This window comes from Acidocella sp. C78, assembly GCF_907164655.1.
Genome location: NZ_CAJQZK010000079.1, coordinates 17,501 through 71,608, shown reverse-complemented (window position 1 = coordinate 71,608; position 54,108 = coordinate 17,501). Strand labels below are relative to the sequence as shown.

Below are 54,108 nucleotides of genomic sequence, written 5' to 3'. Positions count from 1 at the left end.
AGCCGCCCACCCGGACGGCCGCCGCCGGGAGTGCCGGAAAGAAGGCCAAGCCGACCGCCGGTGGAATCGATGTCCGGCATTTCGCACCGGGCTCGTTCGCCTTTGCGCCGCTGCACGGCACCGCATCGATCCTGCCGCTGCAGAACCAGCCCGCGGCGCCGGGGCCGCACGTGTCCGTGCCGGGGAGCATTGGCGGCGCAATGGCCGGCCGATCCCTCGCCGCCTACCGGCGGATGCCGATCCCGATCGCCGGCGCGTCTTCCTGATAACGCGCCCTGAGTTTCACCTCGTGTCCTGCTTCTGAAATCCATCGGATTTCAGAAGCAGGACACTCGGGCAGTTCCCGATCCACCCGGGCCGGGAACTGCTTTATCCTGTTGATGACCGGAACGTCATCCCAAGCGGCCGGCAACGGCTCAGGAGAGCAGCGGCCCCAGGACGGGTCCTCGGCATTGGTCGGCGTCGGCGTGATCCGCTCGTTGAACCCGTCGACACCGATCGTCACCAGATGCGAGACATTGCCGATCTTGAGGGGATTCTGGCGATAGAACATGATCACCCGCCCGTTCGGGCAGAAGGTCGCGGCCTCTTCGAGATACCCCTGGGAGAGCAGCCGCTCGCCGGAGCCATCCGGTTTCATCACGCCAATCCCGAAACCGCCGGCATCCAGCCGGGTGAAGGCAATCATGTCGCCCCGCGGCGACCAGACCGGCTCGGCGTAGCGGGCATGACCGTAGGAGATGCGCTGGATGTTCGTGCCATCGGCGTTCATGACAAAAAGCTGCTGGTCGCCCGGACCGTCGCGGTCCGAGTTGAACACGATCTTGGTGCCATCCGGGCTGTAGCACGGGGTGACGTTGATCGAATTCGCGTCGGTCAGCTGGGTCATCCTGCGGCTGCCGAGTTCGTATTTCACGATCATCGCCCCCCCGCCTTTCGAGACCGAGAACAGCAGGGCCGAACCATCGGGGCTGAAGCGGGGGCCGAAGCTCATCTCACCGAACGAGCCGATATTGGTGCGCGCCCCCGTTTGCAGGTCGAACAGATAGACCTGGGGCTGACCGTTCTCGAAGCTGGCGAAGGCGAGCTGCTGGCGCGACGGGTTGAACTGCGGCGACAGCGCCATGTTCCGGCCCGAGGTCAGGAAACGGACATTCGCGCCATCGTAATCCATCACGGCCATGCGACGGATCGGATCGGTCGGCCGGCCGGCGACCGAGATGAAGGCGACGCGGGTGTCGAAATAGCCCTTTTCACCAATCATCTGCTGGTAGATGTCATCGGCGATGATGTGCGCGATTCGGCGCCAGTTGTTGGACGCGGTCGTGTAGGCGGTGCCCTGAAGCTGCTTCTGCTGCGAGATACCCCATAGCCGGTACTCGACACGGATCTGCCCGCCGCCCTGGTTCGTCACCTGCCCGGTGACGAGCGCCTGGGCACCAAGGATGCTCCAGTTGTTCCAGACCGGAATGCTGTTGACCACCGAATTCGGCACGAAGCTCGTCTGGTCGATCGCGCGGAACAGGCCGCAATGGTCGAGATCGGAGGTGACGACCTGGGTGATCTGCGCGCCGAGATCGGAGGTGTTGCCGCTGGCGTCGGTGAACGAGGGCAGCGCGATCGGGATCGGCGCGTTGTGCGCGCCCGAAACGTTGATCGCATCGCCGGGGCCGTTCGAGGCGCTCTGCGCCCGGGCGAAGCGCGGCAGAACGAGACCCGCGGCGCCTGCGCCCATCAGCAAACGGCGAGAGAGCGACGGCAGGCGTTCCATCGTGGTTCCCGCAAGGCGCGGGTGAGCGGTTGGCTGCGGACGGCGGATCGTCATGAAGGACCTCTATCCTGAAACGCTTTGAATGCTACGGCGTGAACCTGAAAATGAAGGTATGGACCGAGCCGAGCATATAGGACGGCAGCGGCAGCTTGGCACATTGATAGTTCTTAACCGCGTCGACGGCCCGGTTGGCGAAGGCGGCGAACAGCGGATCGCCCAGCTTGCCCTGGTCCTGCGGCGCGACCTGCGCTTCGCGGACGATGCCGGCCGCATCGGTCACGACCTGGAGCAGCACGCTGAATTTCCGTACACCCGGCGCCCCGGCGTCGATCCCCCAGCAGGGCCTGACCGTGTTGGCGATGGCGTTGCGCTGCGATGCCGACAGACCTGAATTGGCGGTGCTCATCTTCGAGCCGCCACCATGCGGCGCGCCGCCCTGTTCAGGGTTGTAGCGCGCGGTCGGCGGTTTCTTCTGCTTCTGCAGTGACCGCAATTTCGCCAGCGTATTCAGCACGGACTGGCTCATCGGCACCGGCGTCTTGACCGTGTGCTTCTGGCTGGTCGGGCTCTTTTCCGCCGGGGCGGGCGGCGTCTTTTTCGGCGGCAGCGGCAGTTTTTTGGCCGGCTTCGGCGGCGTGGGCTTCTGCGGCCGCTGTGGCGGCGGCGGCGGCGGCGTGGGAATCGGGGTCGGCGCCGGCGTGGGCGGTGGGGGCGGCGGCGGCGGGGATGGCGGCTGCGGCAGTTTCGGCGTGGCGTGGGGTGCCGGCGGCGGCGGCGGTGGGGGTGGCGGCGGCGCGACCTTTGGCTGCGGCGTCGGCTTCTGCACCGCGAGATGCGCCTTGTGCACGGTTTTGGTTTTTGCCGGCGCTGCGACCTTGCCCTTGTGCAGGGCCTGCTGGGGCGCCGCGTTGCCGACCAGCGTGACGTCGACGGCTTCCGCCGCCGGCGCGTCGAGCTTTTCCCGCGGCAGGACGGCGACGAGCAGCAGCACGATCGCCAGATGGACGATTGCCGAGACGATCGCTCCCCGCCGAAGCTCTGGTTCCATGGGTCAGTCCCGCCTCAATCGATGCACGCGCCGGATGCCGGGTCTTCCGGGATCAGCGTTTTGCCGCGGTCGGCTGCTGGGCAAGCAGGGCGACCTTGTTGAACCCGCCATTGGTGATCGTCGCCATGACCTTCAGCATGGTTCCGTAGGGCACCGCCGTGTCGCCGCGCACGAAGATGCGGCGGTCAGTGTTGTTTTTGGCGATCTGCTGCAGGGTCGCGACCAGGTTGTCGAGCTGGACCGCCGAATTCTGCAGGTAGACGCCGCCATCGGACTTGACGGTGATGGTGATCGGCGTGGCGTCGGAATTGACCGGCTTCGCGTTCGCGTGCGGCAGGTTGACGGTGACGCCCGAGGTGATCAGCGGCGCGGTCACCATGAAAATGATCAGCAGCACCAGCATCACGTCGACCAGCGGAGTCACGTTGATTTCCGACATCGGCCGGTAGCGGCCGCGGCGGCTGCCGGATTTGCGCTCGACCACGCCCCCGGCCATCTCAGCCGCGCTCCTCGGCCTGACGCGACAGGATCGCGCTGAATTCGGCGGCGAAGGCATCGAGCCGGCCGGCGATCCGCGTCAGGTCGGTCGAGAGCTTGTTGTAGGCGAGAACCGCCGGCACCGCGGCCACGAGGCCCATGGCGGTGGCGAACAGCGCCTCGGCAATACCCGGCGCCACCACGGCGAGATTGGTGTTGTGCATCGCGGCGATCGCCGAGAACGAATGCATGATGCCCCAGACCGTGCCGAACAGGCCGACGAACGTGCCGACCGAGCCGATCGAGGCGAGGAAGATCATGTTCCGCTCGAGTCGCTCCATCTCGCGCATGGTGGTGACATCCATCGCCCGGTCGATGCGCGCGGAAACGCTGGAGCGCGCGATGTCCGCGCCGGCGATCCGGCTGGAGCGGCGCCACTCGCCCATCGCGGCGCCGAAGACGGCGGCGATCGGATGGTCCGGCTCGGCCCCTTCCTGGTCGTAGAGTTCATCGAGGCTGCGACCGGACCAGAACTTGTCCTCGAACGCGTCCGCGGCGCGATTGATCTTGCGGATCGTCATCGACTTCTCGATGATGATGGCCCAGACCCAGACGCTGGCGGCCAGCAGCAGGATGATGACCACCTGCACGACGAATCCCGCATGCAGGAACATGCCCAGCAGCGACAGATCTGACCCCGGCGTCGCCAGCCCGGTCGTGTTCACAGCCTGATCCACCTTCAGTCCCCTTCCACGGCCCTCTGGCCGTCACCTGTTTCGCCGCCCGGCACGCCCGCCTCATGCATCCGCACCAGCGCAGCGCGCATGTCCGCCGGCAGGCGAGACGCCCGCCCGCCCGCCCGGTCGACACAGGCCAGCCGCAAGCCGATCCGCACCAGCGTCTCGTCACCACGCCTGATCATCTGGTCGAGAGTGACGGTTGCCGCGGAAACCCGCCGCACCCTCGTCGCCACCGTGATCAGGTCGTCGAGCCGCGCCGGCCGCTCATAGTCGATTTCCGCATGGCGCACCACAAACATACGGTCGTGGACTTCTACCATTTGCGCGTGTGGCACCCCCAGCGAACGCAGGGCTTCGGACCGCGCGCGCTCGGCATAGCGGAGGTAATTGGCGTGATAGACGATTCCCCCGGCGTCGGTATCCTCGAAATAGATGCGGATATCGAGCCGGTGCTCACCGCCATGAAGCGCGTTGTCCATCGTTTTCATCGCGGGGGTCATCACTCCAACGGCAGGTCCGCCTGGCCGGGCACGGCGGCGGTCGGCAGCAGGCCGAGATGCGCCCAGGCCTCGCGTCCCAGCATTCGCCCACGCGGGGTGCGGATCACGAAACCTTCCTGGATCAGATAGGGCTCGATCACGTCCTCGAGCGTGTCGCGCGGCTCGGAAAGCGCCGCCGCCAGGGTCTCGATGCCGACCGGCCCGCCATTGTGGTGCTCGGCGATGCGGCGGAGATAGCGCCGGTCCATCGCATCGAGCCCGCGCTGGTCGACGTCGAGCCGGGTCAGCGCCGCGTCGGCCGCCGCGCGATCGACCGTCGCCGTGCCGGCGACAGCGGCGAAATCGCGCACCCGGCGCGTCAGCCGGCCGGCGATCCGCGGCGTGCCGCGCGAGCGGCGGGCGATTTCCGCGGCGCCATCCGCCGTGATGTCCATCTCCAGCAGTGAAGCGGCGCGGGTGACGATCAGTCGAAGCTCCTCGGGCGTGTAGAAAACCAGCCGCAGCGGAATGCCGAAGCGGTCGCGCAGCGGATTGGCGAGCAGGCCGGACCGCGTGGTCGCGCCGATCAGGGTGAAGCGCGGCAGGTCGATCCGCACCGAACGCGCTCCGGGCCCCTCGCCGATGATCAGGTCGAGCACGAAATCCTCCATCGCGGGATAGAGAACCTCCTCGATCGAGGGCTGCAGGCGGTGAATCTCGTCGATGAACAGAACGTCCCTCGGTTGCAGGTTGGTCAGGATGGCCGCGAGATCGCCCGATTTCTGGATGATCGGCCCCGAGGTTGCCCGGAAACCCACCCCCATCTCGCGGGCGATGATCTGCGCCAGAGTGGTCTTGCCCAGCCCCGGCGGGCCGTGCAGCAGCACATGGTCGAGCGATTCGCCCCGGCCGCGTGCCGCGGCGATGAATATCGCAAGATTTTCTCGGCTCGCTTTCTGCCCGGTGAATTCGGCGAGAGTTTGCGGCCGCAGGGCGGCCTCCGGCCCGTCCTCGGCATCGCGCACGCCGGAAAGCAGGGCCCGATCTTCCGCGCCGCTCATCGGGCCAGCCGCTTCAGCCCGCCGCGGATCAGCTCATCCAGCGGCGCGTCCTCGCCGGCTTCCGCCTGGACCGCGGCGAGGGCGGCCTCCGCCTCGGCGCGGCGGTAACCGAGATTGACCAGGGCCGAAAGCGCGTCGGCCAGCGGTCCCTGCGGCAGGGCGGCGAACGGGGAGGTCGCCGCCGGGGCGAAGACGGAGCCGGTGGGCATCGCGGCGATCCGCTCGCGCAATTCGGAAATCAGTCTGGCGGCGAGCTTCGGGCCCACACCGGGGGCGCGGGTGATGGCGCCCTTGTCGCTCGCGGCGATGGCGCTGGCGAGCTGGTCCGGCGGCAGCGCCGAAAGCAGGTTGAGCGCCACTTTCGCGCCCACGCCCTGAATGGTGGTGAGCAGGCGGAACCAGTCGCGCTCGGCGGCGTCGATGAAGCCGAACAGGGTGATCGCGTCCTCGCGGACCTGGGTTTCGACGAGCAGCGTCGCGCGCGCCGGCGGCGCCGGCAGCGCGGCGAGGCTGCGCGCCGAGCAGAGCACCACGTAGCCGACGCCGTTCACATCGATCAGGCAGCGCCCGTCCTCGATCTGCTCGGCCGTGCCGGACAGCCGCCCGATCATGCCGCCGGCACCCGGCTGGCGGTGGCGAGATGATGCGCATGGCAGATGGCGACGGCCAGAGCATCCGCCGCGTCGGCGCGGGTGATCGCCGCCCCCGGCAGCAGGCGGCGCACCATCAGGGCGACCTGGTCCTTTTCCGCCGCCCCGGTGCCGACCACCGCGCGCTTCACCGTTTTCGCGCCATATTCGGCAACCGCGATGCCCGCCCGCGCCGGCGCGAGCAGGGCGACGCCGCGGGCGTAGCCGAGCTTGAGCGTCGCGGTCGCGTTGCGGTTGACATAGGTTTCCTCGACGGCCGCATGATCCGGCGCATAGGCCGCGAGCAGCCGGGCGAGTTCCGCATCGAGCGTATGCAACCGCTCGGCCACCGCCGCCGCGCCATCGGTCGCGATCACCCCGTCGGCGATATGGCGCAGCCGGTTGCCGTCGGCCTCGATGATGCCGAAGCCGGTGAAGCGAAGGCCGGGATCGATCCCGATGATGCGCGCGCGAATCGGCATGTCTGCGGACTATAGAGGATTCGGCGCCCCCCGTCCGGTCAGGCCGAGAGCGCCTGCATCACCTCATCGGGAATTTCGAAATTGGCGTAAACGCTCTGCACGTCGTCGCTCTCCTCCAGCGCGTCGATCAGCTTCATCACGCTGCGAGCGGCCTCCTCGTCGAGCGGCGTGGTGGTGGTCGGCCGCCAGTCGAGCTTGGCGGTTTCGGGCTCGCCGAATTTCTGCTCCATCGCATCGCGCACGGCGAAGACATTTTCCACCGCGCAGACGATCTCGTGGCCCTCATCGGTGCTCTGCACGTCGTCCGCCCCGGCCTCGATCGCGGCTTCGAGCATGTCGTCCGCGCTCGCCGCGGCGGCGGGATAGCGGATCAGGCCGATCCGGTCGAACATGAAGGCGACAGAATTGGTCTCGCCCAGCGCGCCGCCATGCTTCGAGAACGCGGCCCGCACGTCGGAGGCCGTGCGGTTGCGGTTGTCGGTCAGCGCCTCGACGATGATCGCGATGCCGGACGGGCCGTAGCCCTCGTAGCGCACCTCCACGTAATCGTCGCCACCGGCGCCACCGGCCGCCTTCTTGATCGCCCGCTCGATCGTGTCGCGCGGCATGTTCGCCTGGCGGGCGGCGGCGCAGGCCGCGCGCAGCCGCGGGTTCGCTGCCGGGTCGGGCAGGCCGGTTCTTGCCGAAACGGTGATCTCGCGGATCAGCTTGGCGAACTGCCGGGCGCGCCGCGCATCCTGCGCGCCCTTGCGGTGCATGATGTTCTTGAATTGCGAATGTCCGGCCATCAGAAAATCCATGGTTCTGCATCGGAGCGCGGGGGCGCGCTCCGGGAGTTTCGGTCGCGGGTGGCGATATCATGTCCGGTCCGAATTTGATATGCCCCGTCAGCGGCCGGGTGTTGCGGCCACGATCGGGGGATGGATGGAGAGAGCTTCGCTGGGGCTGGCGCATCGCGCATGGCGCATGCTGCCGGCCGAGACGCGGCGCCGGGCGATGACCCGGGTGGCGGGCCTCGTCGCCGGCCGGCCCGACCGCGCGCCGCCGGCAGCGAGCGAGGGCATCGTGGTGGCGGGCGATATCGACGGAGCGAACGGCCTCGCCGAGACCAGCCGGATCATGGACACGGTGTTCCGCCAGATCGGCGTGGGGCGCGGCACCATCCAGCTCGGCCTGCCCAGCGTCACGCCCGCACCGGCTGGGCTGCCGCCGGCGACTGCCGCGATGCTCGCGGTGGTGAACGCGCCGATCCTGCCGGTCGGCCTCGCCCGCTGGCCGCGCGCGCTGATGCGCGGCCGCCGGGTGATCGGCCTGTTCGTGTGGGAACTGCCGGCGGTGCCGGCCGCCTGGCATGTGGGGGCGAAATTCGTCCACGAGATCTGGGCGCCGTCCGCCTTCTGCGCCGAGGCGTTCGAGCCCCTGGCGCCGGGGCGCGTGCGCGTCGTGCCCTATCCCCTCGCCGCCTTGCCACCGCCGCGCATCGAGGGCGGGCGCGCCGATTTCGGCCTGCCCGAAGGCGCGCTGGTGGTGCTCGTCGTGTTCAATCTCGCGTCCAGCCGCGTGCGCAAGAACCCCGAAGGCGCCATCCGCGCCTTCCGCACCGCCTTCGGCGACCGCGCCGACCGGATGCTGGTGCTCAAACTCTCCGGCACGACGATGTATCCCGAGGATCTGGCGGAGATCCGGGCGCTGGTGGCCGATGCGCCGAACATCCGGGTGATCGACGAGACCATTCCCGAGCCCGCGCTCCGCGGCCTGATCGCGGCGAGCGACATCGTGATGTCGCTGCATCGCGCCGAGGGGTTCGGCCTCATCCCGGCCACCGCGATGCTGCTCGGCCGCCCGGTGGTGACCACCGGCTGGTCCGGCAACATGAGCTTCATGGATGCGGACAGCGCCGCCCTCGTGCGGTACGATCTGGTGCCGGTGAACGATCCGCGCGGCACCTACCGGCTGGCGGGAAGCCGCTGGGCGGAGCCGGATGCCGGGCATGCGGCCGTCCTGCTCCGGCAACTCGCCGACGATCCCGCAGCGCGGGCGGCGCTCGCAGCGCGCGGACGGGAGCACGCGATGCGCGCGCTCGGCGATGCGCCGGTGCGGACCGCGCTCGGCGCGTCCGGCATCCGATGAGGGTCCTGACCTGGCAATGGGGACGGCGCGGCGCCGGGCCGCGCTTCGCCGCCCTGCTCCATGCGGCGTTCGGCCGCCTGCCGGCGACCGAAGCGATGCTGTCGCTCTCGGCGGAGGCGGAAATTCTCGCCGCGGCGGATGCGCCCGACTGCGCCTGGCGATATCCCACCTATGCGAGCGCCGCCGGCGCGCTGGCGCGGCTGCTCACCCTGCCCCTCGCCGGGCGCAGCGTTCGGGCGGACCTCGCGCGCCTCGCCCCGGATGTGGCGCTATGCGCCATGCCGGCGGTGCTCGACCGGCTGATGGTCGCCAATCTGCGCGTGCCCTACGGACTCATCGTGCATGACGCGGTCTCGCATCCGGGGGAAAGCCTGAGTTTCCGGCTGGTGAACCAGGCGCGGCTGCTGCGCGGCGCGGGATTGCTCGTCACGCTCAGCCAGGCGGTGACCGACGAGTTGCACGGTGCTGGCGCGGTCCGCCCCGGCCAGCGGGTTCTCACCCTCACGCATCCGCCGATGCCGGTAGGCGATGGCGCGATGCCAGCCGCGCCCTTCGCCCATGGCGGCCTGCCCCGACTGCTGATGTTCGGCCGGCTGCTGCCCTACAAGGGGCTCGACCTGCTGTGCGAGGCGATGGAACGCCTCGGCCCCGATCCGGGATTCGGGCTGCGCGTGGCGGGCGATGGTCCGGACTCGGCCGAACTCGGCCGGCTCGGCGCGATGCCGCATGTCACGCTCGACCGGCGCTGGATTCCCGAGGCCGAACTGCCACGGCTGATCGGCGAGGCGGACGCGCTGGTCCTGCCCTACCGGCAGGCGAGCCAGTCCGGTGTTGCGGCGGCGGCGCTCGCTTTGGGCCGGCAGGTGATCGCCACCGATGTCGGCGGTCTCGCCGAACAGTTGCGGGACGCGCCGCAGGCGATCCTCTGCCCGCCGGATGCCGGCGCGCTGGCGGATGCGCTGCGGCGCTGGCGGGATCGGCGGGACACGCAGGGAGCCTGGAGGCCCACCGATCCGATGGCGGCGTGGACGGCGATGGCGGCTCAGATTCGCGCTGGGCTGGAGGCGCTTTCGGGTTCGGGCTGAGCCGGCTGCACCGACCAGACGAGCAGTGCTGCGCCGGCCAGCATGGCCGCGACCATCACGAACGGCGCGCCGGGAAAGCGCCACGGCAGGAAGCCGCTGAACGCCTCGAATACGGCAGCACCGGTCAGCGGGGCGACGATGGCGGTCAGCCCCTCGATGGAGGACAGCGCGCCGTTCATCCGCCCCTGCTGGTCCGCCGGCGCGGCGCGCGAAAGCATGCTGCGGATCGCGGGGTTGGCAATCGAGCCCAGCGCCATCAGCCCCACCCCGGCGAACAGCCAGGACGCCGTAGGCGCAAGGCCGAAGATGAGATAGGCGGCGGCGTTGCAGGCGAAGCCGGCGAAAGCGGCGCCGCGCTCGCCGAGCCATGTCACCGCCCGGCGGACGAGGCCGAACTGCACGAGCGTCGAGGCGAGGCCGATGCAGGCGAAATAGACGCCGCTCTCGCGCGGCCCCCAGCCGAAGCGCAGCGCGGCATAGAGAACGAACACCGCCTGGATCGCGCCGAGACCGAACCATCGCACACTCCAGGCCGCGGCCAGCCGCCAGAGACGCGGGGCCGCGGTGAGCAGCCGGATCGCGCCGAGCGGCGTTGCTTCCCGCAGGCGAAACGGCCGCCGCCGCTCCGGCGGCAGCGATTCGGGCAGCACGAAAACGCCATAGATCACGTTCACCCCGACCAGCCCGGCGGCGGCGAGAAAGGGGAGCCGCAGGTCGATCGCGCCGAGAAAGCCGCCAATCATCGGGCCGGTGGTGAAGCCGAGGCCGAAGGCGGCGCCGATCAGGCCGAAACGCTGGGCCCGGCGCTCCGGCGGGGTGATGTCGGCGATATAGGCGCTGGCGGCCGAAACATTGCCGGCCGTCGCACCGGCGATCAGCCGGCCGACGAATAGCCAGAGCAGGTTGGGCGCGAAGGCGAGCAGCAGATAATTCGCGGCACTTCCGGCAAGGGAGACGAGGATGAGGCGGCGGCGGCCGAACCGGTCGCTGAGCTGGCCGAGCACCGGGGCGGCGAAGAACTGCGTCGCCGCGAAGGTCATGCTCAGCACGCCGACCCAGAGCGCCGCCTGCGAGGCCGGCGTGGCCGAGAGATGTTCCACAAGATCGGGCAGGATCGGCGCGACCAGGCCGAAGCCGATGGAATCGATGACGAGAACGGCGAAAATGAAGCCCAAGCTCAACCCGCCTCCGCCCGGCGCACGGCACCGCGCATCATGCGGGGCAGGCCCGCATGGCACGCGGACAATGCCGCATCAGACGTCGAGATTGGCCACCTTCAGCGCATTGCCGACGATGAATTCGCGGCGCGGCTCCACCACATCGCCCATCAGGGTGGAGAAGATCTGGTCGCTGTCCTCGGCATCGCCGATACGCACCTGGAGCAGGCGGCGGGTCGTCGGATCGAGCGTGGTCTGCCAGAGCTGGTCCGGGTTCATCTCGCCCAGCCCCTTGAAGCGCTGGATCGACAGGCCCTTGCGCCCGATCGCGAAAAGCTGCTCGATGAGGCTGGACGGCCCCCGCACCGGCAGCGTCTGCGCGCCATGGACGAGGTGCAGGCCGGCAGCGAAATCGCCGGCAAGCCGACTGACGCGTTCCGCGAGCCATCGCGCGTCGGTCGAACGGAGCATCGCGAGGTCGATCGTGTGCCGCTCGGCAACGCTGCGGACCGTGCGGGCCATGGTGACACCCTGCGCGTCCACCGCGACGACCCAGCCGCGCTCGTTCGGCAGCGAGATGGAATCGAGCCGCGCGGCGAGAACCGGCGCAAGATCGGACACGGTTTCCGGCGCCGCGCTGAGCAGCCCGACAATGGCCGCCTGCTCGACATAGGCGACCGGAATGTCGCGCGCGAGATCGACGATGCGCCGCGCCGCCTCGCGCATGAACGGCAGTTCCCGCGAAAGGTCCATCCCCTCGATGGTCACCTCGGACTGTGCCCGCTCGAAGAGGAAGGCCTCCATCGCGTCGTCGTCTTTCAGATATCGCTCCTCGTTGCCGCGCTTGACGCGGTAGAGCGGCGGCTGCGCGATGTAGAGATGGCCGCGCTCGATCAGCTCGCGCATCTGGCGGAAGAAGAAGGTGAGCAGCAATGTGCGGATATGCGAGCCGTCGACATCCGCGTCCGTCATGATGACGATGCGGTGGTAGCGCAGCTTCGAGATGTCGAACCCGCCCTGCTCCGGCTCGGCCGGGCCGATGCCGGTGCCGAGCGCTGTGATCAGCGTGCCGATTTCCGCCGAGCCCAGCATGCGGTCGAACCGCGCCCGCTCGACATTGAGGATCTTGCCCTTGAGCGGCAGGATCGCCTGGGTCTTGCGATCGCGCCCCTGCTTGGCCGAGCCGCCCGCCGAATCACCCTCGACGATGAAGATTTCCGACTTCGCCGGGTCGCGTTCCTGACAGTCGGCCAGCTTGCCCGGCAGGGTCGAGATGTCGAGCACGCCCTTGCGGCGGGTGAGTTCGCGGGCCTTGCGCGCGGCCTCGCGGGCCGAGGCGGCGTCCATCACCTTCTGGGCGATCAGCCTGCCTTCCTTCGGATGGGTCTCGAACCAGTGTTCGAGCGTGTCCGCCACCGCGGCCTGGACCAGCGGCTGCACCTCGGAGGAGACCAGCTTGTCCTTGGTCTGCGAGGAGAATTTCGGATCGGGCACCTTCACCGAAAGCACCGCCGTCAGCCCCTCACGCATGTCTTCGCCGGAGAGCGAGAGGCTGTCCTTCTTGCCGATGCTCTCGGCGTATTTCGAGACGATCCGGGTCAGCGCCGAGCGGAACCCGGCGAGATGGGTGCCGCCATCGCGCTGGACGATGTTGTTGGTGAAGCAGAGCATCGTCTCGTGGTAGGTGTCGTTCCACGCGAGGGCGAACTCGACCTTCATGCCCGCCGAGCTGTCGTCCCTGAAGGTGGCGATCGGCGGCGAAAAGAGCTGCGTTTTCGAGCGGTCGAGCCAAGAGACGAATTCGACGAGGCCGCCCTCGTAGCGGAAATGGGCGTCCTGCGGGGTGCTGTGCCGCTCGTCGCGCAGGGTGATCGTCAGGCCGGAATTCAGGAAGGCGAGTTCGCGCAGCCGGCGTTCGTAGATCGCGAAATCGAATTCGGTGCGGGTGAAGGTGGCAGCAGAGGGCTTGAAGGTGACGGATGTGCCGGTGGCGTGCCCGGACGGGCCGGTCACCGCGAGGGGGGCGACCGTGTCGCCGTTCTCGAAGCGGATGAAATGCTCCTGGCCCTCGCGCCAGATCCGCACCTCCATCCATTCCGACAGCGCGTTGACCACCGCCGCGCCCACCCCGTGCAGGCCGCCCGAAACCTTGTAGGAATTCTGGTTGAACTTGCCGCCGGCATGCAGCCGCGTGAGCACGACCTCCGCTGCGGAGATACCTTCCTCGGCGTGGATGTCGGTCGGAATGCCGCGGCCATTGTCGGTCACGGTCATCGACCCGTCGCCGTTCAGCACGACATCGACGCGGTCGGCGAAGCCGGCCTGCGCCTCGTCCACCGCGTTGTCGATGATCTCGAAGCCCATATGGTGCAGGCCGGAGCCGTCATCGGTGTCGCCGATATACATGCCGGGTCGCTTGCGCACCGCATCCAGCCCGCGCAGCACGCTGATCGAGCCGGCGTCATAGGCGGTGTCGGGGGCAAGGTCGGAACCCGCCGTTTCATCCGAAGCGGGAACGGCGGTCGAGTCGGCGGTGCTGGTCATGCCGGTCAAGCACTCCATTGGTCAGGAAATCACCCTTTTTCTTAGCAGAAGCGGCGCAGATCGCCTAATCGTGGCGGAGGGGCGGGCGAAAAATGCCAGACGGTCTGTAAGCCGGGTTCTGTCCCCATCCTCGCGGACGCTGGACGGCCATTCATCTGGGACGCGCATTGCTGCGCGCCTCACGCGACCAACCCGGGCGACAAGGCGGAATCCCTTCGCGGCCATGATCGCTCACGCCGCCGGCCGCCCCTATTCGGTCTTGCTCCCGGTGGGGTTTACCCTGCCGCTCCCGTCACCGGGACCGCGGTGCGCTCTTACCGCACCTTTTCACCCTTGCCGGCAGGCCGAAGCGTGCTGGCGGTATGTTTTCTGTGGCACTTTCCCTGGGGTCGCCCCCGCCGGCCGTTAGCCGGCACCGTCATTCCATGGAGCCCGGACTTTCCTCCGCGCCGCTTGCGGCACGGCGGCCGTCCAACCGTCTGGCCCGTGCTTCTTGGGCGATCGTCAGGGTTTGGTCAATGGCGGGGCGGACGCCTCGAACAGGGTGCGGATCGCCGCCGCGCGGCCGCGGGTTTGCGCATCGGCGACACCATCGACGCGCGCGGGCCGGAACCGCCGCTGGAACGCCGCCACCACGATGGCGGCCGGCAACGACGTGTCGTAGCCGATCGCGGCGAGTTCGGCGAGGATATCGGCACCATCGGCCGAGGCGTCGGTCCACAGCCCGACCCCGGCGGCGGCAAGGCATGGCCAGGGAAACAGCTCGCCCGGGTCCTGCTTGCGGTCCGGCGCGATGTCGGAATGCCCGACCACGTTGCGGGGCGGCACCGGGTGCCGCGCCACGATGTCCCGGCAGAGCCCGATCACGGCGTCGACCTGCCGCCGCGGGAACGGGACATAGCCCCATTCATGGCCTGGATTGACGATTTCGATGCCGATCGAGCGGTCGTTGAGCGCGCTGGCGCCCCGCCAGAAGCTGATCCCGGCATGCCAGGCGCGCCGGGGTTCCGGCACGAGGGCGTGGACCGCGCCGTCTTCCTCGACGAGGTAATGGGACGATACTTTCGCCGCCGGATCGCACAGCCGCTCCAGCGCCGCGTGCGCACTCCGCATCCCGGTATAGTGCAGAACCAGATGATCGACCGGTACGCCTTGGGGCCGGTCGTCATGGTTCGGCGAGATCACGCGCCGCGCTCGCGCTTGATCGCGTCCCAGGCAGCGTTGATCCGCGCGACCCGCTCCGTCGCGCGGGCGATGAATTCCGCCGGCACGCCGCGGGCGGCCAGCTGGTCGGGGTGGTTCTCGCGCATCAGCGTCTTCCAGTGCGCGCGGATCGCCGGCGTGGAAGCGCTGCGGGCGATGCCGAGAACCTGGTAGGGGTCTTCCGCGGCATCGCCGCCGGAGGGGTTGGATGCCCGGCCGCGCGCCGTCTCGCCTAGTCCGAACAGGGTGCCGATGCGGGCGAGCATGTCTGCCTCGCGCGGGTTGACCGGCCCATCCGCCCGGGCGATGGCGAACAGGGCGCCGAGAACCTGTTCCAGCGCCAGCCGGTTGTCGGCGAAGCTCTCGCCCAACTGCCGCGCATAGGGCTCAAACCCGGCGGCGTCTTCGCGGGCCTGGTCGAACAGGTGTCCGACGGTCGGGATTGCCGCCTCGTCGATCCGGAACTGCCGCTTGAAGGCGTCGATCTCGGCACGCACCACCGGACCGTCGCATTTGGCCAGCTTCGCCGCGAGAACGGTGACGCCGATCGCGAACACCTGCTCGCGCCGGCCGAGCATGGCGGCAAACCGGGCGGAGTCGAGCGGCAGGGCGCGACCGAGCCGGGCGCCGAACGAGCCGAGATCGCCGGTATCGGCCGCATGGCCGAGTGCCGCTCCGGCAACCGCGCCGAGCGGCCCGCCCACGGCGAAACCGGCCACGCCGCCAATGATCTTGCCCCACACGTTCATGCGCCCAGTATCGGCCCGCGCGGGTAAGGGGTCAAAGGGGGGCTAGATGAAACAAGTCAGTAGCGCCGGAACAGGGCGACGAGCCGGCCCTGCACCTTGACCCGCTCCGCGGGAAAGATGCGGATTTCATAGCGCGGATTGGCAGGCTCCAGCGCCGTCGAATTGCCGCGCCGGCGCAGGCGCTTGAGGGTCACTTCCGTGTCGTCGATCATGGCGACGACGATCTCGCCGGTTTCGGCGGTTTCGCCGCGGCGGATGATGGCGAGATCGCCATCGAGAATACCGGCCTCGATCATCGAATCGCCGGTGACCTCGAGCGCATAGTGTTCACCGGGCCCGACGAGGGAGGCGGGGATCTCGATCTCGCTCTGGGTCTCGCGCAGCGCCTCGATCGGCTGTCCCGCCGCGATCCGCCCGTAGAGCGGCAGGGTGATGGCCGCCGCCGGGTCGGCGGCGCGCGCGCCCTGGAGCCGGGCCGCGAAATTGCCCTGGATCACGTTCGGGGCGAAAATCGTCTCCCGCCGCTCCGCCGCCACGTCGGACGGCAGGCGCAGCACCTCAAGCGCCCGCGCCCGGTGCTTGTGGCGCCGCAGGAAGCCGCGCTCCTCGAGCGCGCCGATCAGCCGGTGGATCCCCGATTTCGACTTGAGATCGAGCGCGTCCTTCATCTCCTCGAAACTCGGGGAGCAACCCGTCCGGCGCAGGTGCTGATCGATGAAGACCAGCAGTTCGTGTTGCTTGCGGGTGAGCATCGACAAACTCCGGCGTGCGCTTCCCGAACGCGCCTGAAGGGCCGGGAAAACGGCAACGCAACGAGGGAACAAAGCGCTAACATCGTTTTACCGGCCGCTTCGGCGCCGCGTCAAGCCCTTCCCGCGGGCAGAGCCTGACGCGGCGTTCCGTCAGACGGTCGCGCGCTGATATTGCGGCACGAGTTCCGGCTGCAAGCCGAAATGCCGGGCCACGTTCAGCGGCCAAGCCGGATCGGCCAGCACCGCGCGGGCGACGAAGACGAGGTCGGCCCGCTCGTTGGCGATGATCTCGGCGGCAAGCTCCGGCGCGCGGATCATGCCGACGGCGCCGGTCGCGATCCCGGCCTCGCGCCGGATCCGTTCGGCGAAGGGCACCTGGTAGCCGGGGTGGATCGAGGGGATCTTCTGCTGCGGCGCGATGCCACCGGTCGAGCTGTCGATCAGGTCGACATCGCCGCGCGCGGCGAGCCAGCGGCAGAGCGTCACCGCCTGCTCGGCGTCGAAGCCGCCCTCGATCCAGTCGGTGCAGGACAGGCGCACGAAAAAGGGCAGGTCGTCCGGCCATTCCGCGCGCATCGCGTCAATCGCCTCCATCACGATCCGCGCGCGGTTGGCAAGGTCACCGCCATAGGCATCGGTGCGATGGTTGCTGACCGGCGAGAGGAACTGATGCAGCAGGTAGCCATGTGCCGCGTGAAGCTCGACGACGCGGAACCCGGCGCGGCGGGCGCGCGCCGTGGTCGCGGCGAAATCGCGCAGGATGGCGGCGATCTCGCCGGTGGTCAGCTCGTGCGGGGCGGGGCGATCGGCCGCGAAGGGCAGCGGGCTCGGCGCCACCGGCAGCCAGCCATCCGGCGCATCGGGTGCCACGAACCCATCCCCTTTCCAGGGCTGGGTCTGGCTCGCCTTGCGGCCGGCATGGGCGATCTGGATGGCCGGGACCGCGCCGCCATACTCGATGAGCGCGACCACCCGCTTCAGGAAGGCCTCCTGCTCGTCATTCCAGAGCCCGAGGCAATGGGCGGTGATCCGCGCCTCCGGCGAGACATGGGTGGCCTCGGTGAAGACGATGCCGGCGCCGCCCATCGCCTTCGAGCCCAGGGTCTGGATGTGCCAGTCCTGTCCCACACCGTCGATCGCGCTGTACTGGCACATCGGCGAGACGACGATGCGGTTGCGCGCCTCGACGCTGCGAAAGCTGACCGGCTGCAGAAGCTTGGGGATACGCGCCATGGAAAACCCTTTCGATCGTGAATCTGACCGGTCAGATGGCCCAGGGAAGGCGGGCATGCAACCGCCGGCCCTTGCCAGCAGCCCCGCGCTGCCGCCAACTCGGCGCATGGCGATTCTCTCGATCCAGTCCCAGGTGCTCAACGGCGCTGTCGGCAATTCAGGTGCGGCGTTCATCCTGGCGCGGCTTGGCCACGAGGTCTGGCCGCTGCCGACGGTCTTGCTGTCGCATCATCCGGGCCATGGCGGCGCCGAGGGCGGGCCGGTGAAGCCGGCGCGGCTCGCCGCACTGGTCGCAGGGCTCGCCGCGCGCGGGGCCTTCGCCCGGTGCGAGGCGGTCGTCTCCGGCTATCTCGGCGTCGATGCCGCCGCGCCCATCGTCGAGGACGCGGTGGCGCGCGCGCGGGCGGCCCATCCGGGCGCGCTCTACGTATGCGATCCGGTGATCGGCGATCATGGCCGGGCCTATGTGCCGTCAGCGCTGATCGCGGCGATCCGCGAGCGGCTGGTGCCGCGTGCCGACATCGTGATGCCCAATGCGTTCGAGCTCGGCGTGCTCGCCGGATCGCCGCCTTCCGACCGGCGTTCCGCCTTCGCGGCGATGGAAGCTCTCGGCCCGAACACCGTCATCCTCACCGGTTTCTGCGGCGCGGACACGCCGCCGGACATGCTCGACATCCTGGCACTCGACGGCGACGGCCCGCGGCAGATCGCGGTGCCGCACCTCGCCGGGCGGTTTTCCGGCGCAGGAGACGCCTTCGCCGCGCTGTTCCTCGCGCATTATCTGCCGGAGCGCCATCTCGACAAGGCGCTGGCGGCGGCCTCGGCATCGATGACCGCGCTGCTGCGCGCCACCCTTCGCCACGGCACCGACGAGCTGGCGATCGTCGCCGGGCAGGACGCATGGATCGCCGCGGCGCAAGACGCCAAACAATGAAAATCGGGCCAGCCCGAGCAATTCAGTTGATCTTGGTTAAAGCGTTGTCATAGTCTTGTCGCTCTATGGTCTGACTGCCGCCTCGTCCTGCGGCGCGGGCTTTCTCGGGAGGATCGCAATGACAACGATGGCCGCCATTCTGAAGCGCAAACCCATGGCGCTGATCTCGGTCCAGCCCGAGACACGTATCCGCGACGTCGTCGCGCTTCTCGCCGAGAAGCGGATCGGCGCGGTTGTGGTGCAGTCGGCGGAGAACGACCTGCTCGGCATTCTCTCCGAACGCGACGTGGTGCGCAGCCTCGCCGCCAACGGCGCGGCGACGCTCGACATGCAGACGAGCCAGCTGATGACCCGCGCGCCGACGACGGCGACGCCGGCGACCACCGTGCTCGAAGCCGAAAACCTGATGACCGATGGCCGGTTCCGCCATCTGCCCATCGTCGATGGCGGGAAGCTGATCGGCGTCGTCAGCATCGGCGACGTCGTCAAGTCGCTGATCGAGGTGCAGACCCACGAGGTCCGCAGCCTGCGTGAATATGTGAACGGCGGCGTCTGACCGCGCCGCCGGGGCGCTCAGCGCGGCGGCGCGAGGGGCTGGGCCTGCACGCTTCCGGCCGCATCCGTCGCGGCGGGTGCATTGGTATAGCCGGAGACCGGCGCCGCCGCCGGTTGCAGCGATTGCGGCCGCCCCCCGGCTGATGCCCCTGCTTGCGCACCGGGCGCGGCCGTGGCGCCGCCAGCCCAGGGCGGATTGCCGAGATTGACCTGCTTCGGCGTCGTGTTGGCGGCGGTCAGCGCGCCAATGCCGCCCCCACCGCACCGCCGACCAGAACCCCGATCGGACCGCCGATCAGCCCGAACGTCGCCCCCGTGGCCGCGCCGCCGGCGGCACCACCGCCGAGGCGGTTGCTCGCCTGCGTGCCGCACCCCGTCAGCGATACGGCCATGGAAATTGCGAGGCCGATTGTGGCTGCCAGTCGCCGATAAGCCGGGCGGTCATTCATGAAGCGTGTTCCTTGCGGTGAACGGTATCGCCTGTCGGCCTCTCACACAGCGTGGAATCATGGCAAAACGGAGTCCGGGCGCGACGGTGCGACGTAAATCTTCCACACGGCGCAGCGTTGGCGGATCAACAGCGTCCGTCAAGCGTTTTCATGCGCGAAGGTTGACATGCCGGCATTTGCGCCGACGAGATTGGCACATTTTCTGCTTGTAACCCCCTGTCACACGGATCAGCCGCACCGGGTAACGGACGGCATAAAAAAGGAGCAGGTCGCCATGAAGCGGCGTTTTTGGACCGCGGGAGCCCTCGTGCTCGCGCTGCAAGCTGTTTGTCTGCCTGCAAAAGCGGCACAAGCCGGGTTGAGCGCGGGCGATACTGCCTGGATGTTGGTCAGTTCGGTCCTCGTGCTGCTGATGACAATTCCGGGCCTCGTGCTGTTCTACGGCGGCATGGTCCGCAAGAAGAACGTGCTGTCGATCATGATGCAGAGCGTGATCATCTGCGCCGCGGTCACGGTTCTCTGGCTCGTCGTCGGCTACAGCCTCGCGTTTTCCAACGGCAACGGCTTCATCGGCGGCATCGGGGATGTCCTGCTCAACAACCTGGCGGGCGACTGGAACCAGCCCTTCACCCTGGGCGCCGGGCTGCCCGGCGCGGTGCATATGCGGGTGCCGGAGAGCGTTTTCGTCATGTTCCAGCTCACCTTCGCCGTGATCACGCCGGCGGTGATCACCGGCAGCTTCGCCGAGCGGATGAAATTCTCGGCGCTGCTGATCGTGATGGCCGCATGGTCGCTGCTCGTCTATGCGCCGATCGCGCATTGGGTCTGGAGCCCGGCCGGCTGGCTCTACCGGCTCGGCATCGCGGATTACGCGGGCGGCACGGTGGTGGAGGTGAATTCCGGCATCGCCGGCCTGATCTGCGCCCTTTATCTCGGCCGCCGCCTCGGATTCGGTCAGGACAACATGATGCCGTGGAACCTGTCCTATGCGGTGATGGGCGCCTCCCTGCTCTGGGTCGGCTGGCTCGGCTTCAACTCGGGCGGGGCTGGCGGCGCCAACCCCAATGCCGGCATGGCGGTGCTGGTCACCCAGATGGCGGCGGCGGGCGCGACCCTGTCATGGACCGCCATCGAATGGGCGCATCTCGGCCGGCCGACCGTGCTGGGCGCGATTTCCGGCGCCGTCGCCGGCCTGGTCGCGATCACCCCGGCGGCCGGCTTTCTGCTGCCGGGGCCGGCGCTGCTGCTCGGCATCGCGGCCGGCGTCGTCTGTTTCTGGGCCGTGACGGTGGTGAAGATCCGCCTGCGATATGACGATTCGCTCGATGCCTTCGGCGTGCACGGCGTCGCCGGCATCGTCGGCACGCTCGCGACCGGGCTGCTCGCCTTCGCCCCGCTCTCGGGCGGCGCGGTGCGGCCGGGCCTTCACCAGCTTGCCATCCAGGCGCTCGGAGTTGCCGCCACCATCATCTATTGCGGCATCGTCACCGCGGGGATTCTCTTCGTGACCCAGCGCCTGGTCGGGCTGCGCGTGAGCCGCGACGAGGAGCGGCAGGGGCTCGACGAAGTGCTGCACGGCGAGTCGATCGCATGATGCCGGGCCGGCCCGTCCGCGGGCCGGCTTGACGCCACGGGTCCGCAGGCGAACGATGGCGCGTCCGGCGCCCGCGATACCCGAAGGAAACCATCATGCTCATCGGCCTCGATCCGCTTCTCACCGCCGACCTGCTGCACGCGCTGCGCGCGATGGGGCATGGCGACAGCATCTCGGTGGTCGACGCCAATTTTCCGGCGGCGACCTGCGCGCGGCGCCTCATCGTCCTGCCGGGAACCAGTTCGGGGCAGATGATGCGGGCGGTCCTCGGCGTGCTGCCGATCGATGATTTCGTGGCCGAACCGTTGCGGACCATGCAGGTGGTGGGCGACCCGGCGGCGGTGCCGCCGGCGGTGGCCGAGTTCCGCCAGATCGCGGCGGCGGCGGGGATCGGCGGCGCGCGCATCGGCGGGCGCGACAGACACGCATTCTATGCCGAGTCACGCGACAGCTTCGCCATCGTGCAGACCGGGGATCGCCGAGCCTATGCCAATATCCTCATCACCAAAGGCGTGATCGCGGCCGGGGCATGAAGATGCGACCTCGCCGCCAGGGTTGGAGCGGACGCGGCCCGGATCAAGGCAGGGACGATGACAGTCTCTGAGCCGTCGCAAGCCGCACCGCCGCCGCGGGATCGTTCCCCCAAACGACGCCGCCCGAGTGCCGCGGATGCCTATGAGAGCCTGCTGAAGGCGATCGAGGAGGGCGCATTGCCGCCGGGCGCGCGGCTGCGCGAGGCCGAGCTGGCCCAACGCTTCGGCATCAGCCGCACCCCGGTGCGCGAGGCCCTGAAACGGCTCGAACATCAGGGGCTTGTCGTCCACACCCCGCATCAGGGGGCCACGGTGGCCACGCTCAGCGATGTGCAGATGAGTGAGCTGTACGAAATGCGTGCGGTGCTGGAGGGGGCGGCGGCGCGGATGGCCGCGCAGCATGCAGCGGAGTCCGACATCGCCCTGCTCGCGGCGCTGATCGAGCGCGACGCCGCCCTCATCGGCAGCCCCGCAGACCTCGCGCTCAACAACCGCCTGTTTCATCGCCAGATCCTGACCGCGTCGCGCAACCGGTATCTGCACGACATGCTCGAAAGCCTGCGGCTGTCGCTCGCATTGCTCGGCGGCACGAGCCTTGCCGTCGCGGGGCGCGCCGCGAAATCCGTCGAGGAACACAGGGCGATCCTCGACCGGATCGCCGCACGCGATCCGGACGGCGCCGAGGCTGCTTCCAGGGACCATATCCGGGCGGCGTTTCAGGCCCGCATCCTGCGGGCGGCGATGCGGGATGCCGGTTGCGAACCGTGAATTGCATCCGATTGTATACAATATTGACCTGACCATCGCGCCGCTCTAGGTGTGTCGTCCATGGCGAACGGAGCGGACCTTCCCGATTCGATCGATACGCTGGTGATCGGCGGCGGCAATGCCGCGCTCTGCGCCGCGATCAGCGCGCGGCGCGGCGGCGCGTCGGTTCTCGTTCTGGAGGCGGCGCCCGAATTCTATCGCGGCGGAAACACGCGGCACACGCGCAACATGCGCTGCGCCCATGACAGCGCGACGGCGTTTCTCACCGGCCCCTATACCGAGGAGGAATTCTGGCAGGACCTGCTGCGCGTGACCGGCGGCGAGACCGACGAGGACCTCGCCCGCCACATGATCGCGGAATCGAAGGACATGCTGGACTGGATCGGCCAGCAGGGCGTGCGGTTCCAGCCCTCGCTCGGCGGCACGCTGAGCCTCGGGCGCACCAACTCCTTCTTCCTCGGCGGCGGCCGCGCCATGCTGAAATCGCTCTATCGCACCGCCGAGGCTCTCGGGGTCCGCGTCGCCTACGAGGCGGAGGTGGTCGGCCTCGATATCGAGGATGGCGTGTTCCGCGCCGCCCGGGTCCGCCGGGGCGAGCGCACCGTGAGCATCGGCGCGCGCACGCTGATCGCCGCCGCCGGCGGGTTCGAGGCGAATACCGAGTGGCTCAGGGACTCCTGGGGGCCGGCCGCCGACAATTTCCTCATCCGCGGCACGCCGTATAATCGCGGCACCGTGCTGCGGTTGCTGCTGGATGCCGGGGCGATGCCGGTTGGCGACCCGACGCAGTGCCACGCCGTCGCCATCGACGCCCGGGCGCCGCGGTTCGATGGCGGCATCATCACCCGGCTGGATTGCGTGGTGTTCGGCGTGGTGGTCAACGCGAATGCCGAACGCTTCTACGACGAGGGCGAGGATGTCTGGCCGAAGCGCTACGCGATCTGGGGCCGCCTGATCGCCGCCCAGCCCGGGCAGATCGCCTATATCGTGTTCGACGCCAAATCCCTCGGCCTGTTCATGCCATCGCTGTTTCCGCCGGTGCAGGCAAATGACCTCGGCTCGCTGGCAGCAAAGCTCGGGCTCGACCCGAGCCGCTTCCAGGCCACGCTCGCCGGTTTCAACGCCGCCATCCGCGACGGGACGTTCGATCATAAGGTGCTCGACGATTGCCGCACCGAAGGTCTCGATCCGCCGAAATCCCACTGGGCGCGGCGGATCGACACTCCGCCCTTCTATGCCTATCCGGTCCGCCCGGCATCACCTTCACCTATCTCGGCGTGCGGGTGGACCGGAACGCCCGGATCAGGATGCAGGACGGGCGGCCTTCGCCCAACATGTTCGCCGCCGGCGAGATCATGGCCGGCAACGTGCTCGGGCGCGGCTATGCCGCGGGTATCGGCATGACGATCGGCAGCGTGTTCGGCAGGATTGCGGGACGGGAGGCCGCGCGCCATGGGCGAAACTGAAATGAAGGCGGGCGCCGCGCTCGAAGAGGCCGGGCGGGTCATGACGATCTGCAATTCCTGCCGCTATTGCGAGGGGCTGTGCGCCGTCTTTCCGGCGATGGAGCGGCACACCACCTTCGATGCCGGCACCCTCGCCCATCTTGCCAGCCTTTGCCATGGCTGCGGCGCCTGCCTCGACGATTGCCAGTTCGCGCCGCCGCACGAATTCGCGGTCAACGTGCCGCGCACCATGGCGGCCGCGCGGCGCGAATCCTACGCGGCACATGCCTGGCCGCGCGGGACCGGCATCGCCTTCCTCCATGGCGGCCGCATCACCGCCGCGGTCATGCTGGCCAGCATTGCGGCGTTCCTGCTGGTTCTCGCCCCCGCAATGTCGGGGACGAGGGGCGTGCTGGCCGCACCGGGCGCGTTCTATCGCCTCATGTCGCACCAGATGATGGTCGCGGTGTTCGGACTGGCGTTCGTCTATGCCGTGTTCGCGATCGCCGCGGGGGTCAGGCGGTTCTGGCGCGCGGGCGGCGCGGCGCGAGCGATCGGCCGCACCACCATCGCCGTGGCGCTGAATGACGCGGCACGGCTGCGCTATCTCGATGGCGGCGGCGCCGGCTGCCCGGACACGCAGGACGCACCGCGGGACCATCGCAAGATATATCACCACCTGGTGTTCTACGGCTTCGGCCTCTGCTTCGCCGCGACAACGGTCGCGACCCTCTTTCACTACGTGCTGGGGCGCGAGGCGCCCTATCCGTTCCTGTCATTGCCGGTGCTGCTGGGCACCGCCGGCGGGGTGGGGCTCGTGATCGGCGCGCCGGGGTTGCTGTTCGAGAAACTCCGCCGCAAGCGCGACTTCGCCGATGCGGCGGGCCGCCCGCTCGACCTCGCCTTCGTCCTGTCGCTGTTCCTGGTCGGGCTGACCGGCCTTGCCTTGCTGGCCCTGCGCGCGACACCCTGGGCGGCGGTTCTGCTCTGCCTGCATCTCGGCGTCGTGCTCGGATTCTTCCTGACCATGCCCTATGGCAAGTTCGTCCACGGCATCTGGCGTTTCGCCGCCCTGCTGCGGCATGCCGCCGAGGGGCAGACCGGCGCCGCCGAGTCCGACGCCGCGACTTGACAAGACCCGGAGAGACGCGAACCTCTGTCACCACCACGGATACCGACGCCAACAACGAATAACAGGGAGGAACACATGACAAACGCGGCCGACGCGCCGAGCGAAAAGCAGATCTACAAAGTCGCACTGGCCCGCATCATCGGGTCGGTGATCGAACAATACGACTTTCTCGTCACCGGCATCATCGCCGCCACGGTGTGGGGCGGGGTGTTCTTCAAGCTGCCCGGGCTTGCCGCGATCGCCGCCGCCATCGGCGTCTATGGCATCGGCATCGTCATCCGCCCTCTGGGAGCCTTCATCTTCGGCAACATCGCCGATCGGCGCGGCCGCAAGGACGCGATGGTCTATGCGCTGGTGCTGATGGGTGTCAGCACCCTGCTGATCGGTCTGACGCCCGGTTATGATTCGATCGGTGCTGCCGCGCCGATGCTGCTGATCGTCTTCCGGCTCGCCCAGGGGATCAGCTTCGGCGCCGAATTCGGCACGGCGTCGACCTGGGTCGTCGAGCAGGCGGCGCGCTCGCGGCACCGCGCCTTCTGGGGCGCCTGGGTCGGCTTCGCGATCCCGATCGGCCTGCTGCTCGGTTTCGGCTCGGTGATCGTGGTGAAGTCGATGATGCCGCATGCCGAGTTCATCGCCTGGGGCTGGCGCATCTTCTTCTTCATCGGCTTCCTCGTCGCCATCGTCGGCATCGTCATCCGCGTCCGCACCGAGGACAGTTTCGTGTTCGAGCGGCATCGCGCGCGGCAAGCGGTGCTCGAACTGCCGGCAAGCCAGGTCTGGCGCGAAATGCCAGGCCGGATCCTGCGCACCTCGATGGTGAACGCGATGTTCAGCGGCGCGTTCTTCCTCTGCTTCATCTTCGGCACCAGCTACATGAAGGCGGTCGGCTTCACCGCGACCCAGGCCGAAACCATCGGGCTGATCGCCGCAGCGTCGATGTTCGTCTTCATGTATATCGGCGCCCGCCTCGCCGACCGGCTGAACCGCCGCACCGTGCTGCTGATTTCGGCGGGAGTGTTCCTGGTGTTTGCGATCCCGTATTTCGACCTGATCAACACCCATGATTTCGTACTGGCGATGATCGCCGAGATCATCGGGTTCGGCTTCGTGTTCGGCTTCGGCTATGGCGCCATTCCGGCGTTCTACACCGAAAACTTCCCGACGCGGTACCGCGCCTCGGGAGCGAGCCTGGGCTATCAGATCTCCCAGGTCTATGGCGGCGGGCTGATCCCCATCCTCGCCGGCCTCATGCTGCACAGCGCGGGCATGGCGCATGCCTATGTCTATATCGGCCTGATGGTGATGGCCTATGCGCTGCTGGCGATCTACGCGATCCTGACGACGCCGGACACCACGGGCACCGATCTGGAGGCCTGACCCGCGCCGCCGCCCGGCACAGGCGGCAAAACCCGGCCGGAACCATCATCCGGCCGGGTCCGGGATACCGCCCGGATCAGAGCGCGCCGCGATCCTCGGCGCCGATACCCAGCTGCTTGAGCTTGCGGTGGAGGGCGCTGCGCTCCATGCCGACGAAATTCGCCGTGCGGCTGATATTGCCGCCGAAGCGCAGCAGTTGCGCCTGGAGATACTGCGTCTCGAACACGTCCCGCGCCTCGCGCAGCGGCAGGGCCATAATGTCGGCCAGCGGGTCGATCGCCAAGGCGCGGGGCGCGTGGGCGCCGATCTCGGCGGGCAGGTGCTCGGCGCGGAAGGGTTCGCCGGGCTCGCCCGGATGCATGATCATCAACCAGTCCATCACGTTGCGGAGCTGCCGGACATTGCCCGGCCAGTCATGAACCTGCAGCGCCGCCAGCGCCTCGGATGACAGCGGGCGCAGCGGCAGGCCCGAAGTGTCGGCAGCGCGCTTGAGAAAATGCTGGGCCAGGGCCGGAATATCCTCCCGCCGCTCCCGCAGCGAGGGGACCCGCAGCGGCACCACCGCGAGGCGATAATACAGATCCTGGCGGAACCGCCCGGCGCCGATCGCCGCCTGCAGGTCGCGGGCGGTGCTGGCGATGATGCGGACATCGACCTTGACCCGCGTCGAGCCGCCGATGCGCTCGAAGGCCTGGTCCTGCAACACGCGGACGATCTTGCCCTGGGTTTCCACCGGCATGTCGGCGATCTCGTCGAGCAGCAGCGTGCCGCCATGGGCGCGCTCCAGCACCCCGGCGCGGCGCGGCTGCGCCTGCGGATCGGCTCCCGCCTCGGTGCCGAACAGCTCCATCTCGAACCGCTCGGGCGCCAGGATCGCGCAGTTCAGCACCATGAAGGGCTGGTCCGCCCGCTTCGAGCTGGCATGGATCATCCGCGCGACCACTTCCTTGCCCGCGCCGGCGGCACCGGAGAGCAGCACGCGCGAGCCGGTCGGCGCGACCTTCTCGATGGCGTGGCGCAACCCGTTGATCGCCGGGCTGTCGCCGGTCAGGCTGGAATCAGCACCGGCGCGCAGCCGCAACTCGGCATTTTCCGCGGCGAGGCGCGCGGCTTCGAGCGCCCGCTGGATGACGAGGATCAGCCGGTCCGACTTGAACGGCTTCTCGATGAAGTCGTAGGCGCCGAGCTGGATGGCATTGACCGCCATCTCGATCGTGCCGTGGCCGGAAATGATCACCACCGGCACGCCCTCGTCCTCGGCCTTCATCACCTTCAGGAGATCGAGCCCATCGAGCGGCGAGTTCTGCAGCCAGACATCGAGCACGACGAGCGATGGCCGGCGCTCGCGGAACGCGGCCAGCGCCTCGTCCGAATTGCCGGCATTGCGCGTGGCGTAGCCTTCGTCCTGCAGGATCGCATCGACCAGCAGGCGGATATCGGGCTCGTCATCGATGATCAGTATCTCGGACATGAAACTCCTAACGCGCCTTCAGCACCAGCGTCACCACGGCTCCCGCCCCATCCTCGCGGTCGGCGAGTTCAAGCCTGCCGTGATGATCTTCCATGATCTTGCGAACGATGGCGAGGCCCAGACCGGTTCCTTTCGGTTTCTGCGTTATATAGGGCTCGGTAAGCCGGGCGCGATCCTGCGCGGGCAGGCCAATTCCGTCATCGCTGACCGAAACCCGGAACTCCTCGCCCTGCCGCTCGATCCGGAGCCGGACATGGCCGGCCGGAGCCTCGCGCCCGGCATTGTCCGGGCGCATGCCGATGGCATCGGCCGCATTCTGCAACAGGTTGGTCAGCGCCTGGCCGATCAGGCGCGCATCGCACGCCGCACGCGGCGCGGGCTCGGGGCTTTCCACCACCCACTCGATGCCGGGATGCGCGCCGCGCTGGAGAATCACCGCCTCGCGCGCGATCCGCGCCAGATCCTCGGGCTTGATGCTGGGCTGGGGCATCCGCGCGAAGGCGGAGAATTCATCCACCATCCGCCCGATATCGCCGACATGGCGCACGATCGTGTCGGCGCACTGGGTAAAGCTGTCCTTGTCCGAGGTGATCTCGCGGGCGAAGCGACGCTTCAGCCGCTCGGCGGAGAGCTGGATGGGGGTCAGCGGGTTCTTGATCTCGTGCGCGATCCGTCGCGCCACATCGGCCCAGGCGGCCTTGCGCTGCGCCGATTGCAGCTCGGTGATGTCATCGAAGGTGACGACGAAGCCGGTCGGCCGTTCACCCTTGAGATCGGCGCCGATCCGCACCAGAAACACCCTTCGGTCGCCACCCCTGGCGTAGTCGACCTCGCCGGTGGCCGGCCGCGCCGGAATCTCCCTGACCTGGTCGAGGAGCGGCAGGAAGGCCGGCACGAGATCGCCGAGCGCGCCGCCCAGATGATCGAGCAGGTCGATCCCGAGCAGGTCGGAGGCCGTGCGGTTTGGCAACTCGATCCGGCCGCGCGGATCAAGCCCGATCACCCCGGCGGAAACCCCCGCCAGAACGGTTTCGGTGAAGCGGCGCCGCTCGTCGATCTGGCCATAGGCGCTCATCAGCTCGGCGCGCTGTTCGGCGATCTGCCCGGTCATGCGGTTGAAGGCGCGGGACAGGCCGGCGACGTCGTCGCGCGTGTCGCCTTCGGGAACCCGCACATGATAGTCGCCGGTGCGCACCCGCTCGGCCGCCTCGATCAGGTAGGAAATCGGCCGGGCGATCTGGTTGGCGAAGAGCAGCCCGATCAGCGCGGCGCCCGAGAGCACCAGCAGGGCCACCGTCGCGAAGATCAGCGCGAAGAACAGCTCGAACTGGGCGCGATGATGTTCGAGCCGGTTATATTCGGCGACGGCCTGCCGCGTGCGGTCGACATGGGCGAGGATCGAGGGATCGATCGGCCGCTCGACCATCAGCATCAGCGTCGGCGTCGCCTCCAGCTCGACGACGGCGCGCTCCAGCAGCGAGTTCGGCGCACTCCAGACCGCGACCTGATGCTTCTCCGCCTCGGCGATGATGTTGCCGGGCGGCAGGGTCACGCCTTCTGACGAAAACAGCCCGGCGGAGGCCACCACCTTGTTCGTCAGCGGCTCGAAGATCGCCGATTGCGTGAGCCCGTGCAGCGCGGTCTGCGCCACCAGAACGTTCAGGAACCCCTGGTCGAAGAAGTTCTGCGGGTTGCCGTAGAAGATTGGCCCGTTCTGGTTGAGCTGGTTGGCGATCGCCAGCGCGTCGAGCCGGATGCTGTTCTTCTTCGCGTCGAGATACCCTTCGGCGACCTGCTGGCTTTCGGCGAGAGCGGTGCGCACCCGCTGGTTGAACCAGGCCTGGATGCCGAGATTGAAGAAGACCGCGGCGAAGATGGCAACAAGGATGGCCGGCACCGCCGCCACGCCGCCGAACAGCAGCACGAGGCGCACGTGCAGCCGCGCCCCCGCCGCACCCCGCCGGCTTTCCATCACCACGCGGGTGACGCTGGCCGCCAGCACCGTGATCAGCAGCAGCAGGATCGCGATATCGCCGATCGCAAGCCCCACGGCGGCGCCCGAATGCAGTTCGAGCTTGATGCCGCCGGCGAGATAGGCGAACGAACCGATCCCGAGCAGCAGCGCGAGCGTCGCCAGGATAAGCGTCGATACCCGGCCGAGCAGGAAATCGAGCGGCCCTCTGCGGCGCGGCTTCGCCTGCACCCCGGGCCGCGCGGTTTGCGGGTCCATCATCCTCTCAGCCAACCCGGCGAGACACGCCGATATCGTGCTCGCGGATCTTCTTGCGCAGCGTGTTGCGGTTGAGACCCAGCATCGCGGCGGCGCGGATCTGGTTGCCGCGGGTCTCCCCGAGCACGAGGCGGATCAGCGGCGCCTCGAAGGCGGCAAGCACCCGGTCATACAGAACGCCGTCCTCGCCGGCCTCGCGCGCCTCGGCGATCAGCCGTGCGACATGCCGTTCGATGACGTGCTCGACGCCCTGTTGCGAGGCCGCGCCCGGCTCGTCGCCCATAGTCTGGGCCGGTTCGTCCATCGCTCGGTCGGCGAGCTCGGCCTCGATGATCTCCTCGGTGATCGTCGCCTGCGGCACCAGCGCGGAGAGCCGACGCATCAGGTTTTCAAGCTCGCGCACATTTCCCGGCCAGCGATATTGCGCGAGCCGTACCATCGACTCCGGCGCCATGGTCTTGGCCGGCAGCCCCTCCGCGTGCGCGCGGTTGAGGAAATGCTGGGCCAGCAGCGGAATGTCATCCGGCCGCTCGCGCAACGGCGGCAGACGGATCGGCACCACATTGAGCCGGTAGAACAGATCCTCGCGGAACTGGCCCGAGCGGATCAGCACCCTGAGATCGCGATGGGTGGCGGCGACGATGCGCGCATTCGCGCGGATCGGCTGCCGCCCGCCCACGGTAGTGAACTCGCCCTCCTGCAACACGCGCAGCAGCCGCGTCTGCGCCTCGGGCGGCATGTCGCCGATCTCGTCGAGGAACAGCGTGCCGCCGGCGGCCTGCTCGAACCGGCCGACATGCCGGTTGGTCGCCCCGGTGAAGGCGCCGCGCTCATGGCCGAACAGCTCGCTCTCGATCAGTTCGCGCGGGATCGCCGCCATGTTGATCGCAACAAACGGCCCCTGCCGGCGGCGGCCATAATCGTGCAGGGCGCGGGCGACCAGCTCCTTGCCCGACCCGGATTCGCCGGTGATCATCACCGTCAGGTCGGTCGTGGTCAGCCGGGCGATGACGCGATAGATCTCCTGCATCGCGGCGGAACGGCCGATCAGCGGGAGATTGTCCTCCGGGCTGCCGCGCGGCTCGGCCGGGACGGGCAGCGCCGGCTGTTTCAGCGCCCGATCGACAATGGCGAGCAGTTCGCCGAGATCGAACGGCTTCGGCAGGTATTCGAACGCCCCCCGCTGGGTCGATTGCACGGCGGTGAGAATGGTGGTCTGCGCGCTCATCACCAGAACGGGCAGTTCGGGGCGGATGCGCTTGATCCGCGGCACCAGATCGAGCCCGTTTTCGTCCGGCATCACCACGTCGGTGATCACGAGGTCGCCCTCGCCATCCTCGACCCAGCGCCAGAGCGTGGCCGCCGAGGAAGTGGTGCGCACCTGATAGCCCGACCGGCCCAGCGCCTGGGTCAGCACGGTGCGGATCGAGCGGTCGTCATCGGCGATCAGGATGGTCGGCAGCGTGGTCATGGCAGACTCTCGGCGCGGTCCTCGAACTGAGGAAGATGGATCCGGAATTCGGTGCGGCCGGGCCGGCTGTCGACATTGATAAGCCCGCCGTGATCGGCGACGATCTTGGCGACGAGCGCGAGCCCGAGTCCCGAGCCCGCGGCCTTGGTGCTGACGAAGGGCTCGAACAGATGGCGCCGGATATCCTCGGGAATTCCCGCGCCATTGTCGCGCACCGCGATGAAGATCGGCAGGTTGCGCTGGCCGCGCGCGGGGGAGGCGGCCAGCCGCACCCCGTGCTGGAAGCCGGTCATCAGCGTGATCTCGCCGTCCGGCCGCTGGGTTTCGGCGATCGCCTCGGCGGCGTTCTTCACGAGGTTGAGCAGCACCTGGACGAGTTGGTCGCGATTGCCCAGCACCGGCGGCAGCGAGGGGTCGTAGGTCTCGACGAAATGGACGCGCGCGCCGAAGCCCGATTGCGCGAGCCGGCGCACATGTTCGAGAACCCGGTGGATGTTGATGGCCGTGACGTCGAGCGGCTTGTCGCCGAACACCTCGATCCGCTCGACCAGATCGCGGATGCGGTCCACCTCGTCGCGGATCAGCACCGCGAGTTCCCGGTCCGCCGGCGTGGCGTTCGCCTCCAGCAGCTGCGCCGCGCCGCGTATGCCCGAAAGCGGGTTCTTGACCTCGTGCGCGAGCACCGCCGCCATGCCGGTGATGCTGCGTGCGGCGTTCCGCGCCGAGAGCTGCTGGTCGAGCGCGCGGGCGGCGGAGCTGTCCTGCAGGGTGACGGCGAGATGGCCCGGCGCATCGACGATCGCCGCCGCCTGCATCGACACGCCGCGGCGGGCGAAGCGCGGGCCTTCGAGGACCAGGTCATGCTCGGCAATCGGCGCCTCGTCGCGCCGGGCGCGATCGAGCAGGATGAAGATCGGGTGATCGGCCGGCACGAATTCGTGCAGCCGCCGGCCGGCGAGCACCGCCTGCGAGGCGCCGAACATCTCCTCGGCCGCGTAATTGGCGAACAGGAAGCGGTCGTCCGCGTCAAGCTCGATCACCGCGAGAGGCAGTGCTGCGAGGAGCTGCCCCGCACCGGTCGGCAGGTCCGGCGTGCTGGTCGCGGGTCCCCGGCGCGCGAAGGCGCCGCGCGGGGCGGTCATGCGGCCGCCTGGACCGGCGCCGCCGCCTCGCCCATCGCCCGGGCATGGATGTCGTGGATCATCGCCTCGACCACGGCGGGATCGTCCTGCCGGTTGACGACGCCACGGAATTCCGCGGCCCCCGGCAGACCGCGCACATACCAGCCGATATGCTTGCGAGCCATCCGCAGGCCGGGAAGCTCGCCATAATGCGCCCGCATCGCCCGGTAATGCCGGATCAGCACATCGCGCCGCGTTGCGAGATCAGGCGCCGGAACCCTCTGCCCGGCGGTGAGATAGCGCGCGACCTGGGCGAGAAACCACGGCCGCCCATAGGCGCCGCGGCCGATCATGACGCCATCGGCCCCGAGCGGCGCAGCGCGTCCTCCGCCTCGTCCTCGGTCGTGATGTCGCCATTGGCGATGACGGGGATCGACACCGCGCCCTTCACCGAGGCGATGAAATCCCAGTCCGCCGTGCCCTCGTAGAATTGCTGGCGGGTGCGGCCATGCACCGTGACCATGGCGATGCCGCTTTCCTGGGCGATCCGCGCGAGGGCGGGGGCGTTGAGGCTCTGCCGGTCCCAGCCCATGCGCATCTTCAGCGTCACCGGCACGTCGACCGCCTTTACGGTGGCTTCGAGAATGCGGGCGGCGCGCAGCTCGTCGCGCATCAGCGCCGAGCCGGCCATCTGGCCGACCGCCACCTTCTTCACCGGGCAGCCGAAATTGATGTCGACCAGATCGGCGCCGCCGGCGACGGCGATGCGCGCGGCCTCCGCCATCGCATCGGGGTCGCAACCGGCCAATTGCACCGAATTCGGCCCCGTGCCCTCATCGACCGACGCCATGCGGAGTGTCGCCGCGTTCTCGTGGATCATCGCCCAGGAGGCGATCATTTCCGACACCACGAGCCCCGCCCCATCGACTTGACCAGCCGGCGGAACGGCAGGTCGGTCACGCCGGACATCGGCGCCAGGATCACCGGCGTCTCGATCGTCACATCGCGCGCGGCGCCGCCCGGCGCCTTGAGCCGGATCGGCCGCAATTTCGGAAAGCTGCTCATCTCGTTGCCCATGAATTAAGCACTACAGGGCCGGGCATTGACGCGCAATCGTCCAGTTGCCAAAGCCGCCCTGTTCCGGCGCGAACCCCGCCCGCCAGCCATCTGGAGATTCCGGCCCATGGACATCAAGACCCTTCTCGCCAGCGGCGCGCTGCCCCGTGTCGGCACCGGCTATGACGTGCATGTGCTGGCCGAGGGCAGGAAACTGATGCTTTGCGGCATCGAGGTGCCGCATGAAAAGGGGCTGGCCGGCCATTCCGATGCCGATGTGGCGCTGCACGCGCTGTGCGACGCGATTTACGGCGCCATGGCCGAGGGCGACATCGGCCGGCATTTTCCTCCCTCCGAAGCCACCTGGAAGGACGCCGATTCGGCGCGGTTTCTCCGCCACGCGGCGGGGCTGGTCGCGGAAAAAGGCGGCGCGATCGCCAATGTCGACATCACCATCATCTGTGAGCGGCCGAAAATCACTCCCCACGCGCTGGCGATGCGCACCCGCGTGGCGGCGCTGGCCGGCATTCCGCTCGATCGGGTGTCGGTGAAGGCGACGACCTCCGAGCGCCTCGGGTTCACCGGCCGCGGCGAGGGGATCGCGGCGCAGGCCGCGGTGATGCTGCTGATGCCGCTCGCGGCGTAATCCCGGCAGCGACGGACCGCGAGCGCCCGTTCATCCCCCCTGGCGGTGGGGCTTCTTCAGCAGGACGAGCGAGACCGCCGCGGCACCAAGGCAGATCCAGGCGGAAAGGCGCAGCGCGTCATCGAGGCTCCAGGTGCTGGCGTCGAGCTGCAACCGCCCGGCGATCAGCGCCATGGCCTGCGCATGGGACACGCCCCGCTGCGCCGCCTCGGCGAGGGTCTGCCGCACGAGGGCGTCGCTCATGGCGCCGCGCGTCAGCGCCGCAACGGCTTCGGCGTGCCGTTGCCACAGCGTCTGCAGCATGGTGACGCCGACAATGTCGCTGGCGAGGCGGATGAAGTTGCTGGTCGTCGAGGCCGCCGCCAGGTCCTCGACCGGAATTTCCGACAGGATGATCATGGTGAGCGGCACGAACAGCATCCCCACCGCGATCCCCTGCAACAGCTCGCTCGGCACCGTTGCCGCGAGGCCGATCTCGGGGTTGTAGACGGCGATGGCGAAGGCGATGGCGAAGAGCAGGAAACAGAGGGCGGCGAGGGCCCGCAGGCTCACATGCCGGGCAATGCGCCCCATGGCGGACGCCACCGGAATCGCCGTCAGCGCCAGCGGTATCAGCAACACCCCGCCCCACCAGCCGTTATAGCCGAGGTCGATCTCGGTCCAGAGCGGCAGAATCGAACTCCAGCCGACGAAGATCGACCAGCCGAGGCAGAGCAGCAGCAGGCCGAAGCCGAAATTCCGGTTGGTCACGAAGCGAAGTTCGAGCAGCGGGGCCTCGCTCGTCAGCTCCCAGATCACGAAGCAGCCGAGCAGCAGGAGGGCGGCGATCGTGTAGCGCTGGATGAAAGGCGAGCCGAACCAGCCGAACTGCTCGCCCTGGTTCAGCACGATCTGTAGCGCGATCAGCCCGAGCCAGAGCAGGGCGAGGCCGACAAGATCGAAAGGCGGCGGCGCCGCCGCCGGACGGTCTTCCGGCAGGGAGACGCGGATCAGCACGAAGGCGAGCAGGGCGAACGGGATGACCAGCCAGAACAGGTCGATCCAGTTGTAATTCACCGCGAGCCAGCCGCCGAAGGCCGGGCCGAAGAAGAACGGCACCAGCATCGAATTGCTCCACAGCGCCGTCGCCAGCGTGTGATGGCGCTTGGGGAAATGGCGCAGCAGCAGCGTCTGCACCAGCGGCACCAGCAGGCCCGAGGAAATGCCCTGCACCCCGCGCGCGACCAGCATCGTCATCAGCGAATGAGACAGAATGCCCATGCCGGCGCCGATCGCCAGCATGATCATGCTGGCGAGGAACAGCCGCTTGAAGCCGAGCTTGCGGGCGAACCAGGGCATCAGCGCGATGCCGAGCGCCCAGTGGATGAGGAAATAGGTCAGGGTCCAGAGCGCGTGATCGCTGCTCGTCGCCAGCCGGCCGGCGACATAGGGATAGATGCTTTGCAGCGAACCGCCGCAGAACGACCCCGCGGCAAGGCCGAGGCAGGCGCCGATGGTCATCGGCACCAGCGCGACCCGGCCGTTAGCGCCGGCGGGGGCTGGGAGATCAAGTTCGCGTGTGGATGATGAGGCAGACATTCTGCCCGAAAATAGAAAAACCCGCCGCCCTGTCCAGATGGCGACGCGGGGTTCAGCCTTGCGAAAACGCGATCATGCGCCGGGCCGGCGCAGATTTCGTTAACCGTTTCGTGTCATCGTCGCGGTATTCCGTCTGGGCTGCCATTTGTTGCGCTGCGGTGGCCTCGGCGGACCGGCGGGCGTATACGCGCAGCCACAACCTGACCATGGGGGACCAACGATGAACGCAGCCTCGCCCGCCCTCGCCAAGACCCGTGTCACCGCCCTGCCGGGCGATGGGATCGGTCCCGAAGTCTTCGACGCGACGCGCCGCATCTTCGAGGCCGCCAACGCGCCGGTCGAGTGGGACATCGCCGAAGCCGGCGCCGCCGCGTTCAGGAAGGGCATCGCCTCCGGCGCGCCGCGCGAAACCCTCGATAGCATCGCCCGCAACCGGATCGCGCTGAAGGGGCCGCTCGAAACCCCGGTCGGCCATGGCAACAAATCGGCCAACGTCACGCTGCGCAAGCATTTCGAGCTATACGCCAATATCCGCCCGGTCCGCGAACTGCCCGGCGTGAAGACGCCCTTCACCGGGCGGGGGATCGACATGGTCATCGTCCGCGAGAATGTCGAAGACGTCTATGCCGGCATCGAACACATGCAGACGCCGGATGTCGCCCAGTGCCTCAAGCTGATGACGCGGCCGGGCTGCGAGCGGATCATCCGCGCCGCCTTCGGCCTCGCCCAGGCGGAAGACCGCCGGAAGCTGACCTGTGCGACCAAGGCGAACATCATGAAACTCACCGAGGGCATGATGAAGCGCGTCTTCGAGGCGGTCGGCCCCGACTATCCGGATATCGCGCAGGACCACATCATCATCGACAACTGCGCCCACCAGCTCGTGATCGCCCCCGAGCAGTTCGACGTGATCGTGACCTCGAACATGAACGGTGACATCATTTCCGATCTCGCCGCCGGGCTGGTTGGCGGTCTCGGCATCGCGCCATCCTCCAATGTCGGCGATCACGCGGCGATTTTCGAGGCGGTGCACGGTTCGGCACCGACCATCGCCGGCAAGGGCCTCGCCAACCCCACCGCGCTGCTCTCCGCCGCCATCATGATGCTCCGCCATATCGGCGCCTTCGAGACGGCCGAGACGATCGAGCAGGCGCTGTTCATCACCCTCGCCGAGGGGGAGAACCTGACCGGCGACCTGTCGCCGCGCGGCCACGGCGTCGGCACCGACAAGTTCGTCGGCCAGGTGATCGAAAATCTCGGCCGCACCAGCAATCTGCCCTCGCGCGCCTACCGCCCGCTCACGCTCAAGGCCTGGCCGGACCGCACCGCCCATACCGAGCCCGCAAGCCGCGAGTTGCTCGGCGTCGACATCTTCCTCGAAAGTAGCCTGTCCGCGGCCGAACTCGGCGCCTCGCTGACCGCGATCGCCGAAGGCAGCGCGCTGCGCCTCGATTCGATCTCCAATCGCGGCGTGCAGGTCTGGCCGGCGACCGGCGGCAGCACCTTCCTGGTCGACCATTTCGACTGTCGGTTCATGCTCAAGGAGCCTGCGGCCGGCAATGGGCCGCAGGGCATCTCCGACCTGGTCAAGGCGATTGGTCAGAAACACTCCTGGATGCATGTCGAAAAGCTCCAGCGTTTCGACGGCAAGGACGCCTTCGAGCGGCCGCAGGGAGAGAGCTGAACCGCCGCCCTACCTGAAGATGCGCGGCCGCAACAGCCGCCGCGCCGCCAGCCATCCGCACAGCGCGGCAAGAGCCGAGACCGTGCCGCCCCAGGCGATGTCGGTCAGGCTGAGCCCGACCGTCCAGCCCGTGAGGGTGGCAAGATTGGTAAGATCGTAGAGACCATAGGTGAAAACGCCGAACGCGGCGCCGTAGGCAAGTGCGGCGGCGCCGCCTTGCGCGAAGGCGCGCGGCCGCACGAACACCGCGAGCCCGACCACCTGGAGCAGATACACCGCGAAGGCCGGCAGCGGCCGGAAATGTTCGAGCATGATCCGCCCGAGTGCGGCGCGATAGAGCGTATCGGCGGTCAGCCCCAGCCAGATCGCATCGATCAGCAGGTAGGCGAGCAGGGCCACACCGTAGAAGACGATGGTTGCGCGCATGATGTTTTCCCCTGGGCTGATATGCGACGGGCGCAGCAAATCACAACCCGGGGGGCGTCGGAAGCCGGGGGACGTCAATCAATCTTATGTCAATCTCAATGATTTAACGTGCATTCCTGAGAGCATGATGGCACTTCATGGCCGAAGTCAATAATTTCGGTCGACAGAAAGGAGGTTTGCGATGCGTCTGTCCCGTCGCTTCCTGCTCGATTCAGGCGTGAAAGCCACGATCACGCTGCCGCTGTGGATGCAATCCGCCCTGGCGCGCGCCACCCCCGGCCTGCCGCCGCGGCTCAGCCGCGCCGCCTGGCGCGAGGCCTCGGCAAGGCGCCTCGTCGTGATCGACCCCGGTCATGGCGGGCACGATCCCGGTGCCATCGGCCAGGGCAACATTTTCGAGAAAAGCATCGTGCTTTCCACCGCCCACGATCTGCGCCAGGCGCTGGAGCGCGGCGGCTATGAGGTGGTGATGACACGGTCGCGGGACATCTTCATCCCGTTGCAGACAAGGGTGGATATCGCGGAACGCCACAAGGCGACACTGTTTCTCTCGATCCACGCCAATTCCGTGGCGCACGACCCCGCGGTGCGCGGCGCCAGCATCTACACCTTCTCGAATCATGCCTCCGACCAGCTCGCGGCGCGGATGGCGCAGTCAGAAAACAGTGTCGAGAGCCTGTCCAACCCCAATTTCCGTGGCGTGTCGCCGCAAGTCGCGAAAATCCTGTTCGCGCTGATGGCGCACAGCACCAAGATCGAGTCGCATCTGCTGCAACAGAAAATGGTCGGCGCGCTTGCGCCCCATGTGCCGCTGCTGCCGAACCCGGCCCGCCACGCCACGTTCGCGGTGCTGCAATCCTCCGCCATCCCCAGCGTTCTGGTGGAAACCGCGTTTCTTTCCAACCCCGCGGACGAGGCCGAACTGCGCACGCCGGCCTTCCGCCGCCGCATCGCGCAATCGATGAAATCGGCGGTGGACGCCTGGTTCCTCGCGCGGCAGCACGCCGTCGCCAACCTGTAGGAGCGCCGCGGCGGCCGGGCGGATCGCACCGCCCGGCCGCCGGCGAGGCGATCAGACGCCCTGCGCCCGCCGCGCCTCGATCCGGTCCCAGATCGTCGCTTCGAGATGCACGTTGTCGAACCGGGCCACCTGCTGCAGGCCGGTCGGCGAGGTGACGTTGATTTCGGTGAGATAGTCGCCGATCACGTCGATCCCGGTGAAGAGCAGGCCGCGCGCCTTCAGTGTCGGCCCGATCCGCTCGCAGATCTCGCGGTCGCGCGCGGTCATCGTGGTCGGCTGGGCGACGCCGCCGGCATGCATGTTCGACCGCGCGTCGCCCTCGGCGGGAACCCGGTTGATCGCGCCCAGCGGCTCGCCATCGATCAGGATGATCCGCTTGTCGCCCGCCCGCACCGCCGGTTCGTACCGCTGGACCATCAGCGGTTCGCGGGAATTGCCGAAATGCGTGTCGAGCAGGGCGCCGAGATTTTCATCATCCGGCTTGATCCGGAAAATCCCCATCCCGCCATTGCCGAAGAGCGGCTTGACGATGATGTCGCGGTGATGGGCACGGAATTCGCGGATCGCGGCGCGGTCCCACGCGATCAGCGTGGGCGGCATCAGGTCGGGGAACTCCATGACCAGCAGTTTCTCGGGCGCGTTGCGCACCGATGCGGGGTCGTTCACCACGAGAGTCCGCGGGTGGATATGCTCCAGCAGGTGCGTCGCCGTGATATACCCCATGTCGAAGGGCGGATCCTGGCGCATCAGCACCACGTCCATCGCCGCGAGATCCACCGTCTCGGCCGGCCCGAAAGTGAAATGGTTGCCCGCCTCGCGGCGCACCGTCACCGGCCGCACCCGCGCCTTGAGCGCCCCGCTTTCCAGCCACATCTCGCGCACCGAGTAGTGCCAGAGCATATGGCCGCGCCGCTGTGCCTCGAGCATCAGCACGAAGGTCGAGTCGCCGTCGATATCCACGCTTTCCATCGGATCCATCTGGATCGCGACCCGTAAACCGTTCATGTGCCCTCCGTCATGCATCGCGCCCCGCGCGCTTTCGGCACGCCGGTCATCCGTCCGTTCGATATCAGGAGGCGCGCTGCTGTTCCAGACTGGCAACGCAGGTAGCATCGGGCACGCCGTGCGGCATTGTTCGCGCCAGGCGAACGACGGGAAGGCCGACTGTGCCGCGATAGAGCACCAGATCGAGCCGGCAGATCGGGGAATGGTAAAGCCAGACCTGCGCCGGCCCATCGACCCGCAACAGCGAGGGCATGCCCAGACTGGCGCGCAGATCGCCCGGCGTCGCGCCGACCAGGCTGACCGGTGCAGCCGACGCGAAGGAGGCGGCCGATCCACCCGCCATCGTTCCCGGCCGCGCGGCGCAGCCTGCGAGCGCGGCTGCGCTCAACAGGCCGATAAAGACGCGGCGTCTCATCCGTGCTCACGCCCTCCGCGGGCCGGTCAGGGTCAGTCGGTGGCCTGGGAGCTGGCAGCACCTTCGGTGATCATCTCGATCCGGCCGGTGATCTGCCCGCCATCCTCGACCTGCAGCCGCCGGCAGCGCGCGGTTCCGAGAACCCGGCCCGTCGCCCGCACGATGAGGGAGTGCCGCGCCGTCAGCGTGCCGTCGATCACGCCGGCAACCTCGGCCTCCTCGACCTCGACCTCGCCCTTGAAAACGCCGCCCGGGCTGATCGCAAGCTCGGCGGCCTTGATCATCGTCGCCTCGACCGTCCCCTCGACCACCAGCCGCTCGGCATCCTGAACCACGCCCTGCAGGCTGATGCCGCGGCCGACCACCAGGGTGCGGCGTTCGGCGGTTTCGGCATCCCGCACCGGCGGACGGAAGCCGGTCCCGGTAGCCGGAGGGCTCGCCGGGGCGCCGCCTGCCGCGGGCGTAGCCGGCTGGCTGGGCGAAAAGGGGGTTCGGGCCATGGGCATCTCCTTAGCCTTTGTGTCATCCGCTTGTTGCGGGACCGTTTCGGGGAAGCGGGACGGAAGGGAGGCATGCTGAGGCCGTCATCCATGGCGCCATCCTGCCGTGCGGGAGTCTGCCGCGGCTTGCCCTCCGGCGGCTGGTCGTCGCGTTTTCTGAAGCTGATCACGAACCCTCCACAACTTTTACTGTCTGTCCGCTAGCACGCGACACGCGCTCCGGACAATCGCCTGCGGCCCCAAATGCGTGCATTTTTACTAAGGTTCCGCAAGGAGATCGTATGGATCAGGATTAACTGCGCGTTCATGACGGGCGCGGATTTGTGACCTGGCCTTTCGGGTGATAGGCGAAGGGAGCATTTACACCGACCTTGCAGGGGACAGGCATGGACACGACCCGCTACGACATCATCGGCATCGGCAATGCGATCGTCGATGTGCTGGCCCGCACCGATGATCATTTTCTCGACCGGCACGACATGCGCAAGGGCGCGATGCGGCTGATCGACGCCGAGGCCGCCGAGCGCATTCTCGGAGTGATGCCGCCAGGGCAGATCGCCTCCGGTGGCTCGGTTGCCAACAGTTGCGCGGTCGCGTCCGGCCTCGGCGCCCGCGCGGCCTTTCTCGGCAAGGTGGCGCGCGACGAGCTTGGCATCGCCTTCGCCAACGATCTCCGGGCGATCGGCGTCGATTTTCCGCACGCGCCGCTGCCCGAGGGCGCGCCGACGGCCCGCTGCCTGATCCTGGTCACGCCGGATGGCCAGCGCACCATGAACACCTATCTCGGCGCCTGCATCGATTTCGACCACACCGACCTCGATGCCGAGGCGATCCAGTCCTCCTCGATCCTTTATCTCGAGGGATATCTCTTCGATCCGCCGCGGGCGCAGCATGCCTTCCGCGAGGCCGTGCGCATCGCCCGCGGCGCCGGGCGCAAGGTGGCGCTCTCGCTGTCCGACGCGTTCTGCGTCGATCGCCATCGCGCCGCCTTCCTCGACCTGATCACCTCCGGCGGCATCGACATCCTGTTCGCCAACGAGGCCGAGATCTGTTCGCTGTTCGAACAGAACGACTTCGACGGGGCGGTGACCGAGGCCGCCCACACGCTGCCGCTCGCGGTGCTGACGCGCAGCGAGGCGGGAAGCGTCGTCGTCGCCGGTGCGGAACGCCATGTCGTCGCCGCGGTTCCGGTGGAGGTCGTCGACACCACGGGCGCCGGCGATGCCTATGCCGCGGGCTTCATGGTCGGCCTTACCCGCAAGGTGTCGCTCGTCGAGAGCGCGGCCCTGGCCAGCCGCGTGGCCGCGACGGCGATTGGCCGGATCGGCGCCCGGCCGGATGCGGCGGCGCTATCCCTCCTCGCCAGCGAGACAGCCTGAGACGGTGCAAAAGTAATCTTTCACAGTCCAGTTAATTAACGTTTTAGTAAGGTTGTTTTGATTTGATCATGTCGTGGATTTCCGGTCCGCGGCATTGGTCCGCGGGTCTTCTGCCAGCAAAATTCTGGCGCTGTCGTCAATATCGCCGCGCAGTGGATCGTCATGCGGTGTGCAGGAGACATGACAATGCTTGACTACGTGAAAACCTGGCTCGCGGTTCGCGGCCTTGCGTTCGCACGGGATGATCGCGGGGTGACCGCGATGGAATATGGGCTGATCGCGGCGCTGATGGCGGTTGTCATCATCGGTGCGTTCGGTCTGCTCGCCAACGATCTCGGCAACGCCGTCAACAAGATCGCCGGAACGCTGAGCAACAACACAACCAATCTCTGACCTCGTTGAACCGGGTATGAGCAGGCCCCGTCGCCCGGTCGTTCCACGCGGCGCCGGGGCCATCTACAGCGAAATTCCGCCGGGCGAGGCTGCGGGCGCCGTGTCGGGGCCGTGCCAGTCACAGGCCAATCCGGCCTGTGCTTCTTTTGAGACATGTCCTGATGATTCTTAGACTCGTTCTGTTCATCGTCCTGGCCGTGGGGCTTGCCGGCTTCGGAACCGTCGCCTGGATCGACATGCATCCGGCACACCCCCACAAGAAGGCGGCGCCAACCATCGCCTTGCTGGCGACGGGCAAGGCTCTGCCGCCCGGCACGCTGCTGCAACCCTCCGATTTCATCGTGCAGGACCGCCCCCCGGCGCAGGTGCCCGCGGATGCGGTGCGAGACACACCGGCGAACCGCGCCTCCTATACCGGCGCGATGATCCGCCGCCGGCTGAGCGCCGGGGCGCTTCTGACCACGGATATCGCCATTCGCCCCGGCGATCACGGCTTTCTCGCCGCCGTGCTGCAACCAGGCATGCGGGCGGTGTCGGTCGGGGTCGATGCGATCACCGGCGCCGCCGGCCTGATCTGGCCGGGCGACCATGTAGATCTTCTGCTGACCCAGAACCTGGTCGGCGCCAACCTGCCGCCGACGCGCAAGGTGGCCGCGGAAACCGTCCTGTCCGACGTGCGGGTGATCGCGATCGATCAGCGCCTGGTGCAAGGCGCAAGCGGCAGCCACACGGCCGCGCAGTCGACGGCGCGGACCGTCACGCTGGAAGTCACGCCGGAACAGGCCGAACAGGTCGAGGTCGCCGCCCATCTTGGCCCGCTGTCGCTGATCGTCCGCCCCAGCGAGGCGCCGAAAGGCAGCCCGTCCAAACCGCCGCCGGTCTTCAGCGGCCAGGTATCCCCCGCCCTCGCCGCGCTCGACATGCCGGGCCAGACCGGGATCACGGTCTTCCAGGGCGCCACAGGCAAAACCGAGTATCATCCGCAATGACGGCTTCCGCCTTCGATCGGGTGGGCGCTTCGCACGCGCCGCCGCAGGGGCCGCAAGGGAGCGGCCGCCCCGCCTTCATGGGCTTCGTCAGCGATGACGCGAGCCTGCAGACCATCCGCACGGCGCTGGTGCCGGCATTTCCCACCGGCGTCCCGCTCCAGCGCGCCACCTTCGCCGAAACGCTGGACTATCTCGCCCGGTTCGACACGCCGCGAACCCTCCTTGTCGACATCTCCGGCGAGGAACAGCCGATGAGCGCCGTGCATCGGCTGGAACCGGTGGTGGACCCCGGAACCCGCGTGCTGATCATCGGCAGCGAGCGCAGCATCGGCTTCTATCGCAGCCTCACGCGCACGCTGGGCGTCAGCGAATATCTCTCGAAGCCGCTCGATCCGGCGATGGTGGCGCGCGAGCTGCTGCCATGGGCGGCCGGCGGCGTGCCCGCCTTCGAAGCGGCGCGCGGCGGCTCGATGGTCGCTGTGTGCGGCGCCGCCGGCGGCGTTGGCGCCACCACGGTTGCCAGCAGCCTCGCCTGGCATGTGGGCGGGGATGTTCGCCGCCATACAATCCTGCTGGACGCCGACCTGCAACGCGGCAGCGCCGCGCTGGCAACCAACGTCCCGCCCAGTACCGGCCTGCGCAACGCGCTCGACACGCCGGACCGGATCGACCCCCTGCTGATCGAGCGCGCCGCCCAGCCCTCGACCGGCCGCCTTCATGTCCTCGGCGCGGAGGAGCCCCTGAACGAAGCCTGGCATTACCAGGCCGGAGGCGGCGCTGCGCTGGTGTCGGCGCTGCGCCAGCGATACAATCTTGTTGTGGCGGACATTCCGGCGCGCCCCTCCCGGTTTGCAACGGAACTGCTCGCGCTCGCCCATGCGCGCGTCATCGTGACCACCGGATCGCCGCACAGCATCGCGAATGCGCGCCGCTGGCTTGCATTGCCGGCCGGCCAGATGCAGTCCGGCCCGCCCCTCGTCATTCTGAACCGCCACAACCGCCGGACCGCACCCGCCGTGTCGCGGATCGCCGAACTGCTTGGAACCGAAATCGCCATCGTGATCCCCGAACTCCCCGCCCTGGTCGCCCAGGGAAACAATCTCGGCGAGCCCGCCGTCGGCCGGAAAGGCGTCTTCCGCAAGGCGATCATCGCGCTCGCCGCCAGGCTCGGCGTCGGCACCACGGCCATGGCTGCCTGATGGACGCGCTACCGGTCTTCGGCCGCCGCTCGGTCGATCCATCCGCGCCTGTTCACCAGGCGGTGCGGTTGCGCCAGGAAGATGTCGAAATGATCCGGGGCCTCTGCCTCGCCAGCATCGACGCCTCGACCATCGTGGGGCTCAATCACCCGCGTCTGCTGCAACGCGTCGAGGCCATGGTGGCGGAGCTGGCGACCGAACATCGCATCCAGCTGAACCGCAACGAGCAAAACCAGATTGCCGCCGAACTGGTGGACGACATGCTCGGGCTGGGGCCGCTGGAGCCCCTGCTCGAGGACGAGACCATTACCGACATCATGGTCAATGGGCCGGAACGGGTTTTCGTCGAACGGCGGGGTCGGCTCGAGCAGCTCGGGGTGCGCTTCCGCGACAATGCCCATCTGACCAATATCTGCCAGCGCATCGCCGCCACAGTGGGGCGCCGGGTCGATGAATCCAGCCCAATGGTCGATGCGCGACTCAAGGACGGCTCGCGCGTCAACATCGTATTGCCGCCGCTGTCGATCGACGGCCCCTGTCTCTCGATCCGCAAGTTTTCACGCAAGCCGATCAATTTCGGCAAGCTGATCGAGTATGGATCGCTGACCCCGCCGGTCGCGCGGGTGCTTGAAATCGCCGCGCGTTGCCGTCTCAATGTCATCATTTCCGGCGGCACCGGCTCCGGCAAGACGACGATGATGAACGCGATGAGCAGCTTCATCGATCCGCAGGAACGCATCGTCACCGTCGAGGACGCCGCCGAACTCCAGCTCCAGCAGCCGCATGTCGTCCGTCTCGAAACCAGGCCGGTGAACCTTGAGGGCAAGGGCGAAATCACCCAGCGCGACCTCGTCCGCAACGCGCTGCGCATGCGCCCCGACCGCATCATCATCGGCGAGGTCCGCGGCCCCGAGGCGTTCGACATGCTTCAGGCGATGAACACCGGCCATGACGGGTCGATGTCCACCATCCACGCCAACACCACGCGCGATGCGCTGGCCCGTATCGAGAACATGGTGCAGATGGCGAGCATGGGCCTGTCGCCGCGGGCGATCCGCATGCAGGTGGTCTCGGCGGTCAACCTGATCGTCCAGGTGGAACGCCAGCGCGATGGCGGCCGCCGTCTCATTCAGCTCACCGAAATCGCCGGAATCGAGGGCGAAACCCCCCTGCTCAACGACATCTTCAAGTTCGAGGTTCTGGGCGAGGATGCAACGGGCCGGGTCATCGGCCGCTACGCCGTCTCCCACACGCGGGCGAGCTTCCACGAGCGGCTCAGCTATTTCGGCCTGCTCCGCGCATGGACGGTGGCGCTCGAGGAGGCGGCGGCGTGAGCGGCCTGCTCCTCCTGCCGCTCCTGCTTCTGATCCTCGGCGCCACCTCGCTCGCGCTGATGGGCGGGGTGCGGGCGGACCGGACCAAAAAGGCGATCGAACTGCGCCTTATGCGGGTATCGGGCCAGACCCTCGTCACAAGAATCGAGAGCCAGAGCGAGCCGAATGATCCGCTCGGCCGGTTCCGGCGCCCCGCAATGGCGGTGCTGGGGCTCGTCGGGGTCGATCTGGCGCGCGCGCCGGATTACCCTGTCCCGTGGTGGATCATCATGATCGGCGCCGTCGTTGCGTCCAGGGGTATCTCCTTCCTGATCGGCACCGTGGCCGCGGGGCTCGGCTGGCTCGTCTGGTTACCGCTGTTCATTCTCGTGGCGCGGCTTGCCTTCGGCACCGTGCATGCCCGCCGGTCAACCCTGCTGCTGCGCCAGTTTCCCGACGCGCTGACCACGATCGTCCGCACCGTTCGCGTTGGCATCCCCGTGCAAGAGGCGCTCCGGGTCGTCGCCCAGGACATGCCGGCGCCAACCGGCAGGGAGTTCAGCCGGATCGCCGATCAGGTGGCGATCGGCACGCCGCTCGAACAGGCGCTAAGGCAGATGGCGGACCGGGTGAAGCTCGCCGAATACGGGTTTTTCGCCACGGCCATCAGCCTGCAATCGCGCTATGGCGGCGGTCTCGTGACAACACTTGAGGGGTTGGCGGAAGTCATCCGCAAGCGTGTCGCGATGAAGGCCCGCGGCTATGCGCTGGCGTCCGAAGCGCGCACCAGCGCCCTTGTCCTCGGTATCATTCCCCTCGTTGCAGCGCTTGCGATCGAGGTGATCCAGCCCTCCTATCTGCGTGTGCTGTTCGTGACCCATGCCGGGAAAATCCTGCTGGCGGTCGCCATCGGGCTGCTGGCCGGCGGCGCGATGGTCATGCGCGAAATCATCCGGCGCAGCCTCAACTGAAATGAATACCGCGCTCGTGTGGATTTTCGGCCTCTTTCTCTTCGTGGCGGCGGTTGCGGTGCTGATGCTGCGTCTGGTCATCGCGGAAGAGAGGTTGCAGCGGCGGCTGGACCGGGCGATCGGCGCGGGCTCCGCCGCGGGCGACAGCGACGAGCCGGCTCAGCTCCTGCATATGCGGATCGCCATGGGTGTAGGCCTCGCGGTCGCCCGCAGCGGCCTGCTCAGCAACCGCACGCTCGAAGAACTGCGGCACACATTGCGAATGGCCGGAATTCGGGACAAAGGCGCGCTGGCCGTATTCGTCGGAACCAAGCTGCTTTCACTGGTGGGTTTTTTCGCCGGCGTTCTGGCGGCCTCCCGCGTTCTGCGCTTCGGCATGCTGCATGGGCTGATCGCCGCCGCCATCGCCGCCGCGTTCGGTCTTCTCCTGCCGGACATCCTGATCCAGCAGCGGCGGAAGCGGTTTATCCGCAAGGTCGAGGCCGGGCTGGCCGAGGCGCTCGATCTGATGGTGATCTGCGCCGATGCTGGACTCAGCCTCGAACCCGGCCTCACCCGTGTTGCCGCCGAACTGCAACTGACGCATCCGGCGGTGTCTCAGGAACTGACACTGACGGCGCAGGAAATGCGCATCAGCGGCAATATCCGCGACTCGCTCGCCGGCCTCGGCCAGCGAACCGGGCTCGACAATCTGAAGCGCTTGGCCTCGACCTTGATCCAGACGCTCCAATACGGCACCCCGCTGACCCAGGCGCTCAGAACCCTCTCCGCTGAAATGCGCCAGGAACAGCTGACCCGCTTCGAGGAACGTGCCGCGCGGCTGCCGGTTCTGCTGACCCTGCCAATGATCCTGTTTATTCTGCCATGCGTGTTTCTGGTCGTCGGTGGCCCGGCCGTGCTCAGACTGGTTGGCTCTCTTTAGAGCAGTCTGCTTCGCACCGCGGGCAGGTAAGCATGCCCCTGAAAATCTCGTCTGAATTTCAGGGGCTGCTCGCCATCAGCCTATAGGTGGTGAGTGTCCGAACGCTGATCCGCAATCCACCCGTCCCTGGAGCGGATAAAGGACGCGACCCGGGCGCCGGACAAGGAGGTCAGCTCAGTGCCGAACTGTCGATCCAGCCAATATTGCCGTCGCTGCGGCGATAGACCACGCTGAGCGCCCGGTTCGCGGAGTTGCGAAACATGAGCATTGTCTGGTTCGCCAGATCCATCCGCATCACCGCCTCGCTGACGGACAGGAACGCTATCTCCGCCGGCGTTTCCGCAACCACGGCGGCATATGGCCCGGGATCGAGCCCAGCAGCTCCATCGACCGGCGCATGCGGGGTAGCGCCTTCGGCTTCCACCTCCTGCAACACGTATTGCCGGACAGTCTCCGTTCGGCCGCGCGTGGCACTCTCGCGCGCGTGATCGTTCACACGGCGGCGGTAGCGCCGCAGCCGCTTCGCAATGTGTTCCGCCGCGTCGTCAAATGCCGCATGTGCGTCAGCCGCCTCGCCCTCGCCGCGCAAAGTCAGCCCCCGTCCGGCGTGAACATTGATGTCGCAAGTGAAAAAGCTGCGGGCGCGGCTGAACGTTACGTTCGCCTCGATTGCGTGATCGAAATATTTTCCAGCGATATTGTCGAGCTGGTTCGCGACATGAACGCGCAGGGCATCCGAGAGGTCGACCTGCTTACCGGAAACCGTGATCTGCATAGAGAGATCCTTTTGCTAGAGCCAATGCGGTTATTGTAGCCCCGCCTTGATGAAGCGGGCGTTTACGCTTGCTCGGAGACGGCTCGATCCTAGACAAAAGCATTACACTGCTGCGGGTCGTGGCGCGTCAACCTCCCGCCAGCAGGTTTTTTTCCCGCTTGCGCTGCGCCGAACCGGGGATGCGCATGGCTTCGCGATATTTTGCGACGGTCCGCCTCGCGATATCCACACCCTCCTTCTGCAACAGTTGCGCCAGCGCATCGTCGGATAGGACCCTCCCTGGCGGTTCCGCCTCGATCAGCGCCGCAATCCGGTGCCGCACGGATTCGGCACTGTGGCTTTCGCCATTCGCACCGGCGAGCGCCGTGGTGAAAAAGAACTTCATCTCGAAAATGCCGCGCGGTGTTGCAATCACCTTGTTCGATGTCACTCGGCTGACGGTGCTTTCATGGATTTCAAGCGCGGCGGCGACCTCGCGCAGCGTAAGCGGCCGGAGGAACCCGATGCCGCGGCGGAAGAAGGCCTCCTGATGCGCGACGATCTCGCCCGCAACGCGCAGGATCGTCTCGGCCCGCGACTCAAGGGCGCGAACCAGCCAGTTCGCGCTCTGCACCCGTTCCGAGAGAAACTGCTTCGCCTCGCGCGTGGCCCGCGCCGCAATCTGTGCGTGAAAGCCGCGCCGGATCAGAACCCGCGGCATTGTTTCGGGATTAAGCTCAAGCAGATATTGGCCATCCGGCCCGGGGCGCATGAGCACATCGGGGATCACCGGCGTAATCGCTGCGGCGTCGGTAGCGGCTCCTGGCTTGGGGTTCAGTTGCCGAATCTCTGCAATCATGTCGCGAAGATCTTCCCCATCGACGCCGCACACCTCCATGAGCGCACGGTGATCACGCCGCGCCAGCAGATCGAGATGAGCGAGGAGGGCAGACATCGCAGGGTCGAGCCGGTTTCGCTCCTCCAACTGGACAGCCAGACATTCGGCAAGATCTATGGCGAAAATACCAGTTGGCTCGAACCGGAGCATGATCTGCCGCACCGATTCCAGCACATCCTGCTCAATCCCGAGCATCTCGGCGATGCGTTCAGGCGGCTCGGCCAGCCGCCCTGCCGGGTCGAGCGCCATGATCAGCGCAAGCGCGATCTGGCGGCGGGTCGGGTCGGAAAAGGCGAGCCGCGCCTGCTGTTCCAGGCTTTCCTGCAACCCCGGGGGACTATCCGCGATTTGCCCGATCCAGTCATGGTCTTCGGCGGAGCCATTACCGGCTGCCTCTGCGCCGCCACCAGGGTCGTAGACATTGGAAAAGTCGGCGTCGAGCGGCAGATGGACCCCTGAAGGATCGGGGTCGACGACCTTCTCGACAGTATCCGTGACCGCAAGCTTGGAGTCGATCAACGCCGTCCCACCGGACACTTCAGCAATCCCCCCGGAGGTATCAGAGTCGTCCCGTTCGAGGAGCGGGTTGCGGAGCAGTTCTTCTTCGATGAATTGGTTGACCTCGGCGTTGTTGAACTGCAAAAGCTGTATGGCCTGCCGTAGCTGGGGGGTCATCACCAGCGACTGCGTATGCCTCAGATCGAGACGGGGTCCTATCGCCATGCATGTATCATACCAAATCCACGCTTAAAGCGGAATACGGCACTAGCGTTCGCGACACTATTTAAATTTCCGAGATCATACTGCCAGAACGACAAGAACCGCGCTGTGTGGCGCGGCTGTATCTGGTTTGTTCGCGAGTTCGGTAATGGTGGTTGCGGGGACAGGATTTGAACCTGTGACCTTCAGGTTATGAGCCTGACGAGCTACCGGGCTGCTCCACCCCGCGGTTGTGGTGGACGATAGATTGGAGGACCTGGCGGCGACCTACTCTCCCGTGCCTTGAGGCACAGTACCATGGGCGCTGGGGGTTTTCACGGCCGAGTTCGGGATGGGATCGGGTGCGGGCTCCCCGCAATGGCCACCAGGTCGTCCAATCTATCGTGATGTTTTGGACTGGTGTGGATTTGGTGTGTTGAGTGAGACTGTGTTGGTGTTTGTGCATGGTGGGGGTGGTTGAGATATTCAAGTTCTATCGGGTGATTAGTACCGGTTAGCTGAGCGCGTTACCGCGCTTATACACCCGGCCTATCGACGTGATGGTCTATCACGACCCTCGGGGAGACCTAGTTTTGAGGTGGGTTTCCCGCTTAGATGCTTTCAGCGGTTATCCCGTCCATACTTAGCTACTCGGCTGTGCCACTGGCGTGACAACCGATGCACCAGAGGTATGTTCATCCCGGTCCTCTCGTACTAGGGACAAATCCTCTCAAGTCTCCAACACCCACGGCAGATAGGGACCGAACTGTCTCACGACGTTCTAAACCCAGCTCACGTACCACTTTAATCGGCGAACAGCCGAACCCTTGGGACCTGCTCCAGCCCCAGGATGTGATGAGCCGACATCGAGGTGCCAAACCTCCCCGTCGATGTGGACTCTTGGGGGAGATCAGCCTGTTATCCCTAGAGTACCTTTTATCCGTTGAGCGATGGCCCTTCCACGTGGAACCACCGGATCACTATGGCCGACTTTCGTCTCTGCTCGAGCTGTCGCTCTCGCAGTCAGGCGGGCTTATGCCATTGCACTCAACAGCCGATGTCCGACCGGCTTGAGCCCACCATCGCGCGCCTCCGTTACTCTTTAGGAGGCGACCGCCCCAGTCAAACTGCCCACCATGCAGGGTCCCGGACCGGGATAACCGGCCACGGTTAGACATCAAAAGCGCGCAGGGCGGTATTTCAAGGTTGGCTCCACACAAGCTAGCGCCCATGCTTCAATGCCTCCCGCCTATCCTACACAGCACTCTTCTGATGCCACTGCAAAGCTGCAGTAAAGGTTCATAGGGTCTTTCCGTCTGACCGCGGGTACCCCGCATCTTCACGGGGAATTCAATTTCGCTGAGCCGATGCTGGAGACAGTGGGGAAGTCGTTACGCCATTCGTGCAGGTCGGAACTTACCCGACAAGGAATTTCGCTACCTTAGGACCGTTATAGTTACGGCCGCCGTTTACCGGGGCTTCAATTCAAGGCTTGCACCTCTCCTCTTAACCTTCCGGCACCGGGCAGGCGTCAGACCCTATACGTCGTCTCTCGACTTCGCAGAGCCCTGTGTTTTTACTAAACAGTCGCTACCCCCTCTTTTGTGCCACCCGCACATGGTTGCCCACATACGGGTCTCGCTTATCCCGAAGTTACGCGAGTAATTTGCCTAGTTCCTTCAACATCGTTCTCTCAAGCGCCTTGGTATACTCTACCAGTCCACCTGTGTCGGTTTAGGGTACGGTCTATACGCTGGAGCTATTTCCCGGAATGCTCAAAAAGCCCGCCCAATCCGATAAGGACAGACAACATCTCGCATTCGTCACTTCCAGCAGGCGGAGGAATATTCACCCCCTTCCCATCGACTACGGCTTTCGCCCTCGCCTTAGGGGCCGGCTCACCCTGCGCGGATTAACCTTGCGCAGGAACCCTTGGACTTTCGGCGACAGAGTTTCTCACTCTGTTTGTCGCTACTCATGTCAGCATTCGCACTTCCGATACCTCCAGGAGGGGTCACCCCATCTCCCTTCACAGGCCTACGGAACGCTCCGCTACCGCGCATGTTTCCATGCACCCACAGCTTCGGTATGTGGCTTTAGCCCCGTTACATTTTCGGCGCAGGATTTCTATTAGACCAGTGAGCTATTACGCTTTCTTTAAAGGATGGCTGCTTCTAAGCCAACCTCCTGGTTGTTTTGGAATTCCCACATCCTTTCCCACTTAGCCACAATTTGGGGACCTTAGCTGGTGGTCTGGGCTGTTTCCCTCTCGACGATGGACCTTAGCACCCACCGTCTGTCTGCCGCGCAAGACACTTCGGTATTCGGAGTTTGGTTAGGTTTGGTAAGGCTTTGGGCCCCCCTAGCCCATCCAGTGCTCTACCCCCGAAGGCATACACACGACGATCTACCTCAATAGATTTCGCGGAGAACCAGCTATCTCCGAGTTTGATTGGCCTTTCACCCCTAGCCACAGCTCATCCCCGACTTTTTCAACAGGCGTGGGTTCGGCCCTCCAGTGCGTGTTACCGCACCTTCAGCCTGGCCATGGCTAGATCACTCGGTTTCGGGTCTTCTGCCTGCAACTACGCGCCCTATTCAGACTCGCTTTCGCTACGCCTACGCCTACCGGCTTAAGCTTGCTGCAAACAGAAACTCGCTGACCCATTATACAAAAGGTACGCCGTCACCGCAGATGCGGCTCCGACTGCTTGTAGGCATCCGGTTTCAGGTCTCTTTCACTCCCCTCGTCGGGGTGCTTTTCACCTTTCCCTCACGGTACTTGTGCACTATCGGTCACCAGAGAGTATTTAGGCTTGGAGGGTGGTCCCCCCATCTTCAGACAGGATTTCACGTGTCCCGCCTTACTCAAGGCCTTGCCATTTCGCTTCGCATACGGGGCTATCACCCGCTATGGCCGGAGTTTCCAATCCGTTCTGCTACTCAATGACAAGGCACTGGCCTGCTCCGCTTTCGCTCGCCACTACTGACGGAATCTCGGTTGATGTCTTTTCCTCCGGGTACTTAGATGTTTCAGTTCCCCGGGTTCGCCTCTACACCCTATGTATTCAGATGCAGATACCCTTGCGGGTGGGTTTCCCCATTCGGATGTCCACGGATCAACGCCTGCTCGCGGCTCCCCGTGGCTTTTCGCAGCGTGCCACGTCCTTCATCGCCTTCTGGTGCCAAGGCATCCACTGAATGCCCTTCATTCACTTGAAGTCTCAACGCACCGCCACACTCCCAAGGAGAAGCATGGCGGCCCACCATGCACAGACACCATCACAATGTCCGCACACAGCACTCAACGCTCTGAACACTCAATCGCATCATCCTTCGGCAATGGCCTAAGCCACGTCCGGGTCAGACACCCAGAATGATCCGACCGGATTTTTGCTCCCCAAAACCACCAGACAACAGGAATTTTTCAATCCCCATCACCAGCAGTTCAGGACAAAAATACACGCGTCCAGAACGCACCAAATCCTATTCACCAATCAAAGAACAACAACCCGTGCCGCAGAACGACACAGATCGATCACCAACGGCGCTCATCAGAACACCGTATCTCAAGGCCTCCACATCAGTCTTCAGTCCACACAGACCAGCGTCAGGCTAAATGCCCTCAGGCCACCCA

At 67.1% G+C, this 54,108-nt stretch carries 46 protein-coding genes, 1 tRNA gene, 2 rRNA genes, 1 other RNA gene and 3 pseudogenes; 21 read left to right on the top strand and 32 right to left on the bottom strand.

Features of this window, described 5'->3' with window-relative positions; genetic code table 11:
* Positions 1-266: pseudogene (locus ACIDOCELLA78_RS91375) on the top strand (lytic transglycosylase); the annotation flags it as partial.
* On the opposite strand, the gene tolB reads toward ACIDOCELLA78_RS91375, so the two are convergent.
* Genes tolB through ACIDOCELLA78_RS91330 form a run of 9 tightly spaced genes read right to left on the bottom strand, consistent with a single transcriptional unit; the run spans position 224 to position 7,475 of the window.
* Entirely contained in the window at positions 224-1,825 is a 1,602-nt protein-coding gene (tolB, locus tag ACIDOCELLA78_RS91370; protein ID WP_249676112.1) for a Tol-Pal system beta propeller repeat protein TolB, read from the bottom strand. The pseudogene ACIDOCELLA78_RS91375 and the gene tolB sit on opposite strands and share 43 nt — an antisense overlap.
* A gap of 31 nt (positions 1,826-1,856) precedes the next feature.
* Complete coding sequence (locus ACIDOCELLA78_RS91365; RefSeq protein WP_201729080.1) at positions 1,857-2,819, bottom strand: hypothetical protein; 963 nt, start codon at positions 2,817-2,819, stop codon at positions 1,857-1,859.
* A gap of 52 nt (positions 2,820-2,871) precedes the next feature.
* A complete protein-coding gene (gene tolR, locus ACIDOCELLA78_RS91360) occupies positions 2,872-3,315 on the bottom strand; it encodes a protein TolR (protein WP_201729079.1) in 444 nt (147 codons plus the stop codon).
* A gap of 1 nt (position 3,316) precedes the next feature.
* Positions 3,317-4,033, bottom strand: a complete 717-nt coding sequence (gene tolQ / locus ACIDOCELLA78_RS91355) for a protein TolQ (protein ID WP_201729078.1) — start codon at positions 4,031-4,033, stop codon at positions 3,317-3,319.
* Between the two features lie 2 nt (positions 4,034-4,035).
* Positions 4,036-4,524, bottom strand: coding sequence for a tol-pal system-associated acyl-CoA thioesterase (gene ybgC / locus ACIDOCELLA78_RS91350; RefSeq protein WP_283770847.1), 489 nt, complete (start codon positions 4,522-4,524; stop codon positions 4,036-4,038).
* Positions 4,525-4,535: 11 nt separating this feature from the next.
* On the bottom strand, positions 4,536-5,576 hold the full coding sequence (gene ruvB / locus ACIDOCELLA78_RS91345) for a Holliday junction branch migration DNA helicase RuvB (protein ID WP_201729076.1): 1,041 nt from the start codon (positions 5,574-5,576) through the stop codon (positions 4,536-4,538).
* Positions 5,573-6,187 (bottom strand): Holliday junction branch migration protein RuvA, encoded by a 615-nt coding sequence (gene ruvA / locus ACIDOCELLA78_RS91340; RefSeq protein WP_201729075.1) that lies wholly within the window; start codon positions 6,185-6,187, stop codon positions 5,573-5,575. The genes ruvB and ruvA overlap by 4 nt, the downstream gene beginning before the upstream one ends.
* Complete coding sequence (ruvC, locus tag ACIDOCELLA78_RS91335) at positions 6,184-6,687, bottom strand: crossover junction endodeoxyribonuclease RuvC (protein WP_201729074.1); 504 nt, start codon at positions 6,685-6,687, stop codon at positions 6,184-6,186. Before ruvC ends, ruvA begins: the two co-directional genes overlap by 4 nt.
* 38 nt (positions 6,688-6,725) lie before the next feature.
* Complete coding sequence (locus ACIDOCELLA78_RS91330) at positions 6,726-7,475, bottom strand: YebC/PmpR family DNA-binding transcriptional regulator (RefSeq protein ID WP_201729073.1); 750 nt, start codon at positions 7,473-7,475, stop codon at positions 6,726-6,728.
* A 136-nt stretch (positions 7,476-7,611) separates the two neighbouring features.
* Here ACIDOCELLA78_RS91330 and ACIDOCELLA78_RS91325 point away from each other — a divergent pair, with 136 nt between their 5' ends.
* A complete protein-coding gene (locus tag ACIDOCELLA78_RS91325; RefSeq protein WP_201729072.1) occupies positions 7,612-8,817 on the top strand; it encodes a glycosyltransferase in 1,206 nt (401 codons plus the stop codon).
* Positions 8,814-9,902, top strand: coding sequence for a glycosyltransferase (locus tag ACIDOCELLA78_RS91320; protein WP_201729071.1), 1,089 nt, complete (start codon positions 8,814-8,816; stop codon positions 9,900-9,902). The genes ACIDOCELLA78_RS91325 and ACIDOCELLA78_RS91320 overlap by 4 nt, the downstream gene beginning before the upstream one ends.
* Here the strand turns inward: ACIDOCELLA78_RS91320 and ACIDOCELLA78_RS91315 are convergent.
* The 7 genes from ACIDOCELLA78_RS91315 to ACIDOCELLA78_RS91285 all read right to left on the bottom strand — a co-directional run bounded on the left by ACIDOCELLA78_RS91315 (position 9,860) and on the right by ACIDOCELLA78_RS91285 (position 17,540).
* Entirely contained in the window at positions 9,860-11,083 is a 1,224-nt protein-coding gene (locus ACIDOCELLA78_RS91315) for a TCR/Tet family MFS transporter (RefSeq protein ID WP_201729070.1), read from the bottom strand. The two genes, ACIDOCELLA78_RS91320 and ACIDOCELLA78_RS91315, sit on opposite strands and share 43 nt — an antisense overlap.
* A 72-nt stretch (positions 11,084-11,155) precedes the next feature.
* Positions 11,156-13,603 carry a DNA topoisomerase (ATP-hydrolyzing) subunit B gene (gene gyrB, locus ACIDOCELLA78_RS91310; protein WP_201729069.1) on the bottom strand — a complete coding sequence of 816 codons (2,448 nt, stop codon included), beginning with the start codon at positions 13,601-13,603 and terminating at the stop codon, positions 11,156-11,158.
* Positions 13,604-13,694: 91 nt separating this feature from the next.
* Positions 13,695-14,086: RNase P RNA component class A (gene rnpB / locus ACIDOCELLA78_RS91305), an RNA gene on the bottom strand.
* A 21-nt stretch (positions 14,087-14,107) separates the two neighbouring features.
* The gene (locus tag ACIDOCELLA78_RS91300; protein WP_201729068.1) at positions 14,108-14,788 is read right to left on the bottom strand and encodes an N-acetylmuramoyl-L-alanine amidase; all 681 of its coding nucleotides are present in this window, start codon (positions 14,786-14,788) and stop codon (positions 14,108-14,110) included.
* On the bottom strand, positions 14,785-15,555 hold the full coding sequence (locus ACIDOCELLA78_RS91295; protein ID WP_201729067.1) for a TerB family tellurite resistance protein: 771 nt from the start codon (positions 15,553-15,555) through the stop codon (positions 14,785-14,787). Before ACIDOCELLA78_RS91295 ends, ACIDOCELLA78_RS91300 begins: the two co-directional genes overlap by 4 nt.
* Before the next feature lie 56 nt (positions 15,556-15,611).
* Positions 15,612-16,307, bottom strand: coding sequence for a transcriptional repressor LexA (gene lexA, locus ACIDOCELLA78_RS91290; RefSeq protein ID WP_201729066.1), 696 nt, complete (start codon positions 16,305-16,307; stop codon positions 15,612-15,614).
* Positions 16,308-16,457: 150 nt separating this feature from the next.
* Positions 16,458-17,540 (bottom strand): NADH:flavin oxidoreductase/NADH oxidase, encoded by a 1,083-nt coding sequence (locus tag ACIDOCELLA78_RS91285; protein ID WP_201729065.1) that lies wholly within the window; start codon positions 17,538-17,540, stop codon positions 16,458-16,460.
* A gap of 55 nt (positions 17,541-17,595) precedes the next feature.
* On the opposite strand from ACIDOCELLA78_RS91285, the gene pdxY reads away from it, so the two are divergent.
* Both pdxY and ACIDOCELLA78_RS91275 read left to right on the top strand, forming a co-directional pair.
* A complete protein-coding gene (gene pdxY, locus ACIDOCELLA78_RS91280; RefSeq protein WP_201729064.1) occupies positions 17,596-18,474 on the top strand; it encodes a pyridoxal kinase in 879 nt (292 codons plus the stop codon).
* Positions 18,475-18,592: 118 nt separating this feature from the next.
* Complete coding sequence (locus ACIDOCELLA78_RS91275; RefSeq protein WP_201729063.1) at positions 18,593-19,030, top strand: CBS domain-containing protein; 438 nt, start codon at positions 18,593-18,595, stop codon at positions 19,028-19,030.
* A gap of 235 nt (positions 19,031-19,265) precedes the next feature.
* Here ACIDOCELLA78_RS91275 and ACIDOCELLA78_RS91270 read toward each other — a convergent pair whose 3' ends face one another.
* Positions 19,266-19,421 carry a hypothetical protein gene (locus tag ACIDOCELLA78_RS91270; protein WP_249676110.1) on the bottom strand — a complete coding sequence of 52 codons (156 nt, stop codon included), beginning with the start codon at positions 19,419-19,421 and terminating at the stop codon, positions 19,266-19,268.
* A 331-nt stretch (positions 19,422-19,752) separates the two neighbouring features.
* Here ACIDOCELLA78_RS91270 and ACIDOCELLA78_RS91265 point away from each other — a divergent pair, with 331 nt between their 5' ends.
* The 6 genes and pseudogenes from ACIDOCELLA78_RS91265 to ACIDOCELLA78_RS91240 all read left to right on the top strand — a co-directional run bounded on the left by ACIDOCELLA78_RS91265 (position 19,753) and on the right by ACIDOCELLA78_RS91240 (position 26,330).
* Positions 19,753-21,072, top strand: a complete 1,320-nt coding sequence (locus ACIDOCELLA78_RS91265) for an ammonium transporter (protein ID WP_201729062.1) — start codon at positions 19,753-19,755, stop codon at positions 21,070-21,072.
* A 95-nt stretch (positions 21,073-21,167) separates the two neighbouring features.
* A complete protein-coding gene (locus ACIDOCELLA78_RS91260; protein ID WP_201729061.1) occupies positions 21,168-21,605 on the top strand; it encodes an RbsD/FucU family protein in 438 nt (145 codons plus the stop codon).
* A gap of 57 nt (positions 21,606-21,662) precedes the next feature.
* Positions 21,663-22,373, top strand: coding sequence for a GntR family transcriptional regulator (locus ACIDOCELLA78_RS91255; protein ID WP_201729060.1), 711 nt, complete (start codon positions 21,663-21,665; stop codon positions 22,371-22,373).
* Between the two features lie 60 nt (positions 22,374-22,433).
* A pseudogene (gene tcuA / locus ACIDOCELLA78_RS91250) lies at positions 22,434-23,839 on the top strand (FAD-dependent tricarballylate dehydrogenase TcuA).
* The gene (gene tcuB / locus ACIDOCELLA78_RS91245) at positions 23,826-24,950 is read left to right on the top strand and encodes a tricarballylate utilization 4Fe-4S protein TcuB (RefSeq protein WP_201729059.1); all 1,125 of its coding nucleotides are present in this window, start codon (positions 23,826-23,828) and stop codon (positions 24,948-24,950) included. Before tcuA ends, tcuB begins: the two are co-directional and overlap by 14 nt.
* A 75-nt stretch (positions 24,951-25,025) precedes the next feature.
* Positions 25,026-26,330: an MFS transporter gene (locus ACIDOCELLA78_RS91240; protein WP_201729058.1), complete on the top strand. Its 1,305-nt coding sequence runs from the start codon at positions 25,026-25,028 to the stop codon at positions 26,328-26,330.
* A 76-nt stretch (positions 26,331-26,406) separates the two neighbouring features.
* On the opposite strand, the gene ACIDOCELLA78_RS91235 is transcribed toward ACIDOCELLA78_RS91240, so the two are convergent.
* The 5 genes and pseudogenes from ACIDOCELLA78_RS91235 to dusB all read right to left on the bottom strand — a co-directional run bounded on the left by ACIDOCELLA78_RS91235 (position 26,407) and on the right by dusB (position 33,688).
* Positions 26,407-27,801 (bottom strand): sigma-54 dependent transcriptional regulator, encoded by a 1,395-nt coding sequence (locus tag ACIDOCELLA78_RS91235; protein WP_201729057.1) that lies wholly within the window; start codon positions 27,799-27,801, stop codon positions 26,407-26,409.
* 7 nt (positions 27,802-27,808) lie between these two features.
* Positions 27,809-30,034, bottom strand: a complete 2,226-nt coding sequence (locus tag ACIDOCELLA78_RS91230) for an ATP-binding protein (RefSeq protein ID WP_374223258.1) — start codon at positions 30,032-30,034, stop codon at positions 27,809-27,811.
* Between the two features lie 4 nt (positions 30,035-30,038).
* Positions 30,039-31,502: a nitrogen regulation protein NR(I) gene (gene ntrC, locus ACIDOCELLA78_RS91225; RefSeq protein WP_201729055.1), complete on the bottom strand. Its 1,464-nt coding sequence runs from the start codon at positions 31,500-31,502 to the stop codon at positions 30,039-30,041.
* A complete protein-coding gene (locus ACIDOCELLA78_RS91220; protein ID WP_201729054.1) occupies positions 31,499-32,644 on the bottom strand; it encodes a nitrogen regulation protein NR(II) in 1,146 nt (381 codons plus the stop codon). Before ACIDOCELLA78_RS91220 ends, ntrC begins: the two co-directional genes overlap by 4 nt.
* A pseudogene (gene dusB / locus ACIDOCELLA78_RS91215) lies at positions 32,641-33,688 on the bottom strand (tRNA dihydrouridine synthase DusB). The gene ACIDOCELLA78_RS91220 and the pseudogene dusB overlap by 4 nt, the downstream one beginning before the upstream one ends.
* Positions 33,689-33,806: 118 nt before the next feature.
* Here dusB and ispF point away from each other — a divergent pair.
* Positions 33,807-34,325 carry a 2-C-methyl-D-erythritol 2,4-cyclodiphosphate synthase gene (ispF, locus tag ACIDOCELLA78_RS91210; protein ID WP_283770845.1) on the top strand — a complete coding sequence of 173 codons (519 nt, stop codon included), beginning with the start codon at positions 33,807-33,809 and terminating at the stop codon, positions 34,323-34,325.
* Positions 34,326-34,355: 30 nt separating this feature from the next.
* On the opposite strand, the gene ACIDOCELLA78_RS91205 is transcribed toward ispF, so the two are convergent.
* On the bottom strand, positions 34,356-35,825 hold the full coding sequence (locus tag ACIDOCELLA78_RS91205) for a DHA2 family efflux MFS transporter permease subunit (protein WP_249676148.1): 1,470 nt from the start codon (positions 35,823-35,825) through the stop codon (positions 34,356-34,358).
* Positions 35,826-36,123: 298 nt separating this feature from the next.
* Here ACIDOCELLA78_RS91205 and ACIDOCELLA78_RS91200 point away from each other — a divergent pair, with 298 nt between their 5' ends.
* A complete protein-coding gene (locus ACIDOCELLA78_RS91200; protein WP_201729052.1) occupies positions 36,124-37,587 on the top strand; it encodes an NADP-dependent isocitrate dehydrogenase in 1,464 nt (487 codons plus the stop codon).
* Positions 37,588-37,596: 9 nt separating this feature from the next.
* Here ACIDOCELLA78_RS91200 and ACIDOCELLA78_RS91195 read toward each other — a convergent pair whose 3' ends face one another.
* Positions 37,597-38,013, bottom strand: coding sequence for a DUF2177 family protein (locus ACIDOCELLA78_RS91195; protein ID WP_201729051.1), 417 nt, complete (start codon positions 38,011-38,013; stop codon positions 37,597-37,599).
* Positions 38,014-38,194: 181 nt separating this feature from the next.
* On the opposite strand from ACIDOCELLA78_RS91195, the gene ACIDOCELLA78_RS91190 reads away from it, so the two are divergent.
* On the top strand, positions 38,195-39,034 hold the full coding sequence (locus ACIDOCELLA78_RS91190) for an N-acetylmuramoyl-L-alanine amidase (protein ID WP_201729050.1): 840 nt from the start codon (positions 38,195-38,197) through the stop codon (positions 39,032-39,034).
* Positions 39,035-39,085: 51 nt separating this feature from the next.
* Here the strand turns inward: ACIDOCELLA78_RS91190 and gshB are convergent, their stop codons facing one another.
* The 3 genes from gshB to ACIDOCELLA78_RS91175 all read right to left on the bottom strand — a co-directional run bounded on the left by gshB (position 39,086) and on the right by ACIDOCELLA78_RS91175 (position 40,954).
* Entirely contained in the window at positions 39,086-40,039 is a 954-nt protein-coding gene (gshB, locus tag ACIDOCELLA78_RS91185) for a glutathione synthase (RefSeq protein WP_201729049.1), read from the bottom strand.
* Between the two features lie 64 nt (positions 40,040-40,103).
* Positions 40,104-40,427 carry a hypothetical protein gene (locus ACIDOCELLA78_RS91180; RefSeq protein WP_249676107.1) on the bottom strand — a complete coding sequence of 108 codons (324 nt, stop codon included), beginning with the start codon at positions 40,425-40,427 and terminating at the stop codon, positions 40,104-40,106.
* A 59-nt stretch (positions 40,428-40,486) separates the two neighbouring features.
* On the bottom strand, positions 40,487-40,954 hold the full coding sequence (locus ACIDOCELLA78_RS91175; RefSeq protein WP_201729047.1) for a polymer-forming cytoskeletal protein: 468 nt from the start codon (positions 40,952-40,954) through the stop codon (positions 40,487-40,489).
* A 386-nt stretch (positions 40,955-41,340) separates the two neighbouring features.
* Between ACIDOCELLA78_RS91175 and ACIDOCELLA78_RS91170 the strand changes: the two genes are divergently transcribed.
* The 7 genes from ACIDOCELLA78_RS91170 to ACIDOCELLA78_RS91140 all read left to right on the top strand — a co-directional run bounded on the left by ACIDOCELLA78_RS91170 (position 41,341) and on the right by ACIDOCELLA78_RS91140 (position 48,120).
* Positions 41,341-42,333: an adenosine kinase gene (locus tag ACIDOCELLA78_RS91170; protein WP_201729046.1), complete on the top strand. Its 993-nt coding sequence runs from the start codon at positions 41,341-41,343 to the stop codon at positions 42,331-42,333.
* Positions 42,334-42,513: 180 nt separating this feature from the next.
* Positions 42,514-42,726, top strand: coding sequence for a Flp family type IVb pilin (locus ACIDOCELLA78_RS91165; RefSeq protein ID WP_249676105.1), 213 nt, complete (start codon positions 42,514-42,516; stop codon positions 42,724-42,726).
* Positions 42,727-42,887: 161 nt separating this feature from the next.
* Positions 42,888-43,715 carry a Flp pilus assembly protein CpaB gene (gene cpaB / locus ACIDOCELLA78_RS91160; protein ID WP_201729044.1) on the top strand — a complete coding sequence of 276 codons (828 nt, stop codon included), beginning with the start codon at positions 42,888-42,890 and terminating at the stop codon, positions 43,713-43,715.
* Complete coding sequence (locus tag ACIDOCELLA78_RS91155) at positions 43,712-44,914, top strand: pilus assembly protein CpaE (RefSeq protein WP_249676102.1); 1,203 nt, start codon at positions 43,712-43,714, stop codon at positions 44,912-44,914. Before cpaB ends, ACIDOCELLA78_RS91155 begins: the two co-directional genes overlap by 4 nt.
* On the top strand, positions 44,914-46,248 hold the full coding sequence (locus tag ACIDOCELLA78_RS91150; protein WP_249676086.1) for a CpaF family protein: 1,335 nt from the start codon (positions 44,914-44,916) through the stop codon (positions 46,246-46,248). The genes ACIDOCELLA78_RS91155 and ACIDOCELLA78_RS91150 overlap by 1 nt, the downstream gene beginning before the upstream one ends.
* A complete protein-coding gene (locus tag ACIDOCELLA78_RS91145) occupies positions 46,245-47,198 on the top strand; it encodes a type II secretion system F family protein (protein WP_201729043.1) in 954 nt (317 codons plus the stop codon). The genes ACIDOCELLA78_RS91150 and ACIDOCELLA78_RS91145 overlap by 4 nt, the downstream gene beginning before the upstream one ends.
* A gap of 1 nt (position 47,199) precedes the next feature.
* Positions 47,200-48,120, top strand: a complete 921-nt coding sequence (locus ACIDOCELLA78_RS91140) for a type II secretion system F family protein (protein ID WP_201729042.1) — start codon at positions 47,200-47,202, stop codon at positions 48,118-48,120.
* Between the two features lie 169 nt (positions 48,121-48,289).
* On the opposite strand, the gene hpf is transcribed toward ACIDOCELLA78_RS91140, so the two are convergent.
* The 5 genes from hpf to ACIDOCELLA78_RS91115 form a co-directional block, all read right to left on the bottom strand.
* Positions 48,290-48,895 carry a ribosome hibernation-promoting factor, HPF/YfiA family gene (gene hpf, locus ACIDOCELLA78_RS91135; protein ID WP_201729041.1) on the bottom strand — a complete coding sequence of 202 codons (606 nt, stop codon included), beginning with the start codon at positions 48,893-48,895 and terminating at the stop codon, positions 48,290-48,292.
* A gap of 127 nt (positions 48,896-49,022) precedes the next feature.
* Positions 49,023-50,495, bottom strand: coding sequence for an RNA polymerase factor sigma-54 (rpoN, locus tag ACIDOCELLA78_RS91130; protein WP_201729040.1), 1,473 nt, complete (start codon positions 50,493-50,495; stop codon positions 49,023-49,025).
* A 149-nt stretch (positions 50,496-50,644) separates the two neighbouring features.
* Positions 50,645-50,721 (bottom strand) — tRNA-Met (locus ACIDOCELLA78_RS91125).
* Between the two features lie 25 nt (positions 50,722-50,746).
* Positions 50,747-50,861: ribosomal RNA gene (rrf, locus tag ACIDOCELLA78_RS91120) — 5S ribosomal RNA — on the bottom strand.
* Positions 50,862-50,954: 93 nt separating this feature from the next.
* Positions 50,955-53,692: ribosomal RNA gene (locus tag ACIDOCELLA78_RS91115) — 23S ribosomal RNA — on the bottom strand.
* Positions 53,693-54,108: the final 416 nt, after the last annotated feature.

Excerpts from the sequence above, each read along its gene's own strand:
- ispF (WP_283770845.1), top strand. The coding sequence starts at position 33,807 with ATGGACATCAAGACCCTTCTCGCCAGCGGCGCGCTGCCCCGTGTCGGC.
- ACIDOCELLA78_RS91205 (WP_249676148.1), bottom strand. The coding sequence starts at position 35,825 with ATGACCATCGGCGCCTGCCTCGGCCTTGCCGCGGGGTCGTTCTGCGGC.
- ACIDOCELLA78_RS91320 (WP_201729071.1), top strand. The coding sequence starts at position 8,814 with ATGAGGGTCCTGACCTGGCAATGGGGACGGCGCGGCGCCGGGCCGCGC.
- hpf (WP_201729041.1), bottom strand. The coding sequence starts at position 48,895 with ATGCAGATCACGGTTTCCGGTAAGCAGGTCGACCTCTCGGATGCCCTG.
- ybgC (WP_283770847.1), bottom strand. The coding sequence starts at position 4,524 with ATGAAAACGATGGACAACGCGCTTCATGGCGGTGAGCACCGGCTCGAT.
- ntrC (WP_201729055.1), bottom strand. The coding sequence starts at position 31,502 with ATGACCACGCTGCCGACCATCCTGATCGCCGATGACGACCGCTCGATC.
- ACIDOCELLA78_RS91365 (WP_201729080.1), bottom strand. The coding sequence starts at position 2,819 with ATGGAACCAGAGCTTCGGCGGGGAGCGATCGTCTCGGCAATCGTCCAT.
- tolR (WP_201729079.1), bottom strand. The coding sequence starts at position 3,315 with ATGGCCGGGGGCGTGGTCGAGCGCAAATCCGGCAGCCGCCGCGGCCGC.
- ruvB (WP_201729076.1), bottom strand. The coding sequence starts at position 5,576 with ATGAGCGGCGCGGAAGATCGGGCCCTGCTTTCCGGCGTGCGCGATGCC.
- rpoN (WP_201729040.1), bottom strand. The coding sequence starts at position 50,495 with ATGGCGATAGGACCCCGTCTCGATCTGAGGCATACGCAGTCGCTGGTG.
- ACIDOCELLA78_RS91325 (WP_201729072.1), top strand. The coding sequence starts at position 7,612 with ATGGAGAGAGCTTCGCTGGGGCTGGCGCATCGCGCATGGCGCATGCTG.
- ACIDOCELLA78_RS91275 (WP_201729063.1), top strand. The coding sequence starts at position 18,593 with ATGACAACGATGGCCGCCATTCTGAAGCGCAAACCCATGGCGCTGATC.
- ACIDOCELLA78_RS91140 (WP_201729042.1), top strand. The coding sequence starts at position 47,200 with ATGAATACCGCGCTCGTGTGGATTTTCGGCCTCTTTCTCTTCGTGGCG.
- ACIDOCELLA78_RS91255 (WP_201729060.1), top strand. The coding sequence starts at position 21,663 with ATGACAGTCTCTGAGCCGTCGCAAGCCGCACCGCCGCCGCGGGATCGT.
- ACIDOCELLA78_RS91285 (WP_201729065.1), bottom strand. The coding sequence starts at position 17,540 with ATGGCGCGTATCCCCAAGCTTCTGCAGCCGGTCAGCTTTCGCAGCGTC.
- ACIDOCELLA78_RS91165 (WP_249676105.1), top strand. The coding sequence starts at position 42,514 with ATGACAATGCTTGACTACGTGAAAACCTGGCTCGCGGTTCGCGGCCTT.
- ACIDOCELLA78_RS91260 (WP_201729061.1), top strand. The coding sequence starts at position 21,168 with ATGCTCATCGGCCTCGATCCGCTTCTCACCGCCGACCTGCTGCACGCG.
- tolB (WP_249676112.1), bottom strand. The coding sequence starts at position 1,825 with ATGACGATCCGCCGTCCGCAGCCAACCGCTCACCCGCGCCTTGCGGGA.
- tcuB (WP_201729059.1), top strand. The coding sequence starts at position 23,826 with ATGGGCGAAACTGAAATGAAGGCGGGCGCCGCGCTCGAAGAGGCCGGG.
- ACIDOCELLA78_RS91265 (WP_201729062.1), top strand. The coding sequence starts at position 19,753 with ATGAAGCGGCGTTTTTGGACCGCGGGAGCCCTCGTGCTCGCGCTGCAA.
- cpaB (WP_201729044.1), top strand. The coding sequence starts at position 42,888 with ATGATTCTTAGACTCGTTCTGTTCATCGTCCTGGCCGTGGGGCTTGCC.
- lexA (WP_201729066.1), bottom strand. The coding sequence starts at position 16,307 with ATGCTCACCCGCAAGCAACACGAACTGCTGGTCTTCATCGATCAGCAC.
- ACIDOCELLA78_RS91175 (WP_201729047.1), bottom strand. The coding sequence starts at position 40,954 with ATGGCCCGAACCCCCTTTTCGCCCAGCCAGCCGGCTACGCCCGCGGCA.
- ACIDOCELLA78_RS91195 (WP_201729051.1), bottom strand. The coding sequence starts at position 38,013 with ATGCGCGCAACCATCGTCTTCTACGGTGTGGCCCTGCTCGCCTACCTG.
- ACIDOCELLA78_RS91230 (WP_374223258.1), bottom strand. The coding sequence starts at position 30,034 with ATGATGGACCCGCAAACCGCGCGGCCCGGGGTGCAGGCGAAGCCGCGC.
- ACIDOCELLA78_RS91240 (WP_201729058.1), top strand. The coding sequence starts at position 25,026 with ATGACAAACGCGGCCGACGCGCCGAGCGAAAAGCAGATCTACAAAGTC.
- ACIDOCELLA78_RS91200 (WP_201729052.1), top strand. The coding sequence starts at position 36,124 with ATGAACGCAGCCTCGCCCGCCCTCGCCAAGACCCGTGTCACCGCCCTG.
- ACIDOCELLA78_RS91150 (WP_249676086.1), top strand. The coding sequence starts at position 44,914 with ATGGACGCGCTACCGGTCTTCGGCCGCCGCTCGGTCGATCCATCCGCG.
- ACIDOCELLA78_RS91170 (WP_201729046.1), top strand. The coding sequence starts at position 41,341 with ATGGACACGACCCGCTACGACATCATCGGCATCGGCAATGCGATCGTC.
- ACIDOCELLA78_RS91220 (WP_201729054.1), bottom strand. The coding sequence starts at position 32,644 with ATGACCGCCCCGCGCGGCGCCTTCGCGCGCCGGGGACCCGCGACCAGC.
- ACIDOCELLA78_RS91330 (WP_201729073.1), bottom strand. The coding sequence starts at position 7,475 with ATGGCCGGACATTCGCAATTCAAGAACATCATGCACCGCAAGGGCGCG.
- gyrB (WP_201729069.1), bottom strand. The coding sequence starts at position 13,603 with ATGACCAGCACCGCCGACTCGACCGCCGTTCCCGCTTCGGATGAAACG.
- ACIDOCELLA78_RS91295 (WP_201729067.1), bottom strand. The coding sequence starts at position 15,555 with ATGAACGTGTGGGGCAAGATCATTGGCGGCGTGGCCGGTTTCGCCGTG.
- pdxY (WP_201729064.1), top strand. The coding sequence starts at position 17,596 with ATGCAACCGCCGGCCCTTGCCAGCAGCCCCGCGCTGCCGCCAACTCGG.
- ACIDOCELLA78_RS91190 (WP_201729050.1), top strand. The coding sequence starts at position 38,195 with ATGCGTCTGTCCCGTCGCTTCCTGCTCGATTCAGGCGTGAAAGCCACG.
- ACIDOCELLA78_RS91155 (WP_249676102.1), top strand. The coding sequence starts at position 43,712 with ATGACGGCTTCCGCCTTCGATCGGGTGGGCGCTTCGCACGCGCCGCCG.
- ruvA (WP_201729075.1), bottom strand. The coding sequence starts at position 6,187 with ATGATCGGGCGGCTGTCCGGCACGGCCGAGCAGATCGAGGACGGGCGC.
- ACIDOCELLA78_RS91235 (WP_201729057.1), bottom strand. The coding sequence starts at position 27,801 with ATGTCCGAGATACTGATCATCGATGACGAGCCCGATATCCGCCTGCTG.
- ACIDOCELLA78_RS91270 (WP_249676110.1), bottom strand. The coding sequence starts at position 19,421 with ATGGCCGTATCGCTGACGGGGTGCGGCACGCAGGCGAGCAACCGCCTC.
- ruvC (WP_201729074.1), bottom strand. The coding sequence starts at position 6,687 with ATGCCGATTCGCGCGCGCATCATCGGGATCGATCCCGGCCTTCGCTTC.
- gshB (WP_201729049.1), bottom strand. The coding sequence starts at position 40,039 with ATGAACGGTTTACGGGTCGCGATCCAGATGGATCCGATGGAAAGCGTG.